Source organism: Ruegeria sp. CDSC042, from assembly GCF_059610745.1.
This window is the reverse complement of record NZ_JBXWOF010000006.1, coordinates 1-57671: the sequence shown is the minus strand read 5'-3', so window position 1 is coordinate 57671 and position 57671 is coordinate 1. Positions and strand designations below refer to the sequence as shown.

The following is a 57671-nucleotide window of genomic DNA, read 5'->3' as shown; positions in this document are numbered from 1 at the left end:
ACTGACCGGTATTCTGGCTGCTCTGGCGGGTGTCTTGCTGGCCTCCCGCCTGATGAGCGGTACGCCCACGGCCGGCAATGGCATCGAACTGCAAGTTCTGGCGGCTGCCGTCATCGGCGGCGCATCATTACGAGGAGGAGAAGGCACTATCCTTGGAGCTTTCCTTGGCGTCGTTTTCGTCGCGTTAATCAACAACACCATGACGATGCTGGCCGTATCGATCTACTGGCAGATGATCGTCATCGGCGGTGTACTCGTCACAGCAGTCGCCTTGGACATGCTGATCCGAAGCAAACGGGGTTAGGCCCGAAGCTCTCCAAAACTCAACAACAACCAAAGATCCAAAACAGGGAGACTACGATGACCGAATTGAAAGTAAATCGGCGCAGGTTGCTGACAGCGGGCACGACTGCGGGACTGGCCGCCGCTTTCGGACTGCCCATGCTGTCCAAGGAAGCCATGGCGCAAGCCGCTGGCAAGGAATACGTTTTTCTGTCCATCGTCACACAAGTGCCGTTCTGGGTGGATTATCGCAACGCGATGGAAGATCTTGAGGAGTTGATGGGCATCAAGGCCACGTTCACGGGCCCCCTAGATTTTGACACTGCAGCGCAAGCACGCCAACTGGACGAATTGATCGCCAGACGCCCCGCAGGTATCCTCATATTCCCCGGTGATCCGGCTACTTTGGCACCCGGCGTTGAACGCGCGGTCGAGGCCGGGATTCCAATCACATGCTGTATAGGTGACATCCCCGACAGCCCCCGATCCACGTTCCTTGGCATCAACGGCGTTCAGGCAGGACGTGTCGGCGGCGAGATGCTGGCGCAAGCGATTGGCGGCCAGGGGAAGGTCATCCTCGGCACGTTTCCCGCTCCTTCCACGCTGGAGCGGGTCGAGGGTTACAAACAAATCTTCGCTGAGAAATACCCGGATATCGAAGTCGTCGATGTTGTGAACGACAAGGCCGACCCGTCCTATGCTCCGACAGCCTATCTTCAAGCCATTCAGGCAAACCCCGATATTGTTGGCATTGGCGGCACAGACGGCGACAGCGGCAAAGGCGCTGCGATTGCGGTCAACGAGGCGGGTCGCAAGGACATCAAGATCGTCGCGATGGATCGTAATGACGACATGCTGCCCTACATCGAAGACGGCACCATACACGGTGCTGTGGCTCAGAAGTCCTATTTGGAGATATTCCTCGCCTTCCACATGATGCATTGGCAAAATACCGATGCGTTGAAGGTCTTGCCGGATTGGAAGGCCGCCGGGATCAACCCGCTGCCTGAACGCGTCGAAACCGGGGTGATGCCGATCACGTCCGAGAATGTCGCACAGTTTAAGCACGTCTAAATTTTCATCCCGGCGCGGCCATGTCGCGCCGGAACACCGTCAGGGAGCAAACATGCCGGACAGATGGAGTGTTCTTCAGCTACAGCAGTGTGATCTGCGACTGACACTCCTGCCAGGCATCGGCGGCCGTCTGTGGGACGTGAGTTTTCAAGGGAGCTCACTCCTCTTTCAAAACCCAGATCTTGACGGAGTGGAGATCGACGACACCCGGCTCGCCGATTTGCCTACACGCTCTCCACAATTTGGCTTTCCACTTTGGGGAGGCGAGAAGACATGGATCGCCCCGGACTCGTCTTGGGAAAACGGCGCTCCGTTTCCCGTGCTGGACAGCGGCTCCTATCAGATCACTTCTAGAACCAGCACTCGCATCGACATGACCAGCGCCGTCTGTCCCATATCTCACTTATCTGTTTCGCGTCGCATCACACTGACTTCTGAGAAGAGCTGGGACATTGAACATATCGTTGCCAATCATGGAACTTCCTCGCGTTTGACTGGCATTTGGTCGGTCATGATGCTTAACACCCCAACCAAGATCGGCGCCGAAATGGATCATCCTGCGTTTTATCCTGTTTTCGGCTCTGCCGAACAGATGGTTGCAACGCACAGCAGAAGCACTGTCGTGGATTGTAGCAGACTGCAGGAATTCAAGATCGGACTTCCGAACCCCAACAGCCGGACGCTGATAAAGTGCGGAACGGATGGACCTTTGTTGATGTGCTCAGTACCGGAACCTCGGCAAGGTGACCGATTTGCGCATCACTATCCATTCGAGGTCTTCAATTCAGGCGATTACGCCTACTGTGAAGCAGAGTGGCACTCCCCCGTGCGCAACCTCGCCCCAAATGAAACGCTGAGTTTTAGGCAGATGTTCCGCGTCTTGACGGACGAGGACCAGCCACAAATGCCAGCGGGTCTTACAAGCAACAAGGAATTCCTGTTATGCATGTCCTGATCACAGGCGCTGGTGGACATCTTGGGCGCAAACTGTTCGACACGCTCGAAAGTGATCCCGACTACACGGTTTCCGGCATCGACATCCGACCCGCCGATCATCCCAATATTCACACTGCGGATCTATCTGATGATAGCAGTTGGATCAGCTTGCTCGAGGACGTGGACGTAGTCGTGCATCTTGCCGGTGACAGAGAGCCGGCCGCCACTTGGCCCTCAGCGATCAAGCACAATATGGATGCAACCCTTACACTCTATCACCATGCGGTCGCCATGGGTGTCAGTCGCGTGGTACTTGCCAGTTCCAATTGGATCCATGGCGACAAGAGGTTCACGCATGAAGCGCTCAACAGTAAGACACCACCTGGCCCGGTGAACGCCTACGGAATGTCAAAACTGTTCTGTGAACAGACAGGGACTTACTTCGCCGAGCATCACGGACTGTCTGTCATTTGCCTGCGTATTGGCTGGACGCAATGGACCCACGACAACCAACCCGGCACGCATATGGCGATGGGCCGATGGGGCCAGGAAATGTGGTTGAGCGATCGGGATTTCCTAAGCGGCATGCGCGCCGCAATTGATGCAAAAGACGTTTCCTTTGCAGCACTGAACTTGATGTCGAATAACCCGGGCATGCGTTGGGATATCACCGAAACGCAGAAAGTGATCGGCTATTCTCCGAAAGATGGGAGCCCGGCAAAAGTTACCACAGGCATTGCCTTTAGGTCTGCGCTGAAGCGCCTGTTTTCAGTCCGTATCCCAAATTATTTCACCACACGTTTTCCGGATTGGTAAAGTACAAGGCCCAGCCATTGTTGTTGCTTTGGGCATTCAGTTTCCGAAACCTAGCCTTGAGGTAAGCGTTGTTCGCATTGCGGTTGTCGACGCCCCACGTCATGAGCGGCAGATTTCGCAATCTTCGGCTGAATCGCTGCGCTTTAACAAACTGCGAACATCGCTGAACCGGTGTTATGTGAAGCGATCTCTGGTTGAGTAGTGGCGATTCAGTGGGACTAATGCCAGTGGCTCTCTAGCGGGACAAACACAGACACATGATCAGCGTCCGCTTTAAAGCTCATTTCGTTCACCATCGAACAGTTATTACTGGCTGCATTCATTTTCTGTCTTTAATCTGTCTTGCATGGCAATCGAACCGAGACTGGATATAATCGGGGCCGCGCTCGCCGATCCCAGCCGATCCCGCATACTGTGCGAACTGATGGACGGGCGCGCATTCACCAACAAAGAGCTGGCTTGTGCGGCCAAGATAAGCCCGCAGACCGCGAGTGCCCATTTGAAGCAACTCGAAATTGCCGGTCTGACCGCTTCTTTGCGAAGCGGTCGGCATGTTTATCACTGGGTGGCAAGCGCTGACGTTGCCCAGGTGCTGGAAGGATTGGCTACCCTGTCACCGACCGACCACCTGTCTCGGCCCGGCCGGATCGCGACAGACACACAACGCGCACGCAGTTGCTACAATCATATCGCTGGTAAGCTCGGCGTCCTGATGACGAAGCGCCTTGTTGCCCTTAATGTGCTGAATCTCAAAGATGGCGCTTTGACATCCGGACCTCGCTATCAGGATTTCCTCGATGATATCGGTATCGAGCCGCCACCTGTTTCATCGGGGAAACCTCCGGCAAAACTCTGCCTTGACTGGACAGAGCGTCGGCACCACATTTCCGGCCCGCTGGCCACAGCGATCATGCAGAAGTCACTGACAGCGAACTGGCTGGAGCGCAGGACCGGTAGTCGCGCTCTTACCATTTCCGACGACGGGTTCGATGCGCTCGAACGCTGGTTTGGCCTGAGCAAAAAGACTCTGGACGGCTCGGACGACAATTGACAGTTCGGCCGATAACGAACCGTCATTTTCCACAGCATCGCCAATGCGAGCTATTTCGGCAGAAGCTGCTGGAGATAAACATGACATTGCCCAAACTCGAAAATGACAGGTTCGTTCCCGAAAACGGTCTGCGGATCGTTGTCCAGGTGCCAGATACGCATGCGCAAAAGATCATTGACGCGGTTCTGGTCGATGACGTTCTGAAATATGGCGACTACGATTGCGTCACCTATCAGACCGCGCCGGGAATGCAAAAATTCAGATCCCTGGGGAGTGGGCGCAACATGGCAACCTCAAAGGTTGTCGAGGTACCCTGTGTGGAACTGTCATTCTTTCTGGACAGTAACGAAGCCAAAACCGTGCAGGTTCTAAGAAACATCTATTCATCACACCCCTACGAAGAGCCGGTGATCTTCGTAGAACCGTGCATGCGGACGCTTCATATCCGGGGAATGGACGAGGACAATCCTAACAGGTTCTGGAACAACGAGACCGAAGATTGGGTGCCAAAAGAGCACTGGTAAGTGAGGTTGAACTCAGCAATCTCCGAACCCCAACGAATAAGTAGGAAGGGCTCCTTTGGGACCTTCGCCGCACGCTGTACTAGGGTCCGGTTTTGATTTCCTGGAAACAAGGCAATAGCGGAAAGCTCCTGCACATCGCGGTTCGGGTGTTATATGCACCGGTCTCTCGTTGAATGCCCGATCTGCTGTCACATGCCTTCGATAATGGCAATTCTGGCCGTGGCATTTTCCCTAACGATGTACCGCAGCAAGTTATTACCCTCGGCCATGAGGTCGAGGCGATCTTCGTTCTTTTTCACCACGGCTGCCCACGCCATTTGATCGTGTATTAAATCGTCAAGGATCGCTATGCGTTGTCCACGGCCCATTTCCTTGGTTTTGCTTTTTAACACCAAAAGTCCATCAATATGCCCGATGAGGTCGGGTGCCAGGTCCTGATCTTTAATGAGCTCATGCAGGTTCATCAGCTGTGGCATATCGGGTACCGTAGGTTTTTCGTATGCGTCTCAGGGGGCATTCTAGCAGACCTAGAAAACTCTTGGTTCGGCCCATAAGAGACATTCGGCACCCTGCTGACATTCTGCGGTCGCAGCCCCCATTCCGGTCATTCGCTGCAAGTGCAAACTTTGGCGCTGCTCGAACTCACACATTGAGGGACTTTATTGTCATTCTTTAGGACGACACAAATGACCGCTCGAAGGAAGCTGGCATCAAACCCAGAGGCTGCTGAACTTATCATCGTAACAACTTTGTGATCGCAACGACCAAAGTATATCTTGCCCAAGATATCTACCTACTAGTAGGTTGGTATTTGTTCCCAAGGAGAGACAACATGAAAATCTATGATACTGAGGGTTTCCCAAACCCCGCACGTGTGCGCATTGCGCTTGCTGAAAAAGGCGCAACAGACCAGGTCCAATTCGTTCCGGTTGACGTGATGGGTGGCGAACATCGCACCGAGGCCTTCAAAGCCAAGAACCCCGATGCCGTTGTGCCCTGCCTTGAGCTGGCGGACGGTACACATATTTCGCAGTGCAATGCGATTACAGAATATATCGACAATCATTTCGAAGGCCCGTCGCTGACCGGAGAGACACCAAAACAACGTGCGCAAATTTCGATGATGAACCTGCGTGCAGAAAATGGTCTGCTGAATGCTGTGGGAACCTACTTTCACCATGCCACACCAGGTCTTGGTCCAGACCTTGAGACCTATCAATGTGCTGAATGGGGTAACAAGCAAAAGCAAGTTGCTGGTCAGACAATGGCTTACTTGGATGAAGTTCTGGCTGACAATGAATATCTGGCAGGTTCTGAGTTTTCGGTTGCTGATATCACGGCGTTTGCCGGTCTTGCCTTTGCGGACTTTGCCAAGGTCGACATTCCAGAAACACTCTCCAATCTGACGGCATGGCGGGCAAAGGTCTCGGCACGGCCCAGCATCGCAGGTTAAAGACGCGATACCACTCAAGTCGAAAGGAAAAACATGGAACTGAACGCAGACTTTAAAACACGCGTGGTTGTTCACTCTGAACAGCTTGAGTGGAACGCTTCGCCTATGCCCGGTGTGGATCGGCGTATGCTGGACCGCATCGGCGGCGAAGTTGCCCGTGCCACGACGATTGTGCGCTATGCGCCGGGCAGCAAATTTTCGGAACACACCCATACAGGTGGCGAAGAATTCATCGTGCTTGATGGTGTATTTCAGGACGAACATGGCGACTTCCCCGAAGGGACATATGTGCGCAATCCTCCCACCACTGCACATACGCCGGGGTCAGAGCCGGGCTGCACGATCTTTGTAAAGCTGTGGCAGTTCGACATGGCCGACCGCAATCAGTTTCGCAAAACCATGGCCGAAGAACTGACCGATCCTGTGGATGGTGTCGCAACGGCTGAACTACACCGTGATGCGCGTGAAACAGTGACCTACAGCCACCTTGATGCAGGCGCGACACTGGAAAATACCGATGTGGGTGGGATCGAAATGCTGGTGATTGCCGGTTCCGTCACCGAAGGCAGCGATACGCTTGAAAAAGGAGCATGGCTGCGACTGCCGGAAGGCGATCAACTGTCTGCAACGGCTGGCCCTGATGGGGCAAAGCTGTGGATCAAGACGGGTCATTTGCCCCACGCCAAACCGCCTGCCGTCTGATGAGTGTTGATAAACCTTTGGTCCTTGTGGCCGGCGCGGGGGCTGGCCTTGGTCAGTCCCTGTTGTCCCGTTTCACAAAAGATGGCTTTGCTGCCGTTGGCTTGGGACGCACGCAACCTGAAACGGTGATTGGCCAGTTCTTTGAGATGGACCTGACGGACGAGAGTGCCGTTCCCAGCATCCTGGCACAGGTTATCGCAGAACATGGCCCGCCCAAGGTTGTGATCCACAACACGAGCGAACTGATCATCGCGCCTTTCGCAGAAACCCGGCTTGCTGATTATCAACGCACGTGGGGATCGATGGTGCAGTCTGCCATTTTGCTTGCCCAATCGACACTGCAACCGATGGTCCGCGCTGGCGGTGGTACGTTCATTGTATCTGGCGCCACAGCGTCCTTGCGGGGTGGTACAAGATTCTCGGCCTTTGCCAGCGCAAAATTCGCCTTGCGCGGCCTGACGCAATCGCTTGCACGGGAGTATCAACCAGCAGGTGTTCATGTCTGCCACGCGATTCTGGACGGTATCATTGATACAGCGCGATCTCGGGACCTGCACAACCTTGATCCGGGCAAGATGATGAAGCCCGAGGACATCGCAGAGGCCTACTGTAGCCTCGCCCGCCAACCCAAATCCACATGGACGCACGAGCTAGATCTGCGCCCAGCATTCGAAGGGTTCTAGCGCATGCAAACGCTGATTGTCGGCGGCGGGTTGTCAGGGCTTGTCTTAGCCGAACGTCTTGAGGCGCAAGGGCGCGACTATATGCTGATTGAGGCCCGCCCGCGGTTTGGCGGGCGAATCATGACGCAGCATCTGGAGGCAGGCTACTTTGACATGGGGCCTGCCTGGTTCTGGCCGGGCCAGCCACGTATTGCAGCTCTGATTGATCGGTTTGGTCTGACAAAGTTCGACCAATTCGCCGATGGCGCTCAGACCTTTGAGGATGAACATGGCAACGTGCAACGCGGGCAGGGTTTTTCATCAATGGAAGGGTCATGGCGGCTAAAGGGAGGGTTGGCTGCTCTGACAGACGCATTGGCCAACTGCCTACCGGATCATCGCAAACAGCTAAACGCGCCGGTTGTTAGCCTTGACATGTCCGGCGATCAATTCATTGCAACAACGGCAAAGGGCGAACAGATCCACGCGGATCAAGCTGTCCTCGCTGTGCCCCCACGTGTTGCGGCCGAAATCGCATTTTCGCCCGCATTGTCTGCCGAAGCCGCCCAAACCATGAAAGGCATCGCGACATGGATGGCAGGTCAGGCCAAGGCTGTTGCGGTGTACGACAAACCATTCTGGCGCAAACAAGGACTGTCCGGTGATGCAATGAGCCGGAAAGGACCGATGGTCGAAATCCATGATGCATCCCCCCCTGAGGGTGGACCATACGCGCTATTTGGCTTCATCGGTGTACCGCCCCAAGGTCGCGCGGACGAACAACTGCTGCGTCAGCACCTGCACGCTCAATTAACACGGTTGTTCGGGCCTGAAGCCGCCGAGCCCCAAAAGCTCTACTTGAAAGACTGGGCCATTGATCCCTACACTGCAACTGAGGCGGATAAGGCACCGCTATATGCCCATCCGACATACGGTCTACCGAAGGCGATGAGCAATCTGTGGAACGGAAAGCTGCATTTCGCAGGAACAGAGGTCGCCCCGGTTTTCGGCGGCTATATCGAAGGTGCTTTGGAAGCGGCAGAGAATGTCCTACACAGCCTAAACGCCCAAAATCTTGGATAACACATGGCGACCGACACCAAGACAACTCTGCTCAATTCGGCTGAACGGGCCGCGCGCAGGCGTGGCTTTGATGGGTTCAGCTATGCCGACCTGGCCGCCGACGTCGGAATCACAAAGGCCAGCATTCACCATCATTTCGCCAGCAAGGCAGCTTTGGCCGTCGCGCTGATGCAGCGGTATTATTCAGATTTGGAAACCGCCTGTGGCGAGATTGATCAAGACCATGCAACAGGGGCGACGCGCTTGGCCGCTTTGATCAAGCGGTATCGTGGCGCACTTGAAGGTGGTCAAAGCTTGTGCCTGTGCGTGTCTTTTTCGACCAGTACAGAAAATCTATCAGCAGACACGATTGCCGAGATGAACCGTTTTCGCACAATGATGACCGAATGGCTTGCGAGGGTATTTACACTGGGTCAGGGCGATGGAACGATCCTACATGTTGCCGATCCGGCAGCAGAAGCCGCCGCAACACTGCCTTTGCTCGAGGGCGCACAACTGGCAGCCCGAGTGGCACAGGACCCGCAAAGGTTTGAAGCGGCAGTCCAGATTATGTCCAAGCGATTGGTTCAATAAACCAATGCGCAACCCTTCGTCCTGACACTGGCTTTTGTCCGTTAGGACTTGAGCACGTTCAAATACAGACATTGCTGCGCTCTGCAGCATTGGTCGTTTTGGGCTCTTTCAAGACCTTGGGTGCAGCGCAGCATTTCGGTTCAAGAACCACTAGCCATCGATTTGAACGGCCCATAGCCGACATCCATCAGCCCTTTGAAATATTGCGTTAGCAACCCGCATTTCAGACATTCGCTGCGATTGCGAAAGCTAGCCTAGGTGAATTCTCACTCCGCGGTCGAAAGTGGCATCGCTACCTCAGACTTGTCTCATTCATTGCTAACCTTTCTAAGGCTACAACAAACTCCATCCAGCTATCGATGCCGGAGGTCAAGATCTGGGGTCAGGCACGAAAACAAATCTGACGGCATATGCGAATTTGATTCTCTAAACCTTTTTTCAATTGAATCGCGCCAATCAAACGACGTTCGTAACATCACAACCTTGTCTCGGGTTCGCCAACAAAGAATTTTAGAACCGATAAGTCGCGCCTAGCACAGGCCCCGACTGATCAAATGTAAAGTCGTTGCCGTCGATTTCATGATCGAATGAGATATAGCGATAACCACCGCGGATCAGCCACCTGTCGTTGATTGCGTAATCTGCCGTCAGCAGAATCTGCCAGGTTTCACTGTCGCTGCGGAAGCCTCCGTAGTCGACAAAACCGGAGCCCGACCACTTATCCGAGAACTGTACCCGTGCTCTGGCGCCGATGACAGGGTCGGTCCAGCTATCGTCTGCCGTTGTTGTGCGCCCCGGTGCCGCGCCGGGTAGAAGGGTAAATTCCGTTTCGGTGCTGAACCACCGGAAACCCCCGGCGACGTCAACGGTGATAGTTGGCGCTTCATACACTCTGTAGCCAACATAACCACTCAGGTATTGTGTGGTAAATGATGTCTCCAGACCCGAGCCGACAGGTCCAGGAGCGCTGTTGCTGAACGATAAGTCTGTGTAGTTGTAATCTGCAAGTATCAGCCAACGTCCGTTGGTGGCCGAGAACGCACTCATAAAGGCAAAATCGAGGTTTTCCAACGCATCCGAAAAGCTGAGCGTACCGTCCAGAGTGCCCAAAGGTGTGTCCAATGTAGTCTCTGTTTCCGGCATGAACAGGTAGATTGTGGCCTCATATGACCAATCGGATTGTTGAGCCGAAGCCGCTGTGGCCACAGATGCAAAAAAAGCTACTCCGCAAGTGCAGCTTTTCACCCAAATTGACGAAATCATTCTGTCCCTCCCGTCAAACAATCAAGTTTGAATAAATGGTCTTTGGTTTGTGGTTGTTTGGCCCTAGGCCTCATTCTACAGCTCCTTCGGTTGCCATCGAACCGCTGCCGACACGATTAATATCTGTGTTCGGGAAGAACTCGGACCAGACATGCCAGAATGCGCCTGCGCGCAGGGTTTCGACACGTTTTAGCTGACCCTGATCTGAATGGCCCCAAAAATCGCAATGGCTCACAGGTTGACCAAAGTCGTTGTACCAAACGCCTAGGCTTTCATACTTTGGATCCAAGCAGACCACGACATCTCGTCCGCCGACATTGGCATTCACGATCCACTCGTTCTCGACGATGAAATCATCAGTCCAGCAAACCGCATCCTTACCGATCGTAATTCCCCAAACGTAGGTTTTATTTGGTAACCGATCGTCTGAACGATCCATGTTGTCCATCACGGGCGCGTCTTCCTGATGCTGGCGTCCGATGCCCCAGCCAAACGTGATCTCGGTCATCATATCCAGCAGGCGCAAAAATGGGTTCGGGGATGGCTTGTTCAGAAATACCTCACCGTCAGGATAGGCCTTCTGAAACCCGCGGAACGTCATTCGAAAGGTTGGCCAGGGCTCCATTTGCGCTTCGGGTCGAAGGGGGCAGGCAGGACCGTCGGAGTTAGGGTCGCGGTCCGCCTCGCGGAAACCATAGATGTGCTGGATCGGCTCGCCCGTGTCGTTATCGCGCAGGATTAGGTTATTGCCATGCTGGGCCAAAACCTCGAGATTCAACCGTCGTCCTTCTATTCGCGGAATGTAACCCTGACCCAGATTGGCCATAGCGCAATAGGTCATGACCACGTCTTCGCCACCCAAGCCATCTACATTCCCGGCCAGATGAGGGCGCATAATCTGCGCATCCGGGTGCGCGCGGGCTTGGCCGTTGTTTTCGATGACAATGACGGGCGCAGTTGGTCCGACATATTTGCGGGCTTCTTTAATTGGAAAGTACTGTGCGTCATTGAGCTGGTTCCTTAGACCCAAATGCACCCAAACGTAGGGAAACCCATAAAGAAGAAGAGTAAGCACAGCCGCTATGAGCCAAAGCCAGAAAGGGCCACCGCCCAAAAGGAAATGCGCAAGTGTTGCCGCTGCGAACCCGCCAAGTCCGATACCGATCAGGCGATATTCATTGCGGATAAAGCGCACCATATTCTCGCGCTTTACCTTCAGCAACATTTGAGAGACGTCGCCCAGATCGCGAAAATAGACAAAGCCGATGCCGAAAGACACAATCAATCCCAGGGCGAATATTATGCTACCAATCATGCTGTGACCCTCGACCTTGATTAACACAGTCCTTCACAGGTTTATTGCGAAGGATTAGGCTTACTTCTGTGGCGACGCGCGCTTGATCATGAAAGCCTCAACTGCCTGTTGGGTTTCGGGGCGGATGTTCTCGATCCCTTCATAGGGCACGCCATAGGCGGGCGCGGTATCGGGGAATTTTTCTTTGCGGGCCATGTGGCGGCCCAAAATCCGTGCGAATTCCTGCCCTCCCCAGGCGCCAACCTCGGTCGAGACCGAGTATTCTTCGCGCGTGTCCCGATAGAGATCAAAGAACTTTGCAAGAATGGCGCTTTCGCCTGGTCCCGGCAGTTTCAGCTTTAGCTGGTCTTTCACGACCGCCTCGGGCTTGTTCACCGAATAGACGATGACGTGATCGCGGCGAGATTTGGATTCATCGGTGAACAACAAGGCGGCCGACTGGTCCACCCCATCCACAAGGCGATCCCGCGGAATATACTGATCTGCTCCGGCAAAGCGCGACAAAGTGGTATAGAGGTCCGAGACATGGATGATGCTGTTAAGCAACCCGTCAGCCTCGATCATACCGGGCCAGCGGATGAAGGCGTCAACTCGGATACCGCCTTCGGTCGTGTCACCTTTGCCGCCAGCATAGATCAGCGGGGTGAACCCGGATTGCGGCGCGTATTTGGTGAAATGGCCATTGTCACCCATGACCACAACCACAGTGTTTTCCGTCAAGCCCAACTCTTCCAGCCGCGCAAACAAGTCGCCCAACCACTGATCGAGCAACTGCATTTTGTCCACATACAGGCCACCATTAACGCTCTCTGGCCCCGACCGCCCGGCACGGGTGTTGTCCAGCGGGATCATCGGCCAGTATTGTAAGAAAAACGGGTCTTCACCATTTGCTAGGCGATCCAATTCTTCCATCGTCTTGTCCTGAAACCCCTGGTTCATCTCATCGTACTTCGCAGCGTTCCAGCGTTCGCCGGTTTCCATGCGAATTTCGCGGATGGGCCCGCCGGTTTCCCCTTCGATGACTGTCATCATCGCGGCAGAGTCCGGCCGGAACCAGCCGTCCAGCGTATATTTGTCGTCATAGTCACGGATCGCGACCGAGACCTGTTCTTTGATCGCATCATCATTGAAGATCGTCAGCTGGCCCTGTTGGTGGATGGCGTGCTGGGCATAGTCAAAACCCTGATTCATCGCCCAGCTTTCGGCGATATCGCCCATGTGCCATTTGCCGACATGGCTGGTCGCATAACCCGCCTGTTTCAGAATTTCGGCCAAGGTGACCTCGTTTTCCGGTAAGCCAAACCCGGCAATGTCCACCGTTGTGTCGCCCATACCCATGCGTACGGGCAACCGCCCGGTCATTTGTGCCACGCGGGTCGGCGTGCACGAAGGTTCAGTATACATGCGCACCATTCGCATCGCCTGATCGGAAAAGTCGTTGATATTCGGCGTTTCATAACCTCGCACAGCGTTTAGCTCGGGGATGCCCATGTCGCCGAAGCCCATATCGTCGATCAGAACGCTGACTATGTTTGGGGGCTGCCCATTGTTACCGTCACGAAAAGCGGCCAGAGCATCATCAACAGCGGTATCATCCTGTGCCCATTGTTCTGCATGTTGTGCCTGCAGAATATAAAATTCGGCATCGTGTTGAATTGGGTCTTCCTGCGCCTGCAAAGGTGGTGCCGTAACGCCTGCACAAAAAACCAGAAGCCATTGTAGTTTCATTCCGTCTCCCCCAGGTTTGAAGCCGAGCTTCGGTGTTTGATCTTAGATGCGTTAACCACTTTTAACATCGTTATATTCAAATATTTACTTAAATTTGCGACGTCACTGCCAGCTCATGAATACATCACGGGTCAGTTCAGTTTCCGGACGCAGGTTTTCGATGCCCTCATAGGGGGTACCTTTGCCGATCTCTGAATGTGGATATTTGGCGATCATCTTCTGGTGGCGCTTTATCATATCCTGAAAAGATGCACCGGCCCAAAGCGAGTAGCCAACCAACGGGTGTTCCTCACGAGGGTCCCGATAGATGTTATAGGTTGGAGCAGCCGCGCCGGGTTGACCAGGGGCAGGAAGGTGCATCTTGAATTCTTGTTTAACGACCGAGCGCAAGACAGGGCCTTCGTAGACATAGACATAGTCGCGCCGACCGTTCCCCTCGCCGTTCAACAGTAACGCCGTCTGGTCAATGCCGTCTATCACACGGTCCCTTGGGATAAAGGCGGTGGCTCCGGCAATTCGCGCCATTGTGGTGAAGATATCTGAAACATGAACGATGTCGCCAGCTGCAGTGTTGGGTTCGATCACACCGGGCCAGCGAATGAACGCATCGGTTCTTACTCCGCCTTCGAGATGCTGAGTTTTGCCTCCGCGATAGATTAGTTGGTTCAGGCCGGATGAGCCTTCATAGTGATACATCAGACCATTATCTGCCATCAGAACAACAATTGTGTTGTCTGCCGTGCCGGTTTCTTCAAGCTTGGCCAAGAGATCTCCAATCCATCCATCAAGCAGTTGCAGCTTGTCGGCATGAAACCCGCCATTTCGTGAAATTGCCTGATCCGGGTAGACGAAGTTCAACGGGTACAGCGGCCAGTATTGCAAGAAGAATGGCGCATCCTCGGAGGCTACACGTTCGAGTTGCTCCAGCGCCTGCCGTTGATATCGTTCGTTCATCTCTTCATATTTGGCCTGCGTCCAAACCTCACCGGCTGACATGTCTACTTCCAGGGCGGGCCCACCGGCTTCGGCCTCGACACCGGTGACAAGACCATATGGCTTGAAGCGCTCATCCAGCAGGAACTGATTGTTCTGCCCCTCGGGCACGTAGCCGAGCATGGCGTTGGACCTCATTGCCTCGGGGATCATGAGGCTCAGCTGCACTTGCTGGTGTAGTGGAAATGCGGCCCAGTCGAATCCCTGATTGTGTGGGTACGATTGCTCAATGTCACCTTGGTGCCATTTGCCGATATGCGCCGTATTGTAGCCGACTTGTTTCAGTATCTCCGGCAGTGTCACTTCGCTGGTCGGAAGACCTTCTCCGACCAAAGCCACTTTGACCTCTTCGACACCGGCGCGTATTGGGTGGCGCCCCGTCAGCATGGCGGTACGTGTGGGAGTGCAAGAGGGTTCGGTATACATGCGCATCAGCGACATGCCTTCGGTAGCCAACTGATTGATGCTGGGTGTCTCGATCCCCATGACGTAATTCATCTTGCGGTCACCCATCTGACCAAAGCTTACATCATCGATCAAGATGTAGAGGAAATTAGGAGGCTTGCCGCCATTGGCCGCACGAATTTCGGTCAGCTTGGCGTCGACTTCAACGTCTTGCGCATCCCATGCCTCACCAAACTGCGCGCGAAGGAATTCGAACTCGCCGTCATGAACAATCGGGGTTTCCTGAGCAAGCGCGGAGCCGGCACCAATCAACAACGCAGGCAAAATGTATTTAAGTCTCATGTCAAACCTCCAAATCTTTGTTCCGTACCGATTCCGAATCAAGGCCATGCGCCTGCAACCGTCCGTCAATACTGCTGCGCAGGTCCGAAAGGCTTTCTGCCAGATCGGCGAGATAGCGCATCTGAAGAACAGACTGCGACCTTGGCGGCACCGCCAGTTCGGCGAAGACCTCTTTGTAGTCGCGGCAAATTCGATCAAACTCTTGGTCTTTTGCCCGCAGGTCCTGCAGCAGGCGACCCGCTTCGGGAAATTGGGATTCAAAGAACTCATCATCCGTCATTGGCAGCGCCCTTCAGGCAATCGTTTGCCAAGCATGCATCCAACAGAATATGTATTGAACGTATAAAGCCGCATGCTACCGTAGCACCATGGCGACAAACCCTTATTGCGAAAGGATAGTTCTTTGACCGTCAGCATGGACGATCAGGAACAGAATGACACTCAACAGTTCTCGGCCGAGCAGGTGCGCGATGCGTTGGATAGGGTTCAGAAGTCAGATGAATTCAAAGGGTCCGCCCGCATGCGGTCTTTTCTGTCTTATGTTGTGATGGAATCGCTCGAGGGTCGTTCCAACGAGATACGCGCCAAAACCATTGCGATGGATGTTTATGGATACGACGCGGATGAGCTATTGAAACGCGAAGGCGTCGTACGCGTGGATGCGGGACGTGTTCGGCGAAAACTCCAAGCTTATTATGAAAGTAATGGGATCGCTGACGAATTGGTAATCTCATTGCCTGTCGGAAGTTACGCACCCGAGTTTTTGCCGGGCTCCAATCGAAGCAGACAACCATTACGCGGAAGGCGACGGGCTTACGCAGTCGTTATCTCGCTTTCACTTCTAGTAGCCGGTATTCTAGTCGGTGTTCTGATCGGCCGCGGTTCGAAATCTGTTGCTCCAATAACTGGCAAAACTGCGATCTACGACGTGTCGCCAGCCCGCGTCGAAGCAATGAACCTAAGCAACGCTGGCCGGGATCTGATTTTTCCGGTTACAGATTTGGCACGCCTTCAACCTGCGTTGTTGATATTCCAAACAGCAATTGAACGAGATCCGTATTATTACGGGGGGTATGCTGGCGCTTCTCAGGTCGAAACCATGTTCGCCATCATGAAATCTGGCGATCCAGGTTCTGATGAGTTTTTGCACGCGGCCGACAAGAATAGTGCTTATGCTTTGGAATTGGCTCCGGATGCAGCATGGCCGCTTTCAGCACGAGCCTGGTTTGAATTTGGGGTGGGCAATTACGATAGCGCAGTTCGATTATCCCAACGGGCCGTAGGTTTGGCACCCGATGATTCACATGCTGCTGAATTCGATGCCTTGATTTCCCTTTATACATCTGATTTTGAACGAGTTTTGTCTCAATCAGCGCGATATAGAGCCCTGGCCCCACAAGGAGGGGGACTTGTATTTGACAATGCATTGGGTGCGGCTCAGTTCCATACGGGAGACTATGCTGCCGCAATCAGGACGTTTGATGAAACAATATCGCGTGGTGGGCCGTTCGGACCAATTTCCGCAGCTTACCTTATGGCAGCCCACTGGAGGAACGGAGAACAAGCAGAGGCTCAGCGGCTTGCAAAAGTATTTTCGGACACTTGGCCAAGCTTCCCTCTCGAAGCACTGAAGGCTCGAGTGTTTGTAGACCCACAGCCAGTTCAAGAGCTGATCGGTGCAATGAAGGCTGCGGGTTGGTCAGGAACCGTCAGGCCCTGATTCTACGCAGTAGGATGTGTCACAATCAATTTGCTCAGATTGGAATGACATAAAGACCAGCGTAAAAATGCCAGCGCCATGCCGCGAAGTAGAGTTTGTTTGCGCCGCCCTCGGACAGCGCAGGTGTATCGCTAATAGTCATTTAGTGGCCTCCAAGCACAATCGCGCCGCATCCAGCGGGATACGGGCATCTTTGATTTCAATAAAAGGTAATGAAATCAGGCGTGAGGCAGGGCGCGGGTCAAACGCGCGGGATCGAGATCATTGCGCTCGGCAACGCGTTTGGCGATAAATTCGAAAGTTCGCGTTGCTGTGGTCTGTACGAAGCGTGGACAACTGTCTTGAAGCAGAACGGACGTGTTACTGATGCGGCAAGCTTCGCAATCAACGGTCACTGGTGCGCTGTCGCCATCTATATTTCTGCAGATCCCGCTCAACTGCCCGCCTGCTGCGATATAGGCGGTGAGTTCCGGGGGCGTAGACGTGGGAGCTGTCCGATGCGCAAAGCCCTCAGCTATGAGTGCGACTGTCAAAGCAGTCACAATACACCACAGAGAGTTTGGAAGAGAATCCTCACATAACCGTCCCGTAGCCGATCCAACATCGCGATGCCAGTTGGAAGATTTGTATTTCTGTAGTTCTGCTTCTTGGACAACCGGTGAAAAGCGGACGCTCGCGCAGAGCGCAACATTCGTGACTTTGGGCTCAGAGCGGCCGTCACAGCCGGTGCAGCATTATCCCCCGCCCCACCTCAAACAGAATTCCCGGACGGGCACATACCTGCCGTTCGTCAGCTTGGTTAGCGCCGCAGTGCAGCTTCCCAAAAGCGGACGTTGACAACCGATCGCAGCATTCGCAAGATTTGCGTTTCTCGGGCGGTTCCCGGTCATGGTGGCGTGCTCTTGTAAGAGATTGTTGATATATTCGCCCGCAATGGCGTCGACGACACACATATGCTCGTCGAAATGCCACAAACGTACAGCGTTTCACCAGGAGTCAGGTGACTCGGAGGTGCCGACTGAAAAGCCGACAGACGATTGCGACGAAGCAGAATGTCGTCTCGCAGTCGAGCGACCTCTGAAGCAAGCTCAACACGTGGACATCCAAACTGGCAGGTCGCTGCTCAGTTGAACTCACATAACGTAGACGAAAGCAGCGCGGCAACTTGTTGAGAATATTCAATCTGCTGTTTCTCAGGTTAAGCCGCACGGGGCTGACTTGGATCTGTTGAGATTGCACAGCCACCCACAATGGGGCACGGTGTTGTTTAACCTGGAAGAAAATTCATGACTTCGGCAAAAACTACTAACCCTTGGCTCATATTGCTGGGCCTTGCGCTTGGCGTCAGCATATCCAACGCCTTTGGCCGCTTTGCATACGGCCTAATTCTACCATCAATGAAAAGTAGCCTCGGCTGGAACCTCACTCAATCTGGTTGGCTAAACACCGCCAATTCGATTGGCTACATAATGGGTGCAATCCTAACACTTTTCCTGATCCGCCATATTTCGCCGTCACGGCTGTTTGCTGGCGGCACTGTGGCGACCGCACTGTGTCTGTTAATAACCGGGTTAAATGAGGACCTCGTATTTCAAACCGCTTGTCGTACATTGGTCGGGTTGTTCGGCGCTCTTTCCTTTGTATCAGGCGGCGTTCTGGCGGCATCTCTGTTCCAGAACTGCGCACGAAGGAATGCACTGGCTATCGCCTTGTACTTTGGCGGCGGCGGTGGGTTTGGTATCGCCTTATGTGGTGCAACCCTTCCGGCTATGCTGGACGTTTTCGGGCCGCAATACTGGGACTGGGCGTGGATCGGAGTTGGGATTGCAGCTCTGATCATTTGTCCATTTTCCGTTTGGGCGTCCACAAAGCTAAACAAAGCCGAGCACGACGCAGCGCTTCCTTCCATTCCTCCGGTGCGCAGGATGTTAGGCGAACTCGGCGGATACGCGCTGTTTGGGTTGGGTTACATAGTCTACGTAACTTTCATCGCTGTCTGGATGAAGGAGCAGCATTCCAGTGTCCTGTTGACCACGGCAACGTGGATGATCCTTGGATTCAGCATTATGGCGTCGCCATTTGTTTGGCGTGGGATATTAGCCCGCTTCGCTTCTGGGACGCCATTGGCGTTGATCTTAGCCGGCGTCGCTTGTGGTTCAGCCCTGCCGATCCTTGTTCCAAACGGATATGGATTGATCATGTCGGCGCTCGTGTTTGGGCTGTCGGTCTTTATGCCGCCCACTGCTGTCACCAGCTTTGTCCGCCAGAATCTGGATCAGCAGGATTGGGGTGCAACCATAAGCTTTTTTACAGTTGTTTTCGCTATCTCACAGACACTCGGGCCGATCGGAGCCGGCGTCATCGGAGACATAACCGGAGAAATTGGAGATAGCCTTGTAGTGGCCTCTGCCGTTTTGCTGGTGGGTGCCCTTTGTGCTGCGATGCAAAAACCACTCGGGCGTGCGGTGGCGTAACCGTCCTTTTCCGAACTGCGCTCATTCACTACAACAACTAGGTGGGTTCTAACTGCGCGAAGAATAGCGCTCTGGTCACTCCAGCGCGGGTCTGCTTCAGACCATTGCCTCATAGTGCGGGACCCAGAACTTTGCCTCTATCGCCGCTTTCAAGTCATCCCCTGTGGATTTAGGCGCAACCCCATCCAACTGCGCCTGTTGACCAACGGCAAATGCAATAGCTTTGCTGACCTGGCGAATGTCCTCCACATCGGGCAGCAGGCTTGCGGTGCGATCGGACTTCGCAGGCGATAATGCAGCCAAGGCCTCGGCGGCGGCCATGAACATTCCATCAGTGACTCGGCGCGCTCCTGCCGCCAGCACACCCAAACCCATACCCGGGAAAATGTAGGAATTATTGCATTGCGCGACATGGTGCGTCTTGCCGTTGTAGACAACGGGATCAAACGGGCTTCCGGTAGCGACTATTGCAAGGCCACCTGACCAGTCGATAATATCTGCGGGCGCGGCCTCAATTCGTGATGTCGGGTTCGACAGCGGCAGCACGACAGGATGATCAGTCTGAGCCGCCATTGCACGGATGATTTCTTCAGAGAACAAGCCTGCCTGACCGCTGACACCCACCAAAATATTGGGTTTGGCCTGATTAATCACATCCAGCAGGGAAATTTCACCATTGGACCAGCTCCCCACTTTGTTGAGGGGTTGGACAACCTGCTTCTGGAACGGCAGAAGATCTGTCATCGCATCGGTTAACAGGCCATTCCGATCCACCATGTAGACGCGCTCACGCGCCTCGGTTTCGGATAGTCCTTGCCGGATCATGAGTTGAACTAATTGTTCTGCGATACCCACTCCCGCTGATCCCGCTCCAAGAAACGCGATGGTAGCGTCCTTTAGCGGAATGCCGGTGACATCTGAGGCAGCCAGCAAAGTGCCTGCCGTTACCGCAGCCGTGCCCTGGATATCATCATTGAATGTACAGAGCTGATCGCGATACCGCGCAAGCAGGGGTGCCGCATGTTGCTGTGCAAAATCCTCGAATTGCAGCAACACATCCGGCCACTTGCGCCTTACCGCCTGCACAAAAAGATCGACGAACTCGAAATAGTCATCCCCGGTGATGCGCTCATGACGCCAGCCGATATAAAGGGGATCTTCCAGCCGTTCCTGATTGTTGGTGCCGACGTCCAATACCACCGGGAGCGTTACAGACGGGCTTATCCCGCCTGCAGCGGTATAAAGCGAGAGCTTTCCGATCGGAATTCCCATACCGCCCGCGCCTTGATCACCCAAACCCAAAATCCGCTCTCCGTCGGTAACGACGATGGCTTCGACAGAGGGCAGGATGGCGTTCTCAAGTATGTCATCGATCCGGTCACGCTCTGGGTACGAAATGATAAATCCGCGTGGGTGATCATAGATTTCACTGAACTGTTTGCAGGCGTCACCCACAACGGGTGTGTAAATTATCGGCATCATCTCGGTCAGATGCCGCACCAACAGAGCGTAGAACAGAACCTCGTTATCATCCTGCAGGCCACGCAGATAGACATGCTTGTCCAGCGGTGTCTCTTCGCGCTCAAAGGCGGCATAGGCACGATCTACCTGGGCTTCGAGCGTTTCGATGTGTGGCGGAAGAAGACCTAGCAATCCAAGCTTTTCTCGTTCGTGTAAAGAAAAGGCAGTACCTTTGTTCAGGAGTGGGTTTGTCAAATACTGTAAATTTACAGGACCGGAATCGACCATAGGTTACCCTTTCGGATCGGCACGCACTGTTTGCACGCGACCTCCAGTAAAGTCAGCATTATAAAACGGCAATTGCAACGAACTTAGAGCACGGTTGCATTTAACCATCTTGCATAGAAGTACTTAAGTATTGTTACTCTCTGCACTTAGGATGTTGTCTGCCGAAGCGCCTGCAGACAGATTGGCGTCTGAAAATGATCTGGTTTCTGGAAGTTCAAGATGCAGAGAAGACGTATGATCAATTTCTATTCGACCGTTGGTCAGAGTGTAATCCAGGACGTGTCCTTCTTTGCTCAGATCGCTGGAAATAAAGTGTAGGTGGTAGCCCGGGACGCCGATCCCGACGGCATAATCCGGGCACCGAAACCCCAGAATTGTCCCCTCGACGTTGTTCAGCTCAAACTCAGCCTGCGTTTTTACGACCTCCAGCAGAGGTTTGTATGGTTTCTCCTGCCGTAGAACGTTTCTGTACTTTATGTGTTTAATGTCGCCGGTAAATCGAACGGCATAGAACAGGTTTTTTGCCTCCGCCAATGCATCAAGCTGGGCCTCAAGAGCATCCTTTTGTGTTTCTCTGTCCAAAGATCGATAAACCGCTGGTTCGAAATTGATGACGGCAGCATAAGGTGTCAGAGCCTTGTCGCTTGCGACCGAAGCATTGCCATCCCCGTCGAGGCGATAGGCAACGCCATCCAACACAATCATTTCTCCGTCGAGCGCATTGAATGTACCCAGGCCGAAGTTTCCATGTTCCAGCAGCTGTTCGATGGAAACGGTCCCGTCGTAAACGCCCTGCATAACTGCGCTCAGCAACGAAGCCTGATAATACTCATGTGCATGTTTTTCCGATTGGAAACCCCGTTCTCTGGAATGACTAGCCAGGGCCGTTGCAAAAGTAAGCTCTTTATCTTGTCGCATGCTGTTTCACCAATCTATCTGCCTGGCGTCTATACATTTTCGACCATTCGAAACTGTCTTGCTTTCCAGTATCGCGTGCCTCTCGAGATCGGGCAACACAAGAGATTATTTGATAATTTACAGCTTCATAGGGCATTGCAAAGATGATCGTGGGATTGCGCCGGGATAACCGATCATCATGAGAACGCCACGGACAATGCCGCGCCGGAAGGGCTTTCACTTTCCCCGCGAGATCATCGCCTAAGCTGTATGGGCTTATCACCGTTTCGCCCACAGCACGGCCACTGTCGAGTATTTGCTTGCTGAGCGCAGTGTAATCGTCAGCCCGGCAATGGGTTAACCGCTTTGGCCGTCATTTCGCCGACTGCATCAAGCGGGACCGGCCAAAGGCGACCGACAAATGGCATTTGCACTAAGTTGTTTACCGATCACCGGTTGGAAATGCCGACTCTGGCGGGCAGTGGATGCGAATGGGAATACCCTTGATTTTCTTGTCCAACCACAGCGAAACGCCAAGGCGGCCAGGCGTTATTAGAGCGATTGATCTCGCAGTTCGGCAAACCCCGTGTCGTGATCACGGATAAGTTGCGAAGCTATTTCAAGCCAATCTACGATCTTGCGCCGCACGCGGATCACCATCGACATGATCTCACCATCTGCGTTCCGTCTCAGGAACCTTTTTGCTGCGCGGTGATCGCTCACGGCTTTATCGCTATCTGACACATAGCCCTAGCGGCGCTTTTTGCGCTCCCCTGCCCTGCTGCAGATGTCGACGAAATGAAGGCTGAATTTCGTTCCTGGCCGCGTGCTGACAAGATGAAATACATGACGCCGGATGGGCTTAGATCACACGCTCAAGATGCCCACGACCTACGGAAACTGAACCGCGCAAGACCACAAAAACGGTTATTGCCGTGACGAGTTTTGCGCTGCCAGCTAGTCAATTTCATGTGTCTCATCAGCGGCTTTCCGCTCTGTTACCGCCCCCATAACAGACCCGTATTCAAATGTTCGGTTGGCTACGGGAATTCCCGAATAGTTAGTTCAGTTTTAGGTTGCTACTCCGCCCCGACGGCAACGCAGGACAGAAAGACGATCTATGAAAATTGCAGATATTGGCAATTCTGAACTGGATCTCTGGCAATCTGGGGAAGCTCTTCTTCTGGAAATTTGCCAAAAGTTTGGATTTGAAAACGCCTCCTACGCCCACATCGACAAGCATCATAATGTCGTTCATGGCTGCACTACATTTCCAGAGGAATGGGCCAAGTATTACGTCGACAACAATCTCGTTTTGGCCGATCCCCTCATTCGTTTCGGCGCCCAAATTATCGCACCAATCGACTGGGCAGTGTTCGACGACCAAGCCGACTATGCAGCGCTTTTTCAAGCGGCCAGAAGGTTTGGAGTGGGGCAAAACGGTCTTTCCATTCCAGTGATCAACCCTTTTGGCGAGCGCGGCGTGTTTACCGTCACGTCCAATATGGCTCGTCCTGAGTGGAGCGCCTTTATCGCGAAAAAGCTCCCTGCCCTACGCCAGGAAGCGCAGGTCCTGCATCTGCTTGCCCTCGATGTCATAGAAACCGTATTCAACTTTCCTTCGGATTCCCTGTCTGCGGATGAACTGGATGTGTTGAAGATGTTCGCGTCGGGTTTGAAACCGACTGTCATTGCCAGGAAAACGCGGCACGCTTCGAGAACGATCAATGTTCTGATTGCCTCCATCACTACCAAGCTCAAGAGTCGGACGATCGAACAGGCGGTTGCCCGAGCTGTCAGTACCGGTATCCTCAAATGGAGCGATTTCTTTGCCGACCCCGTGGCAGAAATAGTCAATCCAGAACGTCAGCGGCTGTGCGGTGGGATCGTCCGTTGGGGCGGCAGGTCCCATGAGTTGATCGCCTTTGACGACGGCAGACTCGCTCGAAACACTGATAGTTTTCGGTCCGCCCAAATCACAGACCTCGCGAGAGAGTTCAACTTGAGTTCAAAAAAGATGGTCGAAGAACTTGGGTGTAACCGTGATCAAAGGTTGTGGGTCAGGTATCTTTGAATTCGCATTGAAAAAGCGCAGAGGCGCAAATTACACATAATTTCTCTTACCCGGGTTCGGCTTGCGCAGTCTTGAGCCGAGAGATTGTGGATCTGCTCACACCCAGCATACGACCGATCTCTGCCGCAGTCTTGCCCATCGATAGCAGGGAAATCGCCTCTTCGCGTTCCGTTGCGCTCAGTTTTTGCGGTCGTCCTTTACTCAGGCCGAAGGATTTGGGCCGATCTTCCACTGCACGGCTTTCCAGGTCAGCCAACCCAAGCTCATAGTCGATGACTCCGCCTAGTACTTCCAAGACCATACTCGCGCGCCCGTCTGCGGTATTGATCCAGGGTTCAGACATTGACCGAAATGCCGCTCCTTTTTCGTGAAGCCGTTCTAACAGATTGAATAGCTCTGCGATCGAGTCAGCAATCGCAGACAGACGAGACACGACGATTACGTCACCAGCCGAAACATCCGCCAGAAATTCCTCCAGCGTTTCGCCTCGGTTGGTCCCGTCCTGCGCGGTATCGCTCCATATGCGGTCGCATCCCTGACGCTTGAGCTCGCTGAGTTGAACCTCACTTCGGTACCATTTCGATGATACCCGCGCATATCCGATTTTTACCATTTTAAATCAGTCTCGTAGGATTGGATCACAGTAGTTCTTGACTTTTGCACGCATTTATGACCGTTTTATTGCACGCAGTTCTGCACGACAATAGCGCTGAATCTGTGCAATGACAATCGCCGCAGCGAATGACCGGGACGAAATGCAGCATTCTCTTACAGAAGCTACAAAGGATTCCAGCCTCTACAACGAGGACCTGGCCCCCGTTCCTATCGAGAAGCGCGATTGGGGTTGGTTTGAGCTCTTCAATGTCTGGGCCAACGATGTTCAATCGCTGTTTGGGTATACATTGGCGGCGTCGCTGTTCCTGACTTACGGGCTGAATGGCTGGGCGGTGTTTGCGGGTATCGTGTTGGCGGGATTCATTGTCATGGGGCTCGTCAACCTGATCGGCAAACCCAGTGTCAAATATGGAATTCCATTTGCTGTAATGGCACGAGCCAGCATGGGCGTTCGCGGGGCGAATTTCCCTGCCCTCATCCGGGCTGTCGTGGCTATCTTCTGGTACGGTGTACAAACATATTTTGCATCGACTGCACTTGCCTTGGCCATGGTCGCACTGATCGGGGAAAATGGCCCTGCAATCTTTCTGGGCCTCAGCGTCATCGAGTGGGGTGCCTTTCTGGCTGTCTGGGCCTTTCAGATTGCACTTTTCTGGAACGGTATTGATCCGATTGTCGGTTTTCTCAATTTTGCTGGCCCATTTGTGTATGCGGTGATGGTGGCGCTGGCCATCATGATCTGGGTCCAAGTCGGCAACGATCTCTGGCTGGAGGTCGGCACTATTTTCCGCGGAACCGGCGACTACAAGGGCAACTCACTTGGCGCATTCACTGCAGTCGTGGGCACAATGACCGCCTATTTTTCGGCCGTGGTGATCAATTTCGGCGATTTTTCCAGGTTCGTACGGTCAGAAGATGAAATGCGAAAGGGTAACCTGATCGGTCTACCGATCAATATCGCCTTCTTTTCCCTGATTGCTTTGATTGTAACGGCAGGTACTGTCGCAATCTGGGGCGAGGCGTTAACCAACCCGACCGCTATAATTGCAAGGGTCGATTCCTTGCCACTAACACTCCTGGCGGCGGCGACATTTCTGGCCGCCACGGTCGGCATCAACCTCGTCGCCAACTTCATACCACCCGCATACGATCTGGCGAACCTTATGCCCAGTCGGATCAATTTCCGCGTTGCCGGGATAATTACCTCGGCCTACGCGCTGGTGATTGGCGGGCTTTGGGTATCGACGATCAGCCAGATCGGTATCTTGGGGTTTGTGAACACATTAGGCGCCATTCTGGCACCTGTTTATGGGATCATCATCGCAGATTTTTATCTGGTGAAATCCGGTGAGCTGGACGTTGATCAGCTTTTTTCGGCGGCCCGCGACGGCCCCTATTTCTACAGTAACGGATGGAATATGGCCGCGATCGTGTCGTTCATCCTTCCGGCTACATTTTCGGTACTCACAGTCTGGGTTCCCATGCTGAATACGCTGTCAGGCTTTGCATGGGTGATTGGCGCAGGATTTGGAGGTGTTTTCTACTGGGCAATTGCAAAGCGCTGATAGGCTGAGACATCCACCAGTTTGATGCCTACGGGCAGAGCAACCGATTGCAGATACATGCAATCGGACTGGATCGATTTGTCTCAGACAACAAGCCGACACGGGAACGAACGTCGCAACCATGCAACGGAAACGGTTCAGGCCACAAACCCTGAATCGATGGGCGGCTATTGCCGCAAATCTTGGGGGCTCGCCCTCCGAAATCAAAATGGGAGGACCATTATGGTAACCGCAGAAACAACTGCAAAAAATGCAAGTACTACAGATCCGGAAGGTGACACGCTAAATCCGGTCACGTCCAATGAAAAAACCTGGGGCGCGTTTGCAATTTTCAACATCTGGGCCAACGATGTTCAATCACTGTTTGGCTATTCGCTAGTTGCGTCACTTTTTATATCCTACGGCGTTGGGGGTTGGACAGCTTTCCTGGCACTCATCTTCGCGGGGCTGTTCGTTATGTGGATGGTGAACTTATCCGGCGCGCCCGGAGAAAAATACGGTATCCCCTATCCGGTTCTGGCGCGCGCCAGTATGGGCACAACCGGATCCAAGCTACCGGCAGTATTGCGGGCCACAGTCGCTGTCTTCTGGTATGGCGTTCAGGTCTATTTCGCTTCGACCGCCCTTTCATTGTTGATCCGTTCGATAACAGGCATCAGCGGTGGTGCAGAGATGTTAGGGTTGACGGGCATCGACTGGCTTGCCTTTCTCCTCGTTTGGGTGTTCCACATCGTCATTTTCTGGCGCGGCATGGGTTGGGTCGAGACATTCCTGAACTTTGCCGGACCATTCGTCTATGCGGTGATGATAGGCTTGGTCATCGTGCTATGGCAGCGCGCGGACGGGCAGCTTCTGAGCGCAACCGCGACCATCTTCGCCAACCCAGAAGGAACCTTTGGATCTGAAGTTAAAGGCTTCATCGCCATATTCGGAACTATGGTTGCCTATTTCTCAGCCGTGATGATCAACTTCTCGGACTTTTCGCGCTATTCCCGCGACAAGGCATCCATGAAGGCCGGTAATCTTGCCGGTTTGCCGCTGAACATGATCCTTTTTTCGGCATTGGCGCTTTTGACGACTGGCGGTGCCGCCGTGGTCTTTGGTGAAGAAATCATCAACCCGACCGAGATCGTCGAGAAGACCGACAGCGTTCTGCTGGCCATCATCGCAGCGATTACCTTCTTCGCTGCAACCGTTGGCATCAATCTGGTCGCGAACTTCATTCCGGCGGTGAATGGCATAGCCAACCTGGCCCCTGGTAAGATCAGCTTCCGTCAGGCAGGTCTGGCCACTTCAGTCTTTGCCTTGGTAATTGGCGGTCTTTGGACGGCCATTATCTCGAATATCGGCATTGCCGGGTTCGTGAACACGCTCGGTGCGACTCTGGCTCCGATCTTTGGGATCATGATCGTAGATTACTACAAGATTCGGAAGGAAGAGCTGAATGTGGACGACCTCTACAACATGGAAGGCGGTGCCTACCATTATGGTAACGGTTGGAATGACTCGGCACTAATTGCCTTTGGTTTTGCTTCAGTATTCTCGGTCGCTACTGTTTGGGTGCCAGCACTGGGAATTCTGTCAGGATATGCCTGGATCATCGGTGCGATACTTGGCGGTGTTATCTATAACGCTATGGCCAAGAAGAACGCTTAATCTTTCAGAAGATAGATGGCGGGCGGCGCGCCGCCTGCCATCAGGTATTGAGGTTGTTGACAGTGGCTCTGTCCCAAAGCTGCTTGCAATGGAGCGCTAAAGAGATCGCAGTATGTCGCAGTTGGACCTTATTGCATGGATCAGAGACCTATAATGGTGTGGAATGCCACAACGAAAATCTGGCGCCTGGTCCAACCGCCGATACCTGGGCATCAAAAAAGCTGTCAGTAGAACCATCAAATTGTAACACCCCGCCATCAATCGTTGCCCACCGCAATAGTCCCACTTGCCTTCCCTACCAATCCACTTATGAAGTTCAATCAGTTGACCTAGGGGAAAGATTGCAATGCGCATGCGCGATACGTTCATCAAACCGATGCACCCGGAAGGTATTCGGTTTGTCGCGATCTTTGCCGCCATTACGTTCGGTCTGTTTCTCCTGTCTAACATTCTGGGCTGGATTGGTGTCGGCCTCACGATCTGGTGCTATTATTTCTTTCGCGACCCGGAACGCGTACCACCCACAGGAGAAGGGTTGATCGTCAGCCCAGCGGACGGGGTGGTTTCGCTGATCGAAGCGGCGGTGCCGCCGAACGAGCTTGGAATGCCTGACACGCCTCTCACCCGCGTCAGTGTGTTCATGAGTGTCTTCAACTGTCATGTGAACCGCACGCCAATTGAAGGTGAGATTACCGCTGTTGCATATCGCCCCGGCAAGTTTTTCAACGCATCCCTGGACAAGGCCAGTGCTGATAATGAGCGCAACAGCCTGCGCATTCGTATGAAAAACGGTCAGAATCTGGCTGTTGTCCAGATTGCCGGCCTAGTGGCCAGACGGATCGTCTGCTTTGTGAAGCCAGGCGCAGCTATGCAAACTGGAGAACGATTTGGATTGATCCGCTTCGGGTCGCGGCTGGATGTTTATCTTCCTGACGGCGTGGTCCTACAAGTGCGTGTAGGGCAAACGATGATTGCGGGCGAGACCGTCCTTGCCAGTTTGCCCACCCCTGAAGAAAAGTAGGTAACTGGATCAGTGGGAAAACCATCCAAACAGGAAGAGACCGAGTTTGCGCTGATCCATTTGTTGCCCAATGCATTGACCATAACGGCCATATGCGCGGGCCTGTCAGCAATCAGATTTGGCGTTCAGGGCAATTATGTGCTCGCTGTCCAGTTGATAATTGCCGCCTGTGTGCTGGATGGGCTGGATGGCCGTATTGCGCGCCTTCTCAGCAGTGACAGCAAACTGGGGGCCGAACTGGACTCACTTGCAGATTTCTTGAACTTCGGGGTCGCCCCACCGCTCGTTCTTTATTTCTGGGCCTTGCAGGATATACGCAGTGCGGCTTGGATTGCGGTTCTGTTTTTTGCGGTGTGCTGCGTCATGCGACTTGCCCGGTTCAATGTGGGCAGCAAATCCGAAACCTGCGATCAAGATGGGGCCTATTTCGAGGGAGTACCCGCCCCTGCAGGGGCGCTGCTTGTCATGTTGCCAATGTATCTGTCCTTCGCCTTCGCCGATGCCCCTTTGCTGCCCAGTATATTGATTTGCCTTTATATGGTGATCATCGGTCTTCTGCTTATCAGCCAAATACCGACCTGGTCATTCAAGACGACGCGAATCTCGCGCGAGAACGCAAAGTTTTTTCTCATCGGTGTCGCTGTTGCGGGGGCCGCATTTCTGACTTTCGCCTGGGCTACGTTGATTGTGCTTTGTTTCGGATATGTGGGCACGGTCGCCTGGGCGTGGCTCGACAGGGGAATACCTTCTAACCGTTAAGGACTCGATATGGACATCAAAGCCGTTCAAACTTCCTATGCTCGCTGGGCCCCCATATACGACAAGACGTTTGGGGCAGTTACCAATGTCGGGCGGCAGCAGGCGGTTGATTTTATCAATAGACGTCCAGGCAATGTTTTGGAGGTTGGCGTCGGCACCGGACTTTCGCTGGAACATTACGGGCCCGAAACGCAAGTGACCGGAATCGATTTCAGTGAGGACATGCTGCAAAAGGCGCGCGACAAAGCAAAAGATCTATCGCTGGACCATGTTGTCGAGCTGAGGCAAATGGACGCCCGCACGCTTGATTTTCCCGACAACTATTTCGATACGGTTGCGGCAATGCACGTGCTATCCGTCGTACCGGAACCGGAAAGGGTAATGGCGGAAATAGCGCGGGTCTGTAAACCGGGTGGAAAAGTAGTGATTACCAACCATTTCCAACGAAAGCGGGGGTTGCTCGCATCCTTGGAACGCGCGATTGCTCCGGTCGCAAATACGATTGGCTGGCATTCTGATTTCGATATTGAAACAGTTCTGCAAGAGGATGCGCTTGCCGTAGAGGAGCAAAGAACCCTTCCACCTCTGGGGATGATGACATTTTTGGTACTGAAAAAATCAGTTGTCACGTAACGGTTCGGTGAAAGAACTTGGTACGGCTGCAAACAGGAAACTGAGAAACACCAGCTTTCCTCGATATTTAAACAAAATTTAGCTTACGATGCTTCTTCGTGTAGCCACAACGCTTTGCTACCAAACCGTTTTGCGGTGTCTTCAGCTTTTTACGGTGTGTTTTCATTGCTGTTGCTCAATTTCTTCGCGAATTTCGATGCAGGGGTTGCTACTGTCCTCGGATCTCCATGGCCGTCGTAGGCACAACCCGCCAGAAACCGGCTCACATCGGCATCAACATCGGTGAGCAGATCTGGCCGCAGTTTCTCGCCCACATGTTCCGTGACCACCTCCGCTGCGGGGATATCGCCGGTTTCCGGATCAAGCCCGATATGCAGCTTGCGCCAGGCTTTGCGGGCTTTCCTGATGCCGTGCTTTTCTTCATGCCAACCGTCGCCGCTACGCATTTTCAGACCCGTGATGTCCACTATGAAGGTGATCGGCTTACTTGCGTCGAGGTGACGCCCAGTTCTGCACAACACCTTCAGAAATCCAGACCCTCACGCCACCTCGACGCCGGAGACTTTCGTTGTAACCCGAGCAATGGGGTCGTTCTCAATTACCTATACACAGCGGTTTTCAGAGAAACCGCCGCAAGTTTCTATGACCTTGCGTGTCCCGGGAGCGAGAGACTCATTCGAAACCCGCGAGGGATCGGGTTGAGCCAATTAGAGCGGTATATCTGCACGCTTGCTCTGACCCGGTCGCTCAGATCACACGCGGCTCGGCGCCCGGGAATAGCAACTGCAAATTTGACTTTGCGTCAGGCAGATATTTTTAAACATGACTAATAAATACCACATTTACTGATCAGGTTTGCAGGCGAAGGTTGTGACGCTTAATGGTAAACGGTTATGGACGGATCAAGACTAGGTGATGTTTCACTGGGGCACATCACAGGAACATTGAAGTGGTTTTCGGCTAAAAAAGGCTATGGCTTTTTAACCTGCTCTGTGACCGGCAAGGATGCTTTGCTGCATCAAAGTGCGCTGCACGATTTCGGCCAGACCTCAATCGCCACTGGATGCACGGTAGAGGCACTGACACGCGAAGCGCCAAAGGGGTTTCAAATTGTCGAAATCCTGCGCATTCAGTCAGAAGCAGCCCCCGCAGCGACAAAGCAGATTGGCAATGCCTCCCGGCAGATAGCCTCGACCTCGGTTCTGCCGGCCAGGGTCAAGTGGTTTAGTCAGGAAAAGAACTATGGGTTCGTCAATGTTTTCAATGACGGCAGGGACTGTTTTTTGCACGCAAACACACTAGCAGAAGCCGGTCTTGGATTCGTGAGCGTCGGAGAGGCATTGGGCGTTGAGGTAAGCGATGAATCCGGCGGCAGAGTTGTGGTTTCGGTTCAGGCCTGGACATGAAATAGTCCCGAGGATAGTCGGCAGCCAAAGTGCATCGTAAACACGGATTTAGCGCCCGAAAATTGCCCAGACCCATCTTCATCGCCAAAACTTCGGAGCCTTACGGCGCGCCGAACTTCACCACCGAAAACACCACATTGTCCTGATCAGGATGGTTCAACTTTGTCAAAGCCCCCATCAGGTTTTGCGCGATAGCAGCGCTGCGCTTTTCGCAATCTTGCGTGACAACATCCAAAATTTCATCATTGCGTAGAAATTGAAGGCCATCGGAGGCGACGATCAGAATATCGTCGGCACAAAGTATCATCGGATCAGCGGGGCAATCCAATTTGGCAATATCCCCGCCATATACGACAGATATAAGCGTGTTTCGGTCGGGATGACAGCACGCGGCTTCGGGGTCCAGCATTCCCAGATTCGCCATCATATCTATCTGAGGCGCCATCGAGTGATCCTCGTTCAGCTGCATCAGCTTTTGGTCACGCCAGAGATAGAGCGGCGAGTCCCCAATCGAAAGCCAAAACACACGATCTTGGATGCAGACCAGCGCAACCAAAGTCGCCCCCATGCCTTTGGTTTTGTGCTCTTTGATGCTGGCAAGGTGAACTTGGCTATTTGCCTCTTGGGTCGCGCGATGAAGGAAATCTGTGACCTCAGCATTCGATGACTCACAGCTCAGGCCGGCGGATCTCCAGCAGTTCATCACCGCATGGACGATGAGGTTCGATGCAACATCACCTGCTGCGTGCCCCCCCATACCGTCGGACAGAACAATAATTCCGAAATCGGATCCGGCCGGGATGTCGGTCAGAATGGCATCTTCCTGATAGTCACGTGCGCCCTGGTTGATCGCTGTCGCAACGTCAAACAATTCGACAGCACGTTCCCGTGCCAGATGTTTTAAGGCATTTCCAATCTGCATAAGAAATCTCTCCGAAAGTGAAAGAAGAAAACCCTTCCAAATAAATTCTGTACTTTCCTGCAGTGCTGGGGCTTCTCAATGATCTGGACCAAAACATGAAAGGCGACAATCAAAGCTCCAGTGCGACCGCTACTGGCGGTTCAGGCGCCACCCTATACCACAGGTCATGAAGGCATCAGGGATTGAGCGGCAGATCCACAGCCTGCAATTCTCCATCTCGGGCAATTGTCAGCTGCGCAAGTTCCACACCATTTTTGGTCAGTTCCTCAAATACGCGCGCAATGTCGTTTTCACCTTCAACCGCGATTTGCGAAGCGGCTTCGGACACAACAATGTCGCCGACGCGGACAGGCACGACGGATGATGGTGCGCGCAGAACCTTGGTGATCCACTTCCCATTTCCCTGACTGACGGTAATGAACTGAGTGCCATTGGCCAGTTCGACCACATGTCCGATCTGGACGTTTAAGGTCTGTTCGGTAACCGGACTGTCGGCGTCGGTTCTAATCCGCAAGTCCACAGATATTTGACCGCTATCCGATGCGGTCTGACTGGACTGGATCGCACGAATAATTGAGGCGTCATCCACTACCAGATTGCCATTTACCACATAAATGATTGTTCCGGATTTCAGCCATTCCGTTGCCGCTTGATCAAGATCAGAGCGCACAAGTGTGACCATGGAAAAGCTGCCCTGTGGCTGCGCAGTTGTGACAGTCGTGAAAGGCAAATCAACGGCGGGGCCGGTCCAACTGATCCAATTTACGCCGGGCGAAGCCGGGGCCGGAGTTTCAACTTCTGCTACGGGCTCGACAGCGGCAGGCGTGGCCTCGACCACCGTCGCAACCACAGTTTCTTTGGCCTGTTCGGCGACTACTGGCGCATTGGTTTCAGCGATCATCGTTTCACCCTGCCCGGATTCTCCACCCTGACTGAAATAATAGCCGGCGCCTCCGACCAGTCCGACGGCGATAAGCGCGACCAGGGCAATGGGACCTGACCGACCACGCGATGGCTTCTTGTTGACTGAAACCGTATCGTTGAATTCGACAGCAGATTCCAAAACGGGCTTTGCTTCGATCGGCATCTTTTCTTCCATCGCGTCCTGCCATTCCTGCACGGACTTGAATCTGTCTTCGGGTGGGATGCTGAGAGCGCGGTCTATCGCCCTGAGGAAAGCGGGGCGATAACCTTCTACGGCGCCTTCTAGTGGATCGTAACAATCCGATCCGTTCTGGGCCAAGGCAGCAAGACGGGTTTGGCTATCCTGCGGAGCGGACCCTTTGATGACATGGTAAAACGTAGCAGCCAAAGCATAAAGGTCGCTGGATTGATCCTGCTCACCGCCCTGCAGATAGAACTCCTGCGGTGAATACCCTTCTTTGACGACACGCAACATCGACATGGCCCGGTCGGATTTAGCTGCACTTTCGCGCGCGGCACCAAAGTCGATCACCACGGGCTCGCCATCCTTGTCGATCAAGATATTATCCGGGGAGATATCCCGGTGAAGCATGCCCTTACTGTGTATGAATCCAATCGCCTTGAGCGTGGTGCGCAGCAGGTTTTTCACTTCTTCCGGAGGTAGGATGCCGCGCTCTTCGATCGTATCCAGAAGGTCTTTGCCTTCGATGAAATCGATCGCCATATAGGCGGTTTCGTTGTCCCGGAACACCTGGTGCACACCCGCGATGTTCGGATGCACAAGCTTCGACTGATTGCGCGCTTCTGTTTCGAACGACCTGACAAGTGCCTCATAGGAAGACGTATGAGACTGTGAACGGGGACGAACGGCCGTTTGACTCCTTCTGCAGATTGCCTCGGGAAAGCACTCTTTGATCACGACCGTGCGCTCAAGGCTGTCTTTGGCCAAGTAGGTGATGCCAAAACCGCCGCTGTTGAGAAATCGAATAATCGTGTATTGGCCGGCCAATAGCCGGGTGCCCGGAGCGAGTTCGTCCGGGAAATGTTCGTTTGAGTGGACTGGTTGTACCATTGGAAATATTTACCCTACCTTGGTCAGCTGGTTCCGGTGCCGGCCGATTGTTGCTCACAAAATCTGTACAAAAGTGGTGTCAGGAACCTGGGGTTGATGCTTTACTCTCCCCATGCGGTTACTTCGGCATCGGGCCCTTCTAGTTCGCTCCAAACTTCGACACGGCGGTTTTTGGCACGGCCAATCGAGTTGGTGTTGCACGCAACCGGGGCCATTTCCCCGTAACCACGCACCTCGACCAAAGTGCCATTTGGTTCGATGGTTTTGTTCAGCTCTTGAAGCACCTTTTTGGCGCGCGCTAACGAAAGCTGACGGTTTTTGCCAAAGCTGCCGCCGGCATCGGCAAAACCGGCCAAAACGATCTTATAGGGTTCGACATCCCGGATATATTCAGCAATTCGGGCGATATCCCGCTTCGCCTTGTTGTCCAGGCTGGACGAGCTGGGCGCAAAACGGAACGTCGTTGAAAGGCGCCTGGTCGCTAATTTTTCCGCAACATAGGACCGTATCTCAGCCGAATTTGCCGAAACCGCCATGGCTTCGATGCTCGCCTTCAGCTGTTCGAACTTTGCGTCCTCTTCCTGTTCGACAACAGACAAGCTTGTGACCCCGGACTTTGAAACCAGCCCGTCAATTTCAGGACTATCCAAAAAGGACACCAAGGCTGTGGTAAAGCTTCCGGAATCGCGACCATTATAGGCGGTCACCCGATTTTGTAGCCCATATTCTTCGGTTTTCATCGAAAACTGGTTTGGCAGATGGACAATGCCACATTCGCTGAGCAGAGGCACCGCCCTCGCATCGCGGATCGTAGAATACCGCATGACACCAAAGCCATACCGGTCGGATTCGATTGCACGGGAAAGTGCGCGATCAGAATTTACGATTTCGGCACCGGGGGACAACTCACGCCCAAATGGAGACAGGATCAAACCCTCAATTCGGTGAAACGCCCCAGAGGATTTGGGCAGCGAGTAGACGTTGATATTTTGATCTGGCCCGCCGAGCTGTTTCCAGTTGGTAATTTCACCGGACAATATCTGCGAAATCTGATCAACCGTCAGAGCCTTCGTGCCATTTGCAGGATTGACCGAAGCCGTATAGCCATCAACCGCCAGCACATGCTCTTGCTGCAAAGCTGTAAGATCGCCAAGACCACTCTTCCTGGCCTTTCGATACATTTCAGCTGAAACCGGCTCCTCGCTGATAATCAAATCGCTCTGACCGGCAATGAGAGACTCGAACAAGTCCTGCCCGGTTGCTTCTTTGACAAGGATATTGTGAACCGGTTCAGCCGCGTCATCGGTGATCAGGATATCAAAGGCCTTTCGTCCTTCGATCGTCGAAACCTTGCCGGCATCTGTGTCAAATCCGTGCTGCTCTCCCAGTGGTACACCCTGCAGATCAAAAGTGTCCGAGAACAGTTCCCGCTCGGAGGCAAACCCATCTACGACAAGAGGAAGGAGGATATCCGCCAGACCTCCTGCGCCAGAAACCACCATGTCGGTATCCGAAGGCAAACTTTTCGGGCAGCCTGAACCCTGACAAAGAAATTCAGACGCGTTTAGAGAAAGCACACCAACATTGGAACGGACAATGAATTTCCCTGGCTGGATATCTACCAGCTCACCTGTCACCGACCTGGACCCGTTTTTCGCGGTCAGCGTGACATCCTGCGCATGCCCCGAAGAAGCAATGACCACAAAGCCTGCTGCAGCTGCGTATTTGGACAAACTCATCATACTCGTCTAAAACCCCGGATAAATTTTAACGCGTGACGCGGAAGCCGCAGCACAATGGCCGCGGCTTCCAATCATGTGATTATTCTTTGATCCACACTTCAACACGGCGGTTGATGGCGCGGCCACGCGGGCTGTCATTGCAGGCCACGGGTTCCAGCTCGCCGTATCCGGATGCCTTCAGCGTTATGCCTTCAAGCTCGCCACCCGTTGCCACTTCGATCAGATGATCCAATGCGGCTTCGGCGCGCTCCTGCGAAATCAGCAGGTTCGAGTCAAAGGGGCCTTTGTTATCTGTAAACCCAACGATAACGACCTCGGTTGGTTTGCTCTCACCCAGGTATTTGATCATCCGTGCCAAATCCCGCTCGGCCTTGTTGTCAAAACGCTTAGAGCCGGGCGCAAAACGGAACGTTGTCGAAAGACGATCATGGGTATTCATGTTTTTCAGAAGGCTCTCGACCAGTTCGGCCTCGTATTCATTTTCACCTTCTTCAAGCTCGGCCGCCAGCCGTTCAGAAGCTCGCTCCTGACTGTCCGCTGTGATCGACAGGTCGATATATCCAGCCTTTGCAACCAGTCCATCCAGCCCGTCAGTGTCCAGAAAATCAACCAATTCACGCGCATAGCCGTCGATATCCGCGCGGTTGTAGACCACAACCCGTTCCTGCAGATAGTATTCTTCGGTCTTGAGGTTAAAGGTGCTCGGGTCCTGAATGATCCCGCAGGTTGTGCGCAGCGGAACAGCGCGCGCCGAGCGCTTGGCCGCATAGTTCACGATACCAAAGCCAGCGACATCTTCCATGATCGCGGTCGTCAATTCGGTTCTGTCATGGACGATACTGGATTCAGTTGTCAGAGATTTGTCCGACTTTTTGAACAGAAGCTTTTCAATGTGGTGATAAGCTTCGGTGTCAGGGTCGAAGGAATACACGTGAATGGGTGCATCGGACCCACCAACCTCGGACCAGTTTGTAATGTCGCCGGACATGATATCGCGCGCCTGCTTAACGCTCAGATCAGGGATCTGGTTCAAAGGGTTCACGATCATCGCAAATCCGTCCACGGCAATGACGCGTTCCTGGTCGAAATCGCGCAGATTTCCACCACCGCCTTCGGATACGATTGAACGATCCGCTTTACCGGCCGGCGTTTCCGAGAAGATGATCGACGCGTCTTTCTTGGCCATCCGCTCGAACAAGCGCGCACCATTCGCCGTATGAATGCCGAACGTGGCAACGTCGTCGCCTTCAAGATCGCTCAGCACCAAGGCAAAGTCATGTTCTTCGCCAAACTTGTGGTCGCCCACATCGACAGTCTCGGTATCAACCGGTTCACCGTTTTCGTCATACAGCTGGGCTTCGGCTTCCAACGCGACCGCGGCATAGCCCTCGGCAATAATCGGAACCAGAACTTCGGCGATTTCGTCCGGTGCGGAAATCTCAAGATCATAGACGTATGTCTGTTCGGTCGGACAGGCTTCGCCCTCACAGGTCACAAGATCCTGGTTGATCACAAACTCGCCAATATCGGTTTCGACCAGATATTTCCCGTCTTTCGACGACAAAAGATTGCCAATAACATCGATATTGCTGTCTTTCCCGACCAGACGCACCTCTTGCGCGAGTGAGCCTGTGGTGATACAACCTGTGATTACAGAGGCGGCGAACAGCCGCTGGAATGTCGAATTTAACATCTTAACTCCTCGAGTTAGCACTCATTTGGTGTTTTTTTGATGCATGTTTTTGTGCATCAAAAGACGCGAATGTGGCTGCACTGCGGTTTGTGGATATGCGTTGCAGAGGTGAATGAGCCAAATCGCGCGATTTACAGTTTCTCGGTGATTGCAATGCCTTGGATTGCAAATATCCCCGAACTCAGGCCCAGGCGTTGCCCAAGCCGCTGATGGTGATCAGGAATCGAGCTTGATTGCCTCTTCGTACAGAAGCGCGGCCCTTTCGGCTTCGATTTCAAGAACGTCCATCTCGGCGCAGAAATGGGTTACATCTGCGACATTCGGAACATCAACACCGTCCAGCTGTTCGACGACGGGCTGCAACTTGACCCAATGCGTCTGCACTTCGGTCAATGCTTCACGCGCAGCTTTGCTTGGCGGTTTGGCGATTGTTATCGAACTGCTACCACCTTCGATCAGCACATCCACGATCTTACCAAACTTCTTGGCGTTCTTTTTGAACTTCTCGTGGTGCTCAACTGTGTCTTTGCCTGTGGCAGCCAGAGCGATCTCTTTGCAGATTTTCTGCGTCAGCATTCGTTGGCGACCCGCAAAGTCCAGCGCAATCGCAAGCGCCAGATCAATGTCCACGTCCCCGTAAGCTTCTTCCAGCTTGCGAACAACATGGTGACAGGCCTTTTCCAGAACCTCGTCATTGTCGACAATCATATGAAGATGTTCGTCATCAACCGACCCGGCCGCGATGATTTCTTCAACTGCTGTACGATAGGGCGCCCAAAGCGTCTCTACCTCTTTCAGAGCATTGTTGACGGATACAAACCTTTCGCGATCCACACCCGAAGACCCTTTGCCTTCGCGGAACCCCAAAAGGATGTTGTCGAACTCATCATGAGCATGTTGCAGCTCTGCAAGATCTTTTTCCACCTCAGCACCGAGGCTCAAAAGCACAACGGCTTTGGCGACCTTCTCTGTGAGGAAACTCAGCTTATCCGCGGCCAGTATACGGTGTGCTACCTGACCTGCGGCCATTGCCAGTGCATTTCCCCCCACTGGCAACAATGTCGCAACTGTCGCGACTGATGCGCAGTTAACGAAGACTCGTCGATTCATTCTCATTGCAGTTAACCTTACCCCTGTTCACATTTAACCCACCACATTCGAACGTGACCTCTTCTTTCAGGTGGCAATGTGGAACGCCCAAGATCAAATTGTGTTGATTTCGGGACTTACGCCACGTCACCCAAACCGAGCCAGAACTGGTGATTCATAAGGTAGATGGGCCATTTTGTTCGACGCATACGACAGGTCAAAAACAATCCTAACCAACCGGGATCACACAAATCCTTTGCAGAGTTGCACTACGGTTTTTTGGGTTTGCCCAAGTTAGCAACTGAACATTTTGGTGAATCGAACTGTGACAATTATAAGTTTCGACTTTGCACCCCGTACTGCGCCTTCAGTTGCTGAACCGATCCGCAATACACGTCCAAATCAACCTCTGGGGCAATACCGGACACTCGCTCGTTCGTAGAGTGCTGCCAAAACTCCCATTGCGGAGCATTCGGTGCGGGTCTGGCTGCGTATTCTGCCAGCCAGACCGGGTAGTTCCCGAAACCCGAGGTCAGCTCGGTCTCCCAGGTGTTCAAATTGGCATATACCATCGGAACCGTTCCGAAAGCCCTCTGAACGCTGGTAAGCCATTCCAGCGCGAGGCTTCGATAGGCCGCCCCCTGTGCCGTCGGGACGCCTTCAAGATCGAGTGTAAATGGCAGGTGCAGAAGGCCGGATTTTCCAACCGGGCCTTTCGAAAGAACTGCCTGCACTGCATCGACAAAATTCGTGACCTGTGGCTTGGCCGGGTGGCTGATGTGAAGCAGGTGATAGGCGCCGCACAGGATACCCACCTCATTCGCGCCCAGTACATTTGGCTGAAAATACGCATCCTTGATGCTGACGCTTTCGGTCGCCTTTATCAGCGCAAAAGAAACACCCGAGGCTGCGACTTGCGGCCAATTGATATCCCGCTGATGATCACTGACATCTATCCCTTTTGCCTGCGCCTTATCTGGCGCCGCTTTGGGAATCTGACCCGATGGTTTGCGAAACGACCTTACAATTTTGCCCAGCCTACATGCCATCAGATCGGCCTTTTCTATCTGTCATAACACCGCATCCAACCGACATTTGATCAGCCAATAGACCGAGATGTTGATTGCGCGGGTCTCGGTCTCGCTGGTCAGGGCCGACCCTTTAACGACGTTGCCCGAATTGGATTGGGGTGTGGGGGCGATAACCGGTTCCGGGCCTAACACTCCGTTTGAAACCGTGCTGTCGCTTTGTTCCAGCACATGTTGGTGTTGCTGGAGCGCAGACAGTTGCAGCGACCCTACCCCGGCATATTTCTGGTTCTTTTTGTCGGTCCGGTACCTCTGGTCCTGATCCTTATCGACTTTCCCGCCGGGGTCGACGCCGCGCAGAAAATAGCCCTGGTAATCAGGCAGTCGAAACTCTCCGTCCTTGCCTTTACCAAACAGATATCCGATGGCGGCAAACAATTCCGGATAGGCGGAAATCAACAGAGGTGAGCCGTCGCAAACCTTCCAGCCATAATGTTGCAGATCAGTGGTCCCGCCCGCCAGCTTTTTGGATTGTCCCAGAAGCTCCCCGGAAAAAGCGATCACCGCGCCAACTGGCATCCCCAATACTCGGCCCGGAGACGGACCCCAGCCTTGTTGCGGCTCAAGCGGTCCGCCAGGAGCATTTGGTCGGGGCGGGGTCGGAAAGCCTGGCGGTCTCATTCTGAATCCGCCTGACCTGGCAGATCACTATCCGCACTCAGCATGCACATATGCGTGGGCACCTGAACCGTCCAGGATTGCGCATTGCCTTCATCGTCTTGTGTATGTTCCGATTTAATCCGGGCCACAATCTCGGCGTCTTCGGGCAAGCAAGGGGCAAGATGGTCTGCATCCGGCCAGATCCGACCGGTGCGCAGGAAATACAGGAAACTGCGCGCGTGCTTTCTGTCGACCGGTGCCAGAATGCGCACACGGTCAGCGCGCAGAAAATCCCGGAACCGCAGGTCGGGTACGGTCTCGCGCAGGGCAAGATCCGCGGGGTCGCCTGTCAGATCGCTGACTTCGTCTTCAATATCCATGAATGTGGCGATGTCGGACCACCCGACCGTTTGTTGCAGATAGTGCCGGATACGCGGCTTGGCATAATCCGGGGCCACGGCATCTTTCTCGGACCCGCTGAGGGTCAAGATTTGCTCCTGGGCCGCAGACAGGATTTCCGTCGTCACCGCCTTGTTCAGGAACGCAGGGTTCTGAGCCTCAATCGCAGCCACCTGTTGTTCCAGTTTGCGACGATATCCCTCTAGCTGCCGCGCATACGCTTCCTTGATCAGCCTATAGGTTTCGAATTGCCAATCGGAATAAGTCTGCGCCGACCGTTGGCACGTCACTTCAAGAGTTGCCGCAAAGAAACCGGTCAATTCGGATTGCAAATGCATTGGTGCAGGATCCGGAACCGGCATATCCGGCGGAGAGTTGGGCTCGGACGATTGTGTGGCCGCGGTTTGCTTGAGGCTGCACAGAATGGTGAACCCAAGCGGATGGCCTTCATCCGCCGGAGAGGTTCCGGTTCCGAACCCTTTATCCAGCTGCGCGCTCAGCACCTGCGCGCCCGAGGCTCGGCTGACAGGCAGGCGCAGTGGCTGCGGTGACTTGTCCGCATGACCGTTTGAACCGGGCGGGGCGGATTTGCCCCCCGCTTGCTGAGGTTGCAGGGCGACCGACCCGACGATGACATGGGTTTCTGCGGGGGTTCCGACACTCATCACCGAGGCTGTTGCACTGATCGGCTCAAAGCCGCCTGGGATCAACAGGGCGCCTTCTGCCACTGGCGTGTGGCTTTGCACCGTTTGGCTCACCACAAGCTGGGATGGCGGCGCCATGCGGGTCGCCTCCACCCCGAATTCCTGAAAGGCATCAAGGTAAAAAACCTTGCCATCGTCAGTCGAGCCTGCCGTGTCCGTCAGATTCTGAAACCCGGCAATCCCGAACTCAGCTGGCGATTTCGGTGGGCGCAGATCAAGCTGCCAGGACCGGCGGATGTGCCTGACCAGATTCTCGCCCGGGCTGGGGACCATGATCTCAAAAATCAGAACCTCGCCCAGGCTTTTCGTGCGCAGGCGGAAGCTTCTGTTCACCCAGCGATAGATGCCGCGGATATCCGTGCCGTTCCGCCGATTGTCAAAGCGAGTCACATCCGAGTATTCGGTTTCTTCAACTTCGGATACCTCGCGCGTATGGCGCATTTCGCGCGACAGGTTTCGCACCGTTTTCTCGACGATATCGCGGGCGAATTTCAGGTCGTTTTTCGCAAAGCCCCCGGCGGGCTGCTCTTGCACCCACCAATTCCCGGTAACACTCATCTTATTGCCATCTGTCGGCATTCCGTACTGGGTGTCGTAGGAGTTGACATGCGTGGTCGAGACATGGTCGGCCAACGTCTTTTGCACCTGGTTGATTAGGTCCGAGACCGAGGTATCCTCGTCCCGCCGTGCAATTTTGGTGGTCACATCGGAATGTGCCTCATGGCTTTCGCGGCGCTGCAACCTCCGGTTTCGCGTCTCGCGCATTTCACCGCGCAAGACATTTTCGATACGCTGCACGTCGCCCAATTCATACCCAAGTGGCTGATACCGGATCGAACGGGCAAGCCCGTATGAATAGGCGCGCACCCAGCCGGGCTTTGTCAATTTCAAAGGGATCTGATGATCTGTATCCTTTGCCGCAACCGGCGCAGGCTTTTTCGGCTCGAATATGGAGCCAGGCAAAACCAGCGTCGCATGCATCCAAGCTTTGATCTGTTGCCCGGTGACCGGATCGGTCATCAAACTGGCCTGCCCTCCTTCGGTTGCAGCCAGTGCACGGGTCAGAACGTGATGGGTAGTCAACACCTGAATCAGAACTGCAAGTTCGTCTTTTTGCCAGCCAGCCAGAAGGTTCAGCGCAATAATGCTTTCCCAGATGCGGGCCAGTTCCTTTTGCGCATCCGGTGCATTTGCCAGAACCTTGAATGCGGCCCATCCGCCCAGACGGGCCTTGATCAGATCTGTGATCTGGGCCAGAGAAAATTCCGGCAGCTCTCGCAGAGCCGGCCACAGTTCAGGGTAAGAACTGAATGGCGGGCCAAGCGTTTCAATCGAGGAGATGAACCCTTTGGGTTTGTTCGGTTCAGCCGCAGACTGAGCCTTGCCGGATTGCCCCGCATCCGATGCCGGATGAGGCGAACTATCCCCACCTGGTGTTTTGTCGGTGTTCGAGCTTGGATCCACGTAAGTAACCGCCAAAGCCTCCTGCCCTGACCTGTCCCCGGATTTTGAAACAAGGCTTTGCAGGAACACGCTGTTCGCCAGGATCTTTTGCGGAACCTCCATGAAACCCGCATCCAGCGCGCCCGGCGCTATCGACGGCCAATGTTTCATATAGATGAAGGGGAACAGCTCATCCCAGCGCAGGTTAGCGCCCTGAGTGACCGTGCTCAGCCCGTCAGAATCCGGGTCATCGCTAAATGGATTATCACCATCACCGCCGTGAGTGTGGCTTGGCTGATCTGGGTCATGCCCGTCATGTCCACCGGAACCGTTTTGCCCGTTGCCAGAGTTCCCACCATCATCGGCCCCGCCCCCTGCTCCGGAATCGGGCGATGGAATATGGCTTGGCTTGCCGAATTCAGACATGAAACCCTGAAAGCGCCAGACACGACCGGTCTCGGGTTCTTGCAGAGCCAAAGCCCCAAGGACCTGCTGGGACAACGGCGTACTCAACCCGCTTTGCCAAGTCAGGGTACCGGTCAACCGCTCACCGGTTTCGAACAGCACATTCAGCGGCGTTCTTTCCTTGTACCTCAGAACAGGGCCGCGCACGGCCTTGCCCGGTGTCTTGGTGAAAAAGAACTGGACGGTCACGAATTCCGGGGGATCGGCACCATGCGGATGGGTTTCGAAATTGGCCACCAACTGGTTACGCAGATCCTCGAACGGCGCATCCATCCAAATGAGTTTGGGGTCCTGGCTGGTCATGCCCGTTAAGCGTCTTCCACCGCCAACACGACCTCAAGCTCGCTGATCGCCTGCAGTGAACCCTTGGTCAGCTTGCTGGATTTCAGGCCACTGATTTCCAGACGCTCGATATCCAGTTGCCAGACATCAACACCGGTATGGATATTGTCAAAAGGCGCGTGCGGAAAGAATGCCTCGATCTCGGTGTATTCATACAGGTTGTCCTGAATCACGGCCAACATCGCCGCGCGAGCCTCGGCCAACACCTCAACCATATAGTCGCGAATGCGGTCCAGATCCGCGTCGGACACTTCGGCGAAATAAACTGCGGATCGCGTGCCATCTTCATCGAAACGGGTCACGACTTCGGTCGCCGGGGCGAGCAATATCTCATGCTCGCCCTCGATTGACACAGGCCCCTTGTCTGCCGCTTCTGGGGGAAGGAACTCGATCAGCGCACCGCAACAATCAATCAGAATTTGCTGGCCGGCTTCGGCAATGAAATTATCATCCTCCCAAAGCTCAATCGCGATTTCAGGATCAACCTGAGCGTATGGCAGAGCATAGCGCCCGCCGCCCTGCAGTTTCTGACCTTCGGGGAAAATTTGCCCCCCATTTCCGCGCTGGAAAAAGGTCAAGATAGGTCGACGAAACATCAGAAACCGACCAGAGCGGGTATGTACGAGTGCATAAACCTGAAAGGCCATGTGTCTTCTCCTCCGATATGTTAATTCGGGCTGTTGGTGACTTAGTCCAAACCCAATACGCGACGGACGCGGCTCAGCTCGCGGTCATGAACAGTCAGGGCATCCAGAAACAGAGAGACCGCAACCCGGTTATCCGCAGAATAATGCCCGCCCAGTACATGCTCCAGCGCAGCCGGGCAGTGGTCATAGACACCCGCGATATTGTCGACGCTCAGCGCGCGCATCCCAGTACGCAGAACCTTGTCGCAATAGGCAGCAAAGCTGGCGTTCAGGTCGTTGATCACGATCCGCTCGGTTTTAGGTGAGGTCGACGGCTTGTACGGCTCGTAAAGTGGCACCCAGCTTTCGGCGCGCCCCAGATGGGTCGACGTGGGCGGATAGCCATTGGCGGTCATGAACATCGTACAGCCAAAACACGAGGCCAGCTTGGTGGTACAGTCACCAACCGTAATTTCATAAGGCGTGCAATGCGGGCCCAGATGATAGGCCTTGTAGATCGCCTGGATCATACCGTGGGTATAGCCCTTAACGCCTTCGTCCCCGCTTTCATCGACGAAATTCATACCCTGATCAAAGCGCATAATATTGGTGATCTGGTCCGACCGGTTTGTCGCCCCGTGATCGGGTTCCTCTTCCTTCGGAGCATCCTGCGCCAGATCGCCCCCAATGATGCCCCAACCAACGCAGTCATGGTCATGGGTATCGCGACGAACGCGCGGGTTCCACAGGGCAGAACCCTCGGGCGGCAACCACCGAGGGTACCATCCCTCGAAAATATTGTCGTCATGATCGCCCGCATCCAGATCAGGGATATGGAACCGCGCGCTTGGCATCGGACCGACCGGATCGGTGTCGCCTTCGACATTTCCGTTATCGACAAACCCGGTATAGGCCCCCAGCCCGATATACTGATAAGCGGGGTCGCGATCCCTTTGCTTGATCTCATCATATAGCACCTGCCCCTTGTCACTGAGGTGGTGTTCGGGGTGGCGGATATCGCCCTCGGTCGGAGGCTCATGCCCGGCCAAACCATAAACCCCAACGATCACAGCGCCGGTTTTATGATCGACGGCCGTCCCTGCCCTGACCGAATGGCCCTGCATGTCGATTTCCAAAGCGGCCAGCTGTCCGATTTTCTGGGCGGCTTGCTGAAGCTGATCCCATTCGCGGGACCATTTGTCGGGCCTGGGCATCTCGTCAGAAGGTTCCATTGAAAACTGCACATCGACATTGGCGCGGATCTGTTCGATCGAATGACCTACGATGGCGGCGGCAACAATATAGTCCGCCTCAAGCTTGGGATCAGCACCGCCGTCGGTCAGAATTCCGGATGTACGTCTGTAAGCCATCAATTCACTCCTCCAAAGTTTCGCCCGCTTGGGGCGTCATGAATATTGAATGTCGTAACCAAAAAAATTGATTGGATCGGAATTCGGACCCGGCGTGCCGCCATACATGGCGACGCGCATCGCCTGGACCTGGTGAAGATCAAAACTGGCCACACCCGGACCTATTTCCCGGCGGTCGATCCGAAAACCCTGCCGCGTTGTCATATCGGCCGCAAAGTTCAGCCGGTCCGGAGCCCGGAGCACGCATTCTCCCTGCAAAGGCAGGCGGGTTTCGGTCAGGGGAAAGCCGCAGCGCACGACCTGCACCTTGTGCAACCGATGCCCTTTTGGAACCGTGATGGTCAGGTCAATCCCGTCGCCTTTGCGCCGGGGTTCGATCGTTGCCTCGCCACAGACAACTTTGCGATCCACCAGAACATTGGGCGAGATATTGCCCTCGCGGGTGACGAACCTGACCGACAGGGTCAGGTCAATCTGAAAGCTTCGGTACCAGCGATACGGGCATTGCAGAACAACCTGCCAGGTTAACGGCCTAATGTGCTGGTCGTGATCCAAACAGTCCCAGAACAGGCCAACCCTGCGCACATTGGGGTTTAATGATCGGTTCTCAAATACGAGTTGGGTTGTCATCGCGCCACCCTGACGAATCTGTGTTATGAACTCGACGGCGGCGGCGACAGCCTCATGATAAAACCAAGCTGTTGAAACCCCGGCTCCAGGCCGGATTTCAGACGCAACCTCAAGAACTTTCCATCCGGCTCGCCACTGATTTTGACGTGGCCGACCACTGTGAAATCTGTTTTGCCCTTATCGCCCTTGGACGTTGACGCCTTGGTATCACTGCTGGACTTGGGTTTGACCGGTTTGGGAACTTCAACCCAGCCATCACTGACCGCAAGAGCCTGAATTTTGGATGAAACCCCGTCCTTGGAATATGTGAAATCCGTGAAGGTGACGGCCACGTCCTCAAATTTCCCGGCATCGTCCACCTTGTACTGGACCGAAATCTGAAGCCCGTTATAGGGGGGCTTGTTGCGCCCGGTCTTATGGAAATCGCCAGATTGCCAAACCTGTTTGATGGGCTTCAAACTGTCTTTCTTGTCCGCGTCATCCTTGGGTTTCGAATCCGGCTTTTTGGGATTCGCGGGCTTTACCGGCGTCGGGGTATCAGCGGCAGCCTTCTGATCGCTGTCTTCGTCGCCCTTAGACCGTTTGCGTTTTAGGGCGATTGTTGTGTCGGCAGTTTTGGTCATGACACACCTCCTCTTTCCATAGCTCCGTCAAGCGGTGTGCATCCTGCGGCTAGTAATCCGCCGCAGGGCGCGTTTACGCATTGATGTTTGCCAGCTGGAAATCAAAGGGGGTAGAGTTTTTGCCAGGCCCGCCGCCCGACATCACGATATCAGCGCTTTGGATGCCGAACAGATTGATCTCTGTGTTGATCTGACTGATGATCGCCGAGTCCATGACCTGGCCCTCTTCGATCTGCGACACCACGCCGATATAGATGGTCGGGTGGAACTGAAAGACGCCCTTCTGCCCCGGCGCAAGGTTGGTCTTGGCGGCCAGAAGTTTGCCTTCGCGATAGATATTCGCGTTGATCGATCCCATGGTCAGATTGTTGCGCAGCTCGACCTCATTCGGCGACGTTGCCGGGGTTTTGGCCAGGCGCAAGATATCCCCGCTGGTGTCTTTGACCATTTCATAGGCCTGACCGTCATAGGCCGTCATCTGCGGCGTATAGTTCCCATAGCTGTCCGAGGCCGAAACCTGAAACTTCAGCGGGTATTTGAAGGGGTGATAATCCAGCCGCCCCAGGTTTTTGATGACTTTCCACGCGATAGCGAGTTCGCCGAAATCTTCGGCCACGTTTTGCTGGAAAATAACGATCGATGAATTATTGGCATCATCCGAGTGATTGACCAATCTGAGTTGAATATTTTCGGTAACCAATTTCAGATTCCTTCCATTAGCGGTTCTTGTCGAGAACGACGAAATCGTGAATCAATGCTAGCTGAGAACTCTGTAATTCGATCTTTGCAGGAATCATCATTTCCTTTGATCTTTGCACTGTTAGACCCCTGCCCGCGGTAACCGGTGCACACTTTGGCCAGCCTCGCGCGCGCAGGAGCATGCTCATCCAGGACGTGTTTTGGGTGATGCTTAGTTCATCGAATTGCGATAGCGCCGATACTCCGACGGCGAGACGTCGAATTCCCGTTTGAACGCGGTCGAAAAGTTATTCGCATCCTCGTAGCCAACCTTGAAGGCGATGTCCTGAATGCTGTGCTGCCCCTCAAGAACCAGGGCCGCTGCATAGTTCAACCTGTAGCGCCGAAACCAAGCCATGGGGCCAACACCGAACTCTTCCTTGAACCGCTTGGACAAGGTGTTCCGGTTTGACCCGACCACTTGCGCCAAGGCGTCAATGCCGCCGGCAAATTCGGGCTCGGTAGAAAGGAAATTACAAGCAGCATTGACCAACGTATCTTTTGAAAAGTACTCGGCAGAGACATCCTCTTTCATCAATGCTTGCGCCGCACTGAATCTGTGCTGGATTTCGCTGGTGACAAATGGATAGGCAATATAGTCGCTGTATCCTTGCGAATATACTTCGGCACGTGCCGTCGACAAACCCAGGTTGATCAGTGCAAAACTGTGCTGGCGCTTATGCGACCCGGCAGGTTTTGGGGCATTGGCCGGCACAAAACGCTTCAGGCACTGACGTACAACGATTGCTTTTTCATGGTAAGAAATGCCTGTGCTTTCTGCATCGTTCGACACGCGGTATCCCATAGACCTTTCAACTATGCTGCGAAATTCGGACAAAAGGCGCGGTGTAAACTCCAAGCAGATCACTCGGTCACGATCATAAGGACTATGCATAAAATTCCCCATCCAAAAAACTTCTGAAAATTTTGTAGGGCGCCACGCAGAGTGCGACCTCTGCTGATCTGAAAAATCAACTTGAGTCGCTGAGCCGCCACCACAACTTTTGATTGAGTACAAAAGGCCTGGGAACTTCTGTTAACTTATTCACATATTGCATTATTAGACCAATCCAATACGGCATTAACCATAAATGAATGGCAAATTGCCAAGGGTTCTCCTTGCCAGTCAGACCAAGCTATGCCTTCTTCTGCCAACGCAATGGGAGACATGGCAGATGAGCGAAGCGGTCAATCTGACACTGGATGAAATACGAAACCTAAGCCTGAACATCCTGTCCGGATCCGGATACGGGCCGGACCATGCAGCGGCCATCGCGGATATGCTGGTCACCTGTCAGATTGATGATTGCCAGTCGCACGGCCTGTTCCGACTGTTCATGTGCAATGACACCATGAAGGCAGGCAAGATTGACGGAAATGTCTCGCCAGCCATTACCCAATCGGATAACGCCATCGTTCGGGTCGATGCTCGCGGAGGTATGTCCCTGCTGGCATTTCATGAGGCACTTCCAATTCTGATCGAGAAAACCCGAACCCATGGTATTGCAGCCATGGCCATCAATCGCTGTTTTCATTTCTCTGCCCTCTGGCCCGAAGTGGAGCGGCTATCTGCTGCCGGCCTTGCGGCGATGGCGATGGTACCAAGCCATTCCTGGGTTGCCCCTGCCGGCGGCACCCGCGGTTCATTGGGCACCAACCCACTGGCCTTCAGCTGGCCGCGACAGGGCAAGGATCCCTTCACCTTTGACTTCGCAACAAGCGCCTTTGCCCGTGGCGAAATCGAACTCTATCGCCGCGCAGGCAAGCCCCTGCCCGATGGCGTAGCAATCGATAAGGACGGCAACCCAACCAACGATCCGCAGGCTGCGATGGAGGGTGCGATGTTGACCTTCGGCAGCTACAAGGGTTCGGCCCTGTCCATCATGATCGAACTCTTGGCCGGTCCGTTGATCGACGACCTGACCAGTCTGGAGAGCATGGAGTTTGCCGGCAACTCAGGCGGCGCCCCCTATCATGGTGAAATCCTTCTGGCCTTCGATCCGAGGCATTTCAGCGGTGGCCGCATAGACCCGAATGATGCAAGGGCAGAACGCCTGTTCGCTGACATCACCGATCAGGGCGCGCGCCTGCCATCGCAACGCCGGTTTGCCGCCCGGGCCCGCAACATCGAACGCGGATATGTTGAGATTGCCAAAACCCTCTATGACGATCTGCAAGAGTTGGCCCAACAGATTTAGCCCCCTTCCCCTCAGCAAAGCAGCTGGCTAAGAAGTCTCTCCGAACGACTGTCAGGAGGCCCCATTGGACCGCATCGCCCGCACCATCGCCACCGAGATCAACGCCCGACCCGATCAGGTAGGGGCCGCAGTAAAATTGTTGGACGAAGGCGCGACTGTGCCCTTTGTTGCGCGCTACCGCAAAGAAGCGACAGGTGGTTTGGACGATACCCAACTGCGCACCCTGTCAGAACGCCTGACCTATCTGCGCGAATTGGACGCCCGTCGCGCAACCATCCTGAATTCGATCAAGGATCAAGGCAAGCTGACAGTCGATCTTGCAAATTCCATTGCGCTGGCTGACACCAAAGCACAGCTGGAAGACATCTACCTGCCCTACAAACCCAAGCGGCGCACCAAGGCAATGATCGCACGCGAGAACGGGTTGGAACCTCTGGCTGACGCAATTCTTGCAGACCGGTCTGTCGATCCCGATACCCTTGCCCAATCCTACCTATCCGAGGCTGTTCCGACCGGCAAGGATGCCCTGAACGGTGCTCGTGACATTGTCACCGAACGACTAACCGAAAACGCCACCCTGTTAGGCGAACTGCGCAGCTTCATGCAGCGCGAGGCGCTGCTGACCTCGAAGGTGATTGATGGCAAACAACAGGATGGCGCGAAATTCAGCGACTATTTCGACCATTCCGAGCTGTGGGCCAAAACGCCGTCTCATCGGGCTTTGGCGATGCTTCGCGCGTCAAAAGAGGGCATCGTGACATTGGACATCGCGCCGGACCCCGAGACCGGCGCTGCTCGGGCGGAAGCGATCGTCGCATCACATCTGCTAACCCGCACGGATTCAACTGCCGATACTTGGTTACGCAAGGTGGCCGGTTGGACCTGGAGGGTAAAGCTCTCGCTGACGATGATGGTTGACCTGATGGCCGACCTTCGCAGCCGTGCCCAGGACGAGGCGATTTCCGTTTTCTCTCGCAATCTCAAAGACTTACTATTCTCTGCGCCAGCTGGCGCCCGCCCAACCTTGGGGCTGGACCCTGGAATACGAACAGGTGTCAAAGCAGCGGTTGTCGATGCAACTGGCAAAGTGGTTGCAACTGAAACAATTTACCCGTTCCAACCCAAGAATGACCTTCGAGGCGCGCAGGCCACAATCCTGCGCCTGATCGCCCAGCACGGCATTGAGCTTGTTGCAATCGGCAACGGAACAGCCAGCCGCGAAACCGAAAAGCTGGTCGGCGACACGCTCGGAGATTTGCCCAAAACCGTCACTCCTCCCACCAAAGTCGTGGTCTCGGAAGCCGGAGCATCGGTCTATTCCGCATCCGAACTGGCCGCCCGAGAATTCCCGGACCTGGATGTTTCCCTTAGGGGCGCAGTTTCAATCGCCCGTCGTTTACAGGACCCCTTGGCGGAACTGGTCAAGATCGAACCCAAATCCATCGGGGTCGGGCAATATCAGCACGATGTGGATCAATATAAGCTTTCGCAATCATTGGCATCTGTCATTGAAGACGTTGTGAACGCCGTTGGCGTTGATCTGAATACTGCTTCTGCCCCATTGCTGTCGCATGTGTCCGGGTTGGGCCCGGGGCTGGCAGAATCCATCGTGTTGCACCGCGACATGAATGGTGCCTTTCAATCTCGTTCAGAGTTGCTGAAGGTGGCGCGCCTTGGTCCCCGCGCGTTCGAACAATGCGCGGGTTTTTTGAGAATACGCGATGGGGCCGAGCCCCTTGATGCGTCTTCCGTGCACCCCGAGGCTTATTCCGTGGCCCGACGCGTTGTCGCCGCATGTGGGCGGGATATTCGGCAAATCCTGGGGAATGAAGGCGCCCTGAAAGGCCTGCGCGCCGAACAGTTTGTTAACGACAGTTTTGGCCTGCCCACGGTTCAGGACATATTCTCCGAGCTTGAAAAACCCGGTCGTGATCCCCGGCCACATTTCAAAACTGCCTCGTTCGCTGATGGCGTGGAAGAGATCAGCGATTTGAAACCTGGAATGACCCTGGAGGGCACAGTTACCAATGTTGCGGCATTCGGTGCTTTTGTTGATATCGGTGTTCATCAGGACGGGTTGGTGCATATCAGCCAACTAGCAGATCGGTTTGTCAAAGATCCCCATGATGTCGTCAAAGCGGGCCAGGTAGTTAAGGTACGGGTCGTCGAGGTGGATGCGCCGCGAAAACGCATCGGTCTGACGATGCGCAAGGATGGTGGCATTGAAACCCGGCAAAAGCGCGTTCAAGGCAGCGACCAAACGCGGCAAAGCCATACAAAACAAAAAGAATCACAACGCGCAAAAAATGGCAATAATGCGCAGCAGGGGGCACTTGCAGATGCACTGAAATCTGCGTTCAAAAAACAATAATCTGCTAAAGGGTGTGCACCCCCCTGCCCTTACCGAGATCAGTCGAAAGCGTCTGGCTCTAGTTCTTTCCAGAATTCGAAGATTGCGGTTGCGTTCAGCCCCGAGCGCCACGCATGCGCTCGGAAATGCTCGCGGTCAAGGTCGTTGTCTAGACCGGCAAGAAACAGTCTTTTATCTGCGTCCCTCTGTGTCGGGTTTCGCCGCGAAACCAGCTCTTCTACGATCGAGAGTTTCCGCGCCCGCTCCTCCCGCTCGGCTACCCGTTCGGCATAGGCTTTGTCTTCAACCGCCACTTGGGCCTGCCTCGCCTGCGCTTCTTCCAGTGCTTCAGGGCTGGGCTTCGCTGGCTGTTCCGGTTCAGGTGGCTGATAGTCATCGCGCAATGCGGCCGACAGATAACCCAATGTGGATTTCACTCCGCCCTTTTGCCTTACGTAATCAAGTTTCTGCGCAACGTAGTCTTCACCATGTTCGGAAATCCACTGTCGGGCCAAACGATCCGAGACCCCTTGATCACGTAGCTTCGTGTACACCTGCATATTCCGAGCACCGTCGCTGTCATCAATTTCGAACATCGCCTTTTGCGGGTTTCCCTTAATCCGAAAGCGAATATCGGTGACCGTCCGGCCTTTCTTTTGGAACTCGGGTTCGATCAGAATGTCCGAGCTTTTGTTCACCTCGGCAACCGCCGGCTTGATGATCTTAGCGTTGAGATGTTTAAAGCTGGTATAATAGTCACTGCCATCTACACCCATGAGCTTTCGAAAAACGTCCAAGGCCCACCAACCTGTCGACCCGATGCGCACAAAGCGATAGCAGTTTTCATACAGTGCCAATCCGTGCCCAGAACTAAAGTTGCGCTGAATCTGAACGTTGATCAGCGCATAGATTTTGGGATCATACAGCTTCTGCGCCAGCGCCGGTGAGTAGGCATATTCACAAACACCATTCTTGAGCTTGGCAAAACTCAGCAGAGAGGAAACACCCCATTCCTGACGCCCCTGCTCATCCAACATGTCCCATTCAGCGACAGTCTCGGCCAGGGCGCGCAGGCTTGCACGCAAGGTATCAAAATCGTTCGAGTTATAGCCGACCATCATCGCCAGAGTTCGTGCATCGATGGTATGGGTCTGTGCAGATGTCAGCGCATCATAGGCATTGAGAAGCAGGACATTCGACAGCTTTCGCTGAAGCAATGTCAACTTACCGCTGATGTGAATCGCGGCGACGTTCTTTTTCACCGTTTCCCTTCGCAAGGCTCCGGAAAGGTGATCCATGTCTATTTGTGTTTCCGGCATGATTCTGCCTGACTGCTCTTTTTTGCATTTCTGCCATGAAAGGTACCTATCAATCAACTTCTATTAGGTGCCCAAATACAGGATCAGGCTCATCCCGAAAACGGGTACCCTAAACAGATATGCCGAAACTTATCCCCAGACCCATCATCGCGAACCCGTCATAGGAACGACTCGGACAGGATCGAACGTACTAGAAACGGCTTTGTAAGTGTCTAATAGCGTCGAAGATCCACGTCCCTGCGAATCGGTGCCCTTGTTCCTGTCGAATGGTTCCCTTGGTCCCGTATCTGGGCACCTTTGATCCCGGAATCGGATACCCTAGGAACTGTAAATGGGTCCCTAAGGTGATCTAACTTGTTGTTATAATTATCATATTCTTAATCTAAATCTCTTAAAGACTCTATAAATAATAAACTCTTTGTTGGCGTGCTCTCTCATTTTTCTAGAGTTTCGTGGCGAAACCCAGCCTTACGCGCAAAAACTGTGGAAAACTTCCGATCGCAGGATAGCTTTAGAAGATAATGTTCGCTACATTCCTAAATATACGCCGCTAAGGCGAACATCTTCTGAGGCAACGACAGTGAACAAATCAAACCAACCTCCGCTACCGCCATATCTGAATCTTGATCCCGCAACAGCGGCCGGGAAGTTACCTGATCCTATAGGAACCTCTCGATTCGCAAAAGCAGCGGCATTCTGCGCCAAAGGCCGTGAGGATCTTGCTCGCCGAGGTTATGCTCCTGATGGGGAAAAGCGGCTGCGTAGGTTTTCAATTTGGGAAATAACTAAGTACCTAATTCCGGTTGCACCTGCGCATCTCCGCCGTGTCCTCAAAGCACATCCTGATCTTCCTCAAGGCGAGGGTGAAGCCGGTTCAAAATGGTTCACTTTGGAAGAGGTCCTGACCTTGCGCCAGCATTTTGCGGCTGAAGGCGTCAGCACGAAGGAGTATCTTCCCTACCGGCCTGAAGGGCTTCCGGCAAAGGTTGTTTCCGTTGCAAATTTCAAAGGCGGTGTTGGAAAAACCTCGACCGCCGCCCATCTGGCCATGTCCGCCGCCTTGGACGGATACAAAGTTCTGGTCATCGACCTCGACAGCCAAGGATCCATGACGTCGATCCTTGGCGGGTCCGTCGCAGATGAATGGCAAACTGTGTTCCCCTTGATCGCGAAGGATTATGCTCGGGCGGTGCAGGAGGAAAACCGCGTGCGCAATGCGGCAGGTCAACCTGAAATTCCATTGGATGAGACCTTGCAAGAGGCGCTTAAAACGACCCCTGGCGATGTAATTCAGAACACCCATTGGCCAAATATTGATCTGATAGGTGCGCAGTTGAACCTTTACTGGGCCGAGTTCCAGATCCCAGTGTGGAGGATGGGGCTGAGAAGTTGGCCTTTGTGGGACGGCCTGACCAATTTCCTCGAGGATGAAGGTATCCTCAACGATTATGACATCGTCTTTCTCGATACGCCTCCTGCACTTGGGTACCTTACGATCAATGCACTGGCTGCAGCAGATATCCTTCTGGTTCCGCTTGGAGCTTCGTTTCTGGAGTTTGATTCAACGGGTCGGTTCTTTGACATGCTCTATACGACCTTTGCCAGTATCGAGGATGGTGAAAACACGGCACAACGCGCAGCTGGCTTGCCTGAGCTCAAGTTCGAATGGGATGTTGTACGCGCAATCATCACCCGGTTTGATGCCAGTCAGCAAACAGACATGGCGAACGTAATTCAGGCCTATTTCGGGGATTTCATGAATGCCTACCGGCAGGACTATACTGCTTTGGTCGGGCAGGCTGGTGAGCAGGTGAATGGGATCTACGAAGCCGACTACCGTGATTTTAACCGGGATACGTATGTTCGGGGTCGGGAAACGTTTGACCGGACTTACGCAGAATTCAAAGAGGTTCTGATCGGTTGCTGGTGGCGCGACGCTCAGATGGGAGGAGAGGCAGATGGCTAAACGCAGAAGACTGACCGCACCGGACACAACAGAGCTCGAACAGCTTGAAGCGGGTTTCGCCGCGAAACCGTCGATCAGCCCGTTTGAAGCAAGCTCGTCCGCACCTCCAATAGCTCAGGTTGCAGCGGAGGCCGCTACCTTGGGTGGCATGGCGTCCGTGACAGACAGAGTCGCTTTGGCCCAGGACCAAGGTGATGCAGCTCGATGGCGCGATGCACAAACTGCCGGTTTGATTGCGGAAAAAATATCGCTGGATCAGATTGATCCGGATTTCATCCGCCGTGATCGGATGGTTGAAGACGAAGAAGCCATGGCGGAACTGTTGGAATCGCTGCGCGTTCACGGCTTGAGAACGCCAATCGAGGTGAGCCGGGTCGGTGACAGTTTTGGCCTGATCTCGGGCTATCGGCGTCTGGAGGCCTTCAAGCGGCTGTCCCAAAGTGATGCTCGGTTCATCGAGATTCCTGCATTTGTCCGTGAGGCTGGAACAGGGCAGGGCGCTTACGTCTCGATGGTGGAAGAGAATGAGCTGCGCTCGAACCTCAGCCCTTATGAACGCGGGCGCGTCGCGGTTCTGGCGGCAGGGCAGGGGGTTTTTGCTTCAACCGAGGCCGCTGTCGATGTGCTTTTTGCTGCTGCGTCCAAAGCCAAACGGTCCAAGGTCCGTAGCTTTGCTATGGTGCATGAAGCGTTGGGGGATTTGCTGCAGCATCCCGTGTCGTTGTCAGAAAAGGCCGGGCTCAAGCTTGCTTCGGCATTGCGGGACGGGGCACAAACCAGATTGCGTCAGGCATTGGCTGGCGCCGGCCCGTTGGATTCCAAGTCCGAATGGGGTCTGCTTGAAGCTGCGATCAAGGGCGTGCCGGACGCGGAAAAAGCTAAATCGCGCGGCGGGCGCCCGCAGCAGGTGCAACGCTTGACACCGGTTGTCCTTCCCACAGGCGGCACAATTCAGGCCGAAGTGACATCTGGGGAACTCCGCCTCAGGATACGCGGGCGGGAAATTTCAGTTGATGAGGCTCAAAAACTGATCGACAAGATTGGCAACCATCTGGGTTAGTCCTGTGACGAGACCGGGATAGGTCGGTCTCGTCGTCAAAAAATCAAAGAGCTGACTGGATTGGTTCGCAGAGGCGAATTCTACTACTGTCAAGGTAATGATCAAAATGAGGAATAAATGATCATTATGGATTCAAGATCCTTTGGAGGTGCTCGCTAGAGGAATTTGGGTAAATGCTAATGTCGCTGAGGCAAACGTTTACGTGGGTTCTGCCGCAAACTTCGCCCCCACCTGTCAGTTCGAGTGCATTTCTGGTAGCGCGTGCTGGAACATGACAGGAGCAGGCCGTGAAGATCTCATTTAAGGGCGCGCATTTTCCGAAAGACGTGATCCTTCACGCGGTTTTCTTCTATCTCCGCTACGGTGTTTCATACCGGGATCTGGAAGAAATCGTGGCGGAACGTGGCGTTGATCTGGATCATACGACGCTAAACCGTTGAGTCAGTCGATATGCAGGTCCCCTTGCTGAAACAGGGCGGTATAGAAAGCGTCCCGCAGACCGTTCGTGGCGCATGGATGAAACCTATGTGAAAGTAA

49 protein-coding genes and 3 pseudogenes (1 of these 52 running past the window's edge) are annotated in these 57671 nt (G+C 54.0%); 26 read left to right on the top strand and 26 right to left on the bottom strand.

Annotated elements, in window-relative coordinates:
- From AC2FHX_RS13395 to AC2FHX_RS13370, 6 genes are all read left to right on the top strand, one after another.
- Nucleotides 1–304: the final stretch of an ABC transporter permease gene (locus tag AC2FHX_RS13395; RefSeq protein WP_496702341.1), read on the top strand. 659 nt of this gene lie to the left of the window's left edge; 304 of the gene's 963 nt are visible here — the last part of the coding sequence; the start codon falls outside the window, past its left edge; the stop codon is at nt 302–304.
- Nucleotides 305–360: 56 nt separating this feature from the next.
- Entirely contained in the window at nt 361–1356 is a 996-nt protein-coding gene (locus AC2FHX_RS13390; protein ID WP_496702343.1) for a substrate-binding domain-containing protein, read from the top strand.
- A gap of 52 nt (nt 1357–1408) precedes the next feature.
- Complete coding sequence (locus AC2FHX_RS13385) at nt 1409–2311, top strand: hypothetical protein (RefSeq protein ID WP_496702345.1); 903 nt, start codon at nt 1409–1411, stop codon at nt 2309–2311.
- The gene (locus AC2FHX_RS13380; protein WP_496702347.1) at nt 2299–3108 is read left to right on the top strand and encodes an NAD-dependent epimerase/dehydratase family protein; all 810 of its coding nucleotides are present in this window, start codon (nt 2299–2301) and stop codon (nt 3106–3108) included. The genes AC2FHX_RS13385 and AC2FHX_RS13380 overlap by 13 nt, the downstream gene beginning before the upstream one ends.
- Before the next feature lie 346 nt (nt 3109–3454).
- Nucleotides 3455–4159, top strand: a complete 705-nt coding sequence (locus tag AC2FHX_RS13375; RefSeq protein WP_496702349.1) for an ArsR/SmtB family transcription factor — start codon at nt 3455–3457, stop codon at nt 4157–4159.
- A gap of 80 nt (nt 4160–4239) precedes the next feature.
- Nucleotides 4240–4683: a YqfO family protein gene (locus AC2FHX_RS13370; RefSeq protein WP_496702351.1), complete on the top strand. Its 444-nt coding sequence runs from the start codon at nt 4240–4242 to the stop codon at nt 4681–4683.
- Nucleotides 4684–4871: 188 nt separating this feature from the next.
- Here the strand turns inward: AC2FHX_RS13370 and AC2FHX_RS13365 are convergent, their stop codons facing one another.
- Nucleotides 4872–5159, bottom strand: a complete 288-nt coding sequence (locus AC2FHX_RS13365; RefSeq protein ID WP_496702353.1) for a hypothetical protein — start codon at nt 5157–5159, stop codon at nt 4872–4874.
- Nucleotides 5160–5515: 356 nt separating this feature from the next.
- Between AC2FHX_RS13365 and AC2FHX_RS13360 the strand changes: the two genes are divergently transcribed.
- Genes AC2FHX_RS13360 through AC2FHX_RS13340 form a run of 5 tightly spaced genes read left to right on the top strand, consistent with a single transcriptional unit; the run spans nt 5516 to nt 9156 of the window.
- Entirely contained in the window at nt 5516–6136 is a 621-nt protein-coding gene (locus tag AC2FHX_RS13360) for a glutathione S-transferase family protein (protein WP_085822351.1), read from the top strand.
- Nucleotides 6137–6169: 33 nt separating this feature from the next.
- Nucleotides 6170–6838 (top strand): cupin domain-containing protein, encoded by a 669-nt coding sequence (locus AC2FHX_RS13355; RefSeq protein WP_271952720.1) that lies wholly within the window; start codon nt 6170–6172, stop codon nt 6836–6838.
- Entirely contained in the window at nt 6838–7521 is a 684-nt protein-coding gene (locus tag AC2FHX_RS13350; protein WP_496702356.1) for an SDR family NAD(P)-dependent oxidoreductase, read from the top strand. Before AC2FHX_RS13355 ends, AC2FHX_RS13350 begins: the two co-directional genes overlap by 1 nt.
- A 3-nt stretch (nt 7522–7524) precedes the next feature.
- The gene (locus tag AC2FHX_RS13345; protein WP_496702358.1) at nt 7525–8583 is read left to right on the top strand and encodes a flavin monoamine oxidase family protein; all 1059 of its coding nucleotides are present in this window, start codon (nt 7525–7527) and stop codon (nt 8581–8583) included.
- A gap of 3 nt (nt 8584–8586) precedes the next feature.
- A complete protein-coding gene (locus AC2FHX_RS13340; protein WP_496702360.1) occupies nt 8587–9156 on the top strand; it encodes a TetR/AcrR family transcriptional regulator in 570 nt (189 codons plus the stop codon).
- A gap of 510 nt (nt 9157–9666) precedes the next feature.
- Here AC2FHX_RS13340 and AC2FHX_RS13335 read toward each other — a convergent pair.
- The 5 genes from AC2FHX_RS13335 to AC2FHX_RS13315 all read right to left on the bottom strand — a co-directional run bounded on the left by AC2FHX_RS13335 (nt 9667) and on the right by AC2FHX_RS13315 (nt 15482).
- Nucleotides 9667–10419 (bottom strand): outer membrane protein, encoded by a 753-nt coding sequence (locus AC2FHX_RS13335; protein ID WP_496702362.1) that lies wholly within the window; start codon nt 10417–10419, stop codon nt 9667–9669.
- Nucleotides 10420–10489: 70 nt separating this feature from the next.
- Nucleotides 10490–11734 (bottom strand): DUF3179 domain-containing (seleno)protein, encoded by a 1245-nt coding sequence (locus tag AC2FHX_RS13330; RefSeq protein WP_496702364.1) that lies wholly within the window; start codon nt 11732–11734, stop codon nt 10490–10492.
- Between the two features lie 60 nt (nt 11735–11794).
- A complete protein-coding gene (locus tag AC2FHX_RS13325; protein ID WP_496702366.1) occupies nt 11795–13462 on the bottom strand; it encodes a sulfatase-like hydrolase/transferase in 1668 nt (555 codons plus the stop codon).
- A 102-nt stretch (nt 13463–13564) separates the two neighbouring features.
- Entirely contained in the window at nt 13565–15202 is a 1638-nt protein-coding gene (locus AC2FHX_RS13320; RefSeq protein WP_496702367.1) for a sulfatase-like hydrolase/transferase, read from the bottom strand.
- Nucleotide 15203: 1 nt separating this feature from the next.
- Complete coding sequence (locus tag AC2FHX_RS13315) at nt 15204–15482, bottom strand: hypothetical protein (protein WP_142639695.1); 279 nt, start codon at nt 15480–15482, stop codon at nt 15204–15206.
- Nucleotides 15483–15617: 135 nt separating this feature from the next.
- On the opposite strand from AC2FHX_RS13315, the gene AC2FHX_RS13310 reads away from it, so the two are divergent.
- On the top strand, nt 15618–16922 hold the full coding sequence (locus AC2FHX_RS13310; RefSeq protein WP_496702369.1) for a tetratricopeptide repeat protein: 1305 nt from the start codon (nt 15618–15620) through the stop codon (nt 16920–16922).
- 886 nt (nt 16923–17808) lie between these two features.
- Here the strand turns inward: AC2FHX_RS13310 and AC2FHX_RS13305 are convergent.
- Nucleotides 17809–18027 (bottom strand): annotated as a pseudogene (locus AC2FHX_RS13305) (hypothetical protein); the annotation flags it as partial.
- 181 nt (nt 18028–18208) lie between these two features.
- Between AC2FHX_RS13305 and AC2FHX_RS13300 the strand changes: the two are divergent.
- Complete coding sequence (locus AC2FHX_RS13300; RefSeq protein WP_496702371.1) at nt 18209–19396, top strand: YbfB/YjiJ family MFS transporter; 1188 nt, start codon at nt 18209–18211, stop codon at nt 19394–19396.
- Between the two features lie 96 nt (nt 19397–19492).
- On the opposite strand, the gene AC2FHX_RS13295 is transcribed toward AC2FHX_RS13300, so the two are convergent.
- On the bottom strand, nt 19493–21145 hold the full coding sequence (locus AC2FHX_RS13295; protein ID WP_496702373.1) for an NAD-dependent malic enzyme: 1653 nt from the start codon (nt 21143–21145) through the stop codon (nt 19493–19495).
- A gap of 123 nt (nt 21146–21268) precedes the next feature.
- Complete coding sequence (gene budA, locus AC2FHX_RS13290; protein WP_496702375.1) at nt 21269–22063, bottom strand: acetolactate decarboxylase; 795 nt, start codon at nt 22061–22063, stop codon at nt 21269–21271.
- A gap of 178 nt (nt 22064–22241) precedes the next feature.
- On the opposite strand from budA, the pseudogene AC2FHX_RS13285 reads away from it, so the two are divergent.
- A pseudogene (locus AC2FHX_RS13285) lies at nt 22242–22708 on the top strand (IS6 family transposase); the annotation flags it as partial.
- A gap of 454 nt (nt 22709–23162) precedes the next feature.
- Nucleotides 23163–24116: a helix-turn-helix transcriptional regulator gene (locus tag AC2FHX_RS13280; RefSeq protein ID WP_496702377.1), complete on the top strand. Its 954-nt coding sequence runs from the start codon at nt 23163–23165 to the stop codon at nt 24114–24116.
- A 46-nt stretch (nt 24117–24162) separates the two neighbouring features.
- Here the strand turns inward: AC2FHX_RS13280 and AC2FHX_RS13275 are convergent, their stop codons facing one another.
- On the bottom strand, nt 24163–24729 hold the full coding sequence (locus tag AC2FHX_RS13275; protein WP_496691418.1) for a recombinase family protein: 567 nt from the start codon (nt 24727–24729) through the stop codon (nt 24163–24165).
- A gap of 109 nt (nt 24730–24838) precedes the next feature.
- On the opposite strand from AC2FHX_RS13275, the gene AC2FHX_RS13270 reads away from it, so the two are divergent.
- The 5 genes from AC2FHX_RS13270 (at nt 24839) to AC2FHX_RS13250 (ending at nt 30365) form a co-directional block, all read left to right on the top strand.
- The gene (locus AC2FHX_RS13270) at nt 24839–26296 is read left to right on the top strand and encodes an NCS1 family nucleobase:cation symporter-1 (protein ID WP_496702379.1); all 1458 of its coding nucleotides are present in this window, start codon (nt 24839–24841) and stop codon (nt 26294–26296) included.
- A 222-nt stretch (nt 26297–26518) separates the two neighbouring features.
- Entirely contained in the window at nt 26519–27952 is a 1434-nt protein-coding gene (locus AC2FHX_RS13265; RefSeq protein ID WP_496702381.1) for an NCS1 family nucleobase:cation symporter-1, read from the top strand.
- A 346-nt stretch (nt 27953–28298) separates the two neighbouring features.
- Complete coding sequence (locus tag AC2FHX_RS13260; RefSeq protein WP_496702383.1) at nt 28299–28973, top strand: phosphatidylserine decarboxylase; 675 nt, start codon at nt 28299–28301, stop codon at nt 28971–28973.
- Between the two features lie 12 nt (nt 28974–28985).
- Nucleotides 28986–29732: a CDP-diacylglycerol--serine O-phosphatidyltransferase gene (gene pssA / locus AC2FHX_RS13255; RefSeq protein WP_496702385.1), complete on the top strand. Its 747-nt coding sequence runs from the start codon at nt 28986–28988 to the stop codon at nt 29730–29732.
- Nucleotides 29733–29741: 9 nt separating this feature from the next.
- Entirely contained in the window at nt 29742–30365 is a 624-nt protein-coding gene (locus AC2FHX_RS13250; protein ID WP_496702386.1) for a class I SAM-dependent methyltransferase, read from the top strand.
- Between the two features lie 149 nt (nt 30366–30514).
- Here AC2FHX_RS13250 and AC2FHX_RS13245 read toward each other — a convergent pair whose 3' ends face one another.
- Nucleotides 30515–30811 (bottom strand): hypothetical protein, encoded by a 297-nt coding sequence (locus tag AC2FHX_RS13245; RefSeq protein WP_496702388.1) that lies wholly within the window; start codon nt 30809–30811, stop codon nt 30515–30517.
- 447 nt (nt 30812–31258) lie between these two features.
- Here AC2FHX_RS13245 and AC2FHX_RS13240 point away from each other — a divergent pair, with 447 nt between their 5' ends.
- Nucleotides 31259–31771 carry a cold shock domain-containing protein gene (locus AC2FHX_RS13240; RefSeq protein WP_496702390.1) on the top strand — a complete coding sequence of 171 codons (513 nt, stop codon included), beginning with the start codon at nt 31259–31261 and terminating at the stop codon, nt 31769–31771.
- 100 nt (nt 31772–31871) lie between these two features.
- Here the strand turns inward: AC2FHX_RS13240 and AC2FHX_RS13235 are convergent, their stop codons facing one another.
- The 14 genes from AC2FHX_RS13235 to AC2FHX_RS13170 all read right to left on the bottom strand — a co-directional run bounded on the left by AC2FHX_RS13235 (nt 31872) and on the right by AC2FHX_RS13170 (nt 49046).
- Nucleotides 31872–32693, bottom strand: coding sequence for a PP2C family protein-serine/threonine phosphatase (locus tag AC2FHX_RS13235; RefSeq protein ID WP_496702392.1), 822 nt, complete (start codon nt 32691–32693; stop codon nt 31872–31874).
- A gap of 175 nt (nt 32694–32868) precedes the next feature.
- Nucleotides 32869–34689, bottom strand: a complete 1821-nt coding sequence (locus tag AC2FHX_RS13230) for a serine/threonine protein kinase (RefSeq protein ID WP_496702393.1) — start codon at nt 34687–34689, stop codon at nt 32869–32871.
- A gap of 101 nt (nt 34690–34790) precedes the next feature.
- The gene (locus tag AC2FHX_RS13225; protein WP_496702395.1) at nt 34791–36428 is read right to left on the bottom strand and encodes a phosphate ABC transporter substrate-binding/OmpA family protein; all 1638 of its coding nucleotides are present in this window, start codon (nt 36426–36428) and stop codon (nt 34791–34793) included.
- 82 nt (nt 36429–36510) lie between these two features.
- Nucleotides 36511–38124 carry a phosphate ABC transporter substrate-binding/OmpA family protein gene (locus tag AC2FHX_RS13220; RefSeq protein WP_496702397.1) on the bottom strand — a complete coding sequence of 538 codons (1614 nt, stop codon included), beginning with the start codon at nt 38122–38124 and terminating at the stop codon, nt 36511–36513.
- A 216-nt stretch (nt 38125–38340) separates the two neighbouring features.
- On the bottom strand, nt 38341–39234 hold the full coding sequence (locus AC2FHX_RS13215; RefSeq protein ID WP_496702399.1) for a type IV pili methyl-accepting chemotaxis transducer N-terminal domain-containing protein: 894 nt from the start codon (nt 39232–39234) through the stop codon (nt 38341–38343).
- Nucleotides 39235–39545: 311 nt separating this feature from the next.
- The gene (locus tag AC2FHX_RS13210) at nt 39546–40262 is read right to left on the bottom strand and encodes a glycoside hydrolase family 25 protein (protein ID WP_496702401.1); all 717 of its coding nucleotides are present in this window, start codon (nt 40260–40262) and stop codon (nt 39546–39548) included.
- A gap of 21 nt (nt 40263–40283) precedes the next feature.
- On the bottom strand, nt 40284–40922 hold the full coding sequence (locus AC2FHX_RS13205; protein ID WP_496702403.1) for a tail fiber protein: 639 nt from the start codon (nt 40920–40922) through the stop codon (nt 40284–40286).
- Nucleotides 40919–44215 carry a hypothetical protein gene (locus AC2FHX_RS13200; protein ID WP_496702404.1) on the bottom strand — a complete coding sequence of 1099 codons (3297 nt, stop codon included), beginning with the start codon at nt 44213–44215 and terminating at the stop codon, nt 40919–40921. The genes AC2FHX_RS13205 and AC2FHX_RS13200 overlap by 4 nt, the downstream gene beginning before the upstream one ends.
- A gap of 5 nt (nt 44216–44220) precedes the next feature.
- Nucleotides 44221–44901: a hypothetical protein gene (locus AC2FHX_RS13195; protein WP_496691403.1), complete on the bottom strand. Its 681-nt coding sequence runs from the start codon at nt 44899–44901 to the stop codon at nt 44221–44223.
- A 41-nt stretch (nt 44902–44942) separates the two neighbouring features.
- Nucleotides 44943–46250, bottom strand: coding sequence for a hypothetical protein (locus tag AC2FHX_RS13190; protein WP_496702407.1), 1308 nt, complete (start codon nt 46248–46250; stop codon nt 44943–44945).
- Between the two features lie 36 nt (nt 46251–46286).
- Nucleotides 46287–46880: a hypothetical protein gene (locus AC2FHX_RS13185; RefSeq protein ID WP_496702409.1), complete on the bottom strand. Its 594-nt coding sequence runs from the start codon at nt 46878–46880 to the stop codon at nt 46287–46289.
- Nucleotides 46881–46903: 23 nt separating this feature from the next.
- The gene (locus AC2FHX_RS13180) at nt 46904–47503 is read right to left on the bottom strand and encodes a hypothetical protein (RefSeq protein ID WP_282021702.1); all 600 of its coding nucleotides are present in this window, start codon (nt 47501–47503) and stop codon (nt 46904–46906) included.
- Nucleotides 47504–47576: 73 nt separating this feature from the next.
- Nucleotides 47577–48203 carry a hypothetical protein gene (locus tag AC2FHX_RS13175; protein ID WP_142640307.1) on the bottom strand — a complete coding sequence of 209 codons (627 nt, stop codon included), beginning with the start codon at nt 48201–48203 and terminating at the stop codon, nt 47577–47579.
- A gap of 210 nt (nt 48204–48413) precedes the next feature.
- The gene (locus tag AC2FHX_RS13170) at nt 48414–49046 is read right to left on the bottom strand and encodes a helix-turn-helix transcriptional regulator (protein WP_496705312.1); all 633 of its coding nucleotides are present in this window, start codon (nt 49044–49046) and stop codon (nt 48414–48416) included.
- A gap of 370 nt (nt 49047–49416) precedes the next feature.
- Between AC2FHX_RS13170 and AC2FHX_RS13165 the strand changes: the two genes are divergently transcribed.
- Complete coding sequence (locus AC2FHX_RS13165) at nt 49417–50439, top strand: Ldh family oxidoreductase (protein ID WP_496702413.1); 1023 nt, start codon at nt 49417–49419, stop codon at nt 50437–50439.
- 64 nt (nt 50440–50503) lie between these two features.
- Nucleotides 50504–52810: a Tex family protein gene (locus tag AC2FHX_RS13160; protein WP_496702415.1), complete on the top strand. Its 2307-nt coding sequence runs from the start codon at nt 50504–50506 to the stop codon at nt 52808–52810.
- Nucleotides 52811–52848: 38 nt separating this feature from the next.
- On the opposite strand, the gene AC2FHX_RS13155 is transcribed toward AC2FHX_RS13160, so the two are convergent.
- Nucleotides 52849–54108, bottom strand: a complete 1260-nt coding sequence (locus tag AC2FHX_RS13155) for a replication initiation protein (protein WP_496702417.1) — start codon at nt 54106–54108, stop codon at nt 52849–52851.
- Between the two features lie 580 nt (nt 54109–54688).
- Here AC2FHX_RS13155 and AC2FHX_RS13150 point away from each other — a divergent pair.
- From AC2FHX_RS13150 to AC2FHX_RS13140, 3 genes and pseudogenes are all read left to right on the top strand, one after another.
- A complete protein-coding gene (locus AC2FHX_RS13150) occupies nt 54689–56074 on the top strand; it encodes an AAA family ATPase (RefSeq protein ID WP_496691397.1) in 1386 nt (461 codons plus the stop codon).
- Nucleotides 56067–57134, top strand: coding sequence for a ParB/RepB/Spo0J family partition protein (locus AC2FHX_RS13145; RefSeq protein ID WP_496702419.1), 1068 nt, complete (start codon nt 56067–56069; stop codon nt 57132–57134). Before AC2FHX_RS13150 ends, AC2FHX_RS13145 begins: the two co-directional genes overlap by 8 nt.
- 287 nt (nt 57135–57421) lie before the next feature.
- Nucleotides 57422–57671 (top strand): annotated as a pseudogene (locus AC2FHX_RS13140) (IS6 family transposase); the annotation flags it as partial.

Coding starts and splice junctions, on each gene's coding strand:
- AC2FHX_RS13390 (WP_496702343.1), top strand. CDS start 361: ATGACCGAATTGAAAGTAAATCGGCGCAGGTTGCTGACAGCGGGCACG.
- AC2FHX_RS13385 (WP_496702345.1), top strand. CDS start 1,409: ATGCCGGACAGATGGAGTGTTCTTCAGCTACAGCAGTGTGATCTGCGA.
- AC2FHX_RS13380 (WP_496702347.1), top strand. CDS start 2,299: ATGCATGTCCTGATCACAGGCGCTGGTGGACATCTTGGGCGCAAACTG.
- AC2FHX_RS13375 (WP_496702349.1), top strand. CDS start 3,455: ATGGCAATCGAACCGAGACTGGATATAATCGGGGCCGCGCTCGCCGAT.
- AC2FHX_RS13370 (WP_496702351.1), top strand. CDS start 4,240: ATGACATTGCCCAAACTCGAAAATGACAGGTTCGTTCCCGAAAACGGT.
- AC2FHX_RS13365 (WP_496702353.1), bottom strand. CDS start 5,159: ATGCCACAGCTGATGAACCTGCATGAGCTCATTAAAGATCAGGACCTG.
- AC2FHX_RS13360 (WP_085822351.1), top strand. CDS start 5,516: ATGAAAATCTATGATACTGAGGGTTTCCCAAACCCCGCACGTGTGCGC.
- AC2FHX_RS13355 (WP_271952720.1), top strand. CDS start 6,170: ATGGAACTGAACGCAGACTTTAAAACACGCGTGGTTGTTCACTCTGAA.
- AC2FHX_RS13350 (WP_496702356.1), top strand. CDS start 6,838: ATGAGTGTTGATAAACCTTTGGTCCTTGTGGCCGGCGCGGGGGCTGGC.
- AC2FHX_RS13345 (WP_496702358.1), top strand. CDS start 7,525: ATGCAAACGCTGATTGTCGGCGGCGGGTTGTCAGGGCTTGTCTTAGCC.
- AC2FHX_RS13340 (WP_496702360.1), top strand. CDS start 8,587: ATGGCGACCGACACCAAGACAACTCTGCTCAATTCGGCTGAACGGGCC.
- AC2FHX_RS13335 (WP_496702362.1), bottom strand. CDS start 10,419: ATGATTTCGTCAATTTGGGTGAAAAGCTGCACTTGCGGAGTAGCTTTT.
- AC2FHX_RS13330 (WP_496702364.1), bottom strand. CDS start 11,734: ATGATTGGTAGCATAATATTCGCCCTGGGATTGATTGTGTCTTTCGGC.
- AC2FHX_RS13325 (WP_496702366.1), bottom strand. CDS start 13,462: ATGAAACTACAATGGCTTCTGGTTTTTTGTGCAGGCGTTACGGCACCA.
- AC2FHX_RS13320 (WP_496702367.1), bottom strand. CDS start 15,202: ATGAGACTTAAATACATTTTGCCTGCGTTGTTGATTGGTGCCGGCTCC.
- AC2FHX_RS13315 (WP_142639695.1), bottom strand. CDS start 15,482: ATGACGGATGATGAGTTCTTTGAATCCCAATTTCCCGAAGCGGGTCGC.
- AC2FHX_RS13310 (WP_496702369.1), top strand. CDS start 15,618: ATGGACGATCAGGAACAGAATGACACTCAACAGTTCTCGGCCGAGCAG.
- AC2FHX_RS13300 (WP_496702371.1), top strand. CDS start 18,209: ATGACTTCGGCAAAAACTACTAACCCTTGGCTCATATTGCTGGGCCTT.
- AC2FHX_RS13295 (WP_496702373.1), bottom strand. CDS start 21,145: ATGGTCGATTCCGGTCCTGTAAATTTACAGTATTTGACAAACCCACTC.
- budA (WP_496702375.1), bottom strand. CDS start 22,063: ATGCGACAAGATAAAGAGCTTACTTTTGCAACGGCCCTGGCTAGTCAT.
- AC2FHX_RS13280 (WP_496702377.1), top strand. CDS start 23,163: ATGAAAATTGCAGATATTGGCAATTCTGAACTGGATCTCTGGCAATCT.
- AC2FHX_RS13275 (WP_496691418.1), bottom strand. CDS start 24,729: ATGGTAAAAATCGGATATGCGCGGGTATCATCGAAATGGTACCGAAGT.
- AC2FHX_RS13270 (WP_496702379.1), top strand. CDS start 24,839: ATGACAATCGCCGCAGCGAATGACCGGGACGAAATGCAGCATTCTCTT.
- AC2FHX_RS13265 (WP_496702381.1), top strand. CDS start 26,519: ATGGTAACCGCAGAAACAACTGCAAAAAATGCAAGTACTACAGATCCG.
- AC2FHX_RS13260 (WP_496702383.1), top strand. CDS start 28,299: ATGCGCATGCGCGATACGTTCATCAAACCGATGCACCCGGAAGGTATT.
- AC2FHX_RS13250 (WP_496702386.1), top strand. CDS start 29,742: ATGGACATCAAAGCCGTTCAAACTTCCTATGCTCGCTGGGCCCCCATA.
- AC2FHX_RS13245 (WP_496702388.1), bottom strand. CDS start 30,811: ATGCGTAGCGGCGACGGTTGGCATGAAGAAAAGCACGGCATCAGGAAA.
- AC2FHX_RS13240 (WP_496702390.1), top strand. CDS start 31,259: ATGGACGGATCAAGACTAGGTGATGTTTCACTGGGGCACATCACAGGA.
- AC2FHX_RS13235 (WP_496702392.1), bottom strand. CDS start 32,693: ATGCAGATTGGAAATGCCTTAAAACATCTGGCACGGGAACGTGCTGTC.
- AC2FHX_RS13230 (WP_496702393.1), bottom strand. CDS start 34,689: ATGGTACAACCAGTCCACTCAAACGAACATTTCCCGGACGAACTCGCT.
- AC2FHX_RS13225 (WP_496702395.1), bottom strand. CDS start 36,428: ATGAGTTTGTCCAAATACGCAGCTGCAGCAGGCTTTGTGGTCATTGCT.
- AC2FHX_RS13220 (WP_496702397.1), bottom strand. CDS start 38,124: ATGTTAAATTCGACATTCCAGCGGCTGTTCGCCGCCTCTGTAATCACA.
- AC2FHX_RS13215 (WP_496702399.1), bottom strand. CDS start 39,234: ATGAATCGACGAGTCTTCGTTAACTGCGCATCAGTCGCGACAGTTGCG.
- AC2FHX_RS13210 (WP_496702401.1), bottom strand. CDS start 40,262: ATGGCATGTAGGCTGGGCAAAATTGTAAGGTCGTTTCGCAAACCATCG.
- AC2FHX_RS13205 (WP_496702403.1), bottom strand. CDS start 40,922: ATGAGACCGCCAGGCTTTCCGACCCCGCCCCGACCAAATGCTCCTGGC.
- AC2FHX_RS13200 (WP_496702404.1), bottom strand. CDS start 44,215: ATGACCAGCCAGGACCCCAAACTCATTTGGATGGATGCGCCGTTCGAG.
- AC2FHX_RS13195 (WP_496691403.1), bottom strand. CDS start 44,901: ATGGCCTTTCAGGTTTATGCACTCGTACATACCCGCTCTGGTCGGTTT.
- AC2FHX_RS13190 (WP_496702407.1), bottom strand. CDS start 46,250: ATGGCTTACAGACGTACATCCGGAATTCTGACCGACGGCGGTGCTGAT.
- AC2FHX_RS13185 (WP_496702409.1), bottom strand. CDS start 46,880: ATGACAACCCAACTCGTATTTGAGAACCGATCATTAAACCCCAATGTG.
- AC2FHX_RS13180 (WP_282021702.1), bottom strand. CDS start 47,503: ATGACCAAAACTGCCGACACAACAATCGCCCTAAAACGCAAACGGTCT.
- AC2FHX_RS13170 (WP_496705312.1), bottom strand. CDS start 49,046: ATGGGATACCGCGTGTCGAACGATGCAGAAAGCACAGGCATTTCTTAC.
- AC2FHX_RS13165 (WP_496702413.1), top strand. CDS start 49,417: ATGAGCGAAGCGGTCAATCTGACACTGGATGAAATACGAAACCTAAGC.
- AC2FHX_RS13155 (WP_496702417.1), bottom strand. CDS start 54,108: ATGCCGGAAACACAAATAGACATGGATCACCTTTCCGGAGCCTTGCGA.
- AC2FHX_RS13145 (WP_496702419.1), top strand. CDS start 56,067: ATGGCTAAACGCAGAAGACTGACCGCACCGGACACAACAGAGCTCGAA.